The sequence below is a fragment of the Pseudoalteromonas umbrosa genome (genome assembly GCF_030125375.1).
GTDB lineage: Bacteria > Pseudomonadota > Gammaproteobacteria > Enterobacterales > Alteromonadaceae > Pseudoalteromonas > Pseudoalteromonas umbrosa.
The window spans coordinates 562,794-620,464 of the sequence record NZ_JASJUU010000002.1; the positions used below are offsets into that span (position 1 = coordinate 562,794).

Here is a 57,671-nt window from a genome sequence, read left to right on the forward strand (position 1 = left end):
CACTGGCTCTGCTTCTAGCTCTGGCTCTGCTTCTAGCTCTGGCTCTGCTTCTAGCTCTGGCTCTGCTTCTAGCTCTGGCTCTGCTTCTAGCTCTGGCTCTGCTTCTAGCTCTGGCTCTGCTTCTAACTCAGGTTCTGCCTCTAGCTCAGGCTCTGCTTCTAGTTCAGGTTCAGCTTCTAGCTCTGGTCCAGCTTCTAGCTCTGGTTCGTCGTCTGGGCCCAGTTCATCTTCTAGCTCTGGCTCAGCTTCTAACTCAGGTTCAGTTTCTAACTCAGGTTCAGTTTCTAACTCAGGTTCAGCTTCTAGCTCTGGTCCAGCTTCTAGCTCTGGTCCAGCTTCTAGCTCTGGCTCGTCGTCTGGGCCCAGTTCATCTTCTACACCCAGTTCGCCTTCTAGTTCAGGTTCAGCTTCTAACTCAGGTTCAGCTTCTAACTCAGGCTCAGCTTCTAACTCAGGCTCAGCTTCTAACTCAGGCTCTGCTTCTAGCTCAGGCTCTGCTTCTAGCTCAGGCTCTGCTTCTAGCTCAGGCTCTGCTTCTAGCTCAGGCTCTGCTTCTAGCTCAGGCTCTGCTTCTAGCTCAGGCTCAGCTTCTAGCTCTGGTTCAGCTTCTAGCTCAGGCTCAGCTTCTAGCTCTGGTTCAGCTTCTAACTCAGGTTCAGCTCCTAACTCAGGCTCAGCTCCTAACTCAGGCTCAGTTTCTAGCTCTGGCTCAGTTTCTAGCTCAAGTTCAGTTTCTAACTCAAGCTCTGCTTCTAACTCAGATTCAGCTTCTAACTCAGGTTCAGCTTCTAGCTCAGGTTCTGCTTCTAACTCAGGTTCAGCTTCTAACTCAAGTTCAGCTTCTAACTCAGGTTCAGCTTCTAACTCAGGCTCTGCTTCTAGCTCAGGCTCAGTTTCTAGCTCTGGCTCTGCTTCTAGCTCTGGCTCTGCTTCTAGCTCTGGCTCTGCTTCTAGCTCTGGCTCTGCTTCTAGCTCTGGTCCAGCTTCTAGCTCTGGCTCGTCGTCTGGGCCCAGTTCAACTTCTACACCCAGTTCATCTTCTAGTTCTGGTTCAGCTTCTAGCTCTGGTTCTGCTTCTAATTCAGGTTCAGCTTCTAGCTCTGGCTCAGTTTCTAGCTCAAGTTCAGTTTCTAACTCAGGTTCAGCTTCTAGCTCAGGTTCAGCTTCTAACTCAGGCTCTGCTTCTAGCTCTGGCTCTGCTTCTAGCTCTGGCTCTGCTTCTAGCTCTGGTTCAGCTTCTAGCTCTGGTTCTGCTTCTAATTCAGGTTCTGCTTCTAATTCAGGTTCTGCTTCTAATTCAGGTTCTGCTTCTAATTCAGGTTCTGCTTCTAATTCAGGTTCTGCTTCTAATTCAGGTTCAGCTTCTAATTCAGGTTCAGCTTCTAGCTCTGGCTCTGCTTCTAACTCAGGTTCTGCCTCTAGCTCTGGCTCTGCTTCTAGCTCAGGCTCAGCCTCTAGCTCAGGCTCAGCCTCTAGCTCAGGCTCTGCCTCTAGCTCAGGCTCTGCTTCTAGTTCAGGCTCTGCTTCGAAATTTGGCTCTGCTTCTAATTCAGGTTCAGCTTCTAGCTCTGGCTCTGTTTCTAGCGCAGTGTGCTGTTGTGATATTTCAGGTAGTTCAACGTCTTCATCAATCATTCCATCCAAATGACCAGCTTCTACGTTTGAAGTACCTAATGAAGAAACTGACTGCTCATTAGCATTATCTGAACCTTCAGCAACAAGCTCATTAATTCCAGCTTCAAGCTCAGCCTCGATGTCTTCATCACCAACATCGGCAAGTAAATCATCGATATCACCCAAATCATCTTCAACATCGAGCACTGCTTCATGAGCGTTTAGCTCAGGCACGACCTCTTCTTCAGCAACAAGCTCATCAATGCCTGCTTCAAGCTCAGCCTCGATGCCTTCATCACCAACATCGGCAAGTAAATCATCGATATCACCTAAATCATCTTCAACATCGAGCTCTGTTTCATGAGCATCTAGCTCAGGCGCGACCTCTTCTTCAGCAACAAGGTCATCAATGCCTGCTTCAAGCTCATCCTCGATGCCTTCATCACCAACATCGGCAAGTAAATCATCAATATCGCCTAAGTCATCTTCAACATCGAGCTCTGTTCCCTCAACGTCTAGCTCAGGCGCAGCCTCTTCTTCAGCAACAAAGTCATCAATGCCTGCTTCAAGCTCATCCTCGATGCCTTCATCACCAACATCGGCAAGTAAATCATCAATATCGCCTAAGTCATCTTCAACATCGAGCTCTGCTTCATCAACGTCTAGTTCAGGCGCAGCCTCTTCTTCAGCAACAAGCTCATCGATGTCAGCTTCAAGCTCAGCCTCAGTGCCTTCATCACCAACATCAGCAAGTAAATCATCGATATCGCCTAAATCATCTTCAACATCAAGTTCTGTTCCCTCAACGTCTAGCTCAGACGCAACCACTTCTTCAACGACAGCCTCATCAATACCATCTTCAAGCTCAGTCTCAATACCTTGTTCACCAACATCTGCAAGTAAATCATCGATATCGCCTAAATCATCTTCAACAGCAAGGTCTGTTTCCTCAAGATCAAGCTCAGGGGTCGTTTCTTCTTCAGATACGCTTGCTAATATATCGTCAACATCATCTAGGCTCTCTTCGCCCAGCTCTTGTGTCGCCTCAGGCTCTGGATTTGCCTGCTCTAGCAAGGCATCAATGTCATCTTCACCCGCCACTTCACTTTCTTGCTCCGCCTGAGAAAGCAAATCATCAATATCTTGTTGTTCTTCAGAGGCATGTTGAGCGTCATCGATTAAGCTATCGACATCATCAAGTTCTAAGCCGTCCTCATCATTAATAAGGTCATCTTCGTCTAATGCACCATCAAGCAAATCATCAATATCATCTGCACTTAAAATGCTATCAGTATCAGCTACTCCTTCAGCCTCATCAGGCTTTGGGGGTTCTGCTGCCGCCTCATCAATCAAACTATCAATATCATCCAGATCTAACGTATCATCGCCAGCAACGTCTGGCTCTTCAGCCAGCTCTTCGCTTAAAGCTGCAAGTGCATCGTCACTTACATCAAGTGTGTCATCTTGCTCATCACCAACCTCATTGAATAAATCATCAATGTCGTCAGCACTTAAAATATCATCCCCACCAGAAGCGTTTTCTTCAACATCTAACGTTACTTCATCACCTAAAGCATCGTCAGTCGAATCAAAGCTTTGCTGTAAGAAATCATCGATATCGTCCGATGACTCCTCCGCAGGCGATTCATCATCAAAAACAATATCGTCGTTGAGTAAGCTATCTAACTCATCTTGATCAAGCGTACTACTACCGGTCTCAAATCCATCATCTTCATCATCCAAAGCATCAAATACGATGTCATCATCTTCAGGCAAAATGTCGTCATCAAGCTGGACACTCTCATCCAGTGGAGAGATGTCATCAGTCATTGGCATATCGAGATCAAGCGGATCGGCTGCGGCTGCTGCAGTTGCAGCGCCTGCTGTTGCAACAGCCGCGGCTGCTGCTGGCGCTTGAGGTAAGAACTCATCATCTTCTGTACTGCTTTCAGCTGCTTGCTTGCGTTTACGCATAAAGAGCACAAGACCTATGATAAGTAGAGCAGGTATTGTCGCCAATAAAGCAATGACAATTGGGTTAGACAAAGTTTTGCCTAAACTGAATTCTTCAGCCGCTCTTTTATCAGCTTCTTGCTGCGCAATCATCTCGCTCTGCATATCAATCACAACTTTCAACTGCTGTTGGATCTCACTGTCTTTACCAAGCTGATCACGGACATTTTGTAACTCGTCAGAAATACTGGTTAACTGCTTTCTGAGCTGGTTATTCTCTTCTAAGATATCTTCCACATTTTGTACTGAAGACTTGAACTGATTTTGCAAATCAAGCAACTTGGAGTCTTGTTCCATACGCAAATTTCTAAGCTGATTAGTCAAGGCTTTTTGCGCTTGTTCAACATCGACTTTACGCGCCTGTGTAACGCGTTTTTTGGCATCATCTATATCTGACTGGTTTAAAGTGCCATTTTTCTTACGCTCCCACAGTACATCATCTTGATCTGATTTTTGTTTTGCGATGCCTGGATTGACTCGTCTGATTTCTGCCAATGTGGGGATACGTAGATACGCGCCATCACGCATGTGGTTAAGGTTTTGATCTAAAAATGCGCCGGGGTTTTTGTCATACAGAGCTTTCATAACCTGATAAATAGTGACTGAATCATCAGGTCTTATTTTTTGTGCTATGCGCCACAACGTGTCTGAAGAACGAATAGGACCAACTGAACGGCCTTCAAGGCCGTAATCAACGCCTTTAGGGCCCTTCAACACGGTACCAACTTGAGTGTGTGCCGGGGATGTTATGAAAGCCAATGCTAGGATACAAAATAAGGCTAAACCGCGCATGCTGTTCCTTTGTTTAAGGTGACCACTTACCCAACCAGTAAGTGAATAAAAAATTTGCTCATCTTTGCTTTTTGCAAGCTCTGTTCCAATTGCAAACTATAAACCAGTTATTAGGGAATATCCATTGTCAGTGTAGTGAATATTAACACTGGCGTAGTACTTTATGATTAGAATGAAAATGTTTTATAAATCAGGGAGGTGGTAAAAAGAAGGATTTGTGCAATCTATGGGGCAAAATGCTGCCATTGCATTTTGCCCCACAGTAAAATTAAAGGTAATTTGCGACTAGCTCTTCAGCAATTTGCACGCTATTTGTCGCGGCACCTTTACGCGTATTATCAGAAACAACCCATAAGTTTAGTCCCATTGGGTGTGAAATATCAGCTCTAAGTCGGCCTACATACACAGTATCATTACCACTGGCATCGCTTACGGGTGTTGGATAATCTTCTTCATTTTCAACGAGCTCCACACCAGGTGCATCAGCAAGCAACTGTTTCACATGCTCTAAATCAAAAGGCATACGTGTTTCTAAATGAATTGCTTCTGCGTGGCCAAAAAATACAGGTACGCGCACAGCTGTTGGGTTCACCATTACGCTGCTATCTCCAAGAATCTTTTGTGTTTCCCACACCATCTTCATTTCTTCTTTGGTGTAGCCATTTTCTTGGAATGTGTCTATTTGCGGAATAACATTAAATGCAATTTGCTTTGGAAATACGTCATTTTCCATTGGTCTTGCATTCATTAGATTAGCCGTTTGCTTAGCTAGCTCATCAACCGCTTCTTTACCCGCGCCAGATACAGCTTGGTAAGTGGATACATTAATACGATCAATACCATAGGCATCATAAATTGGCTTCAACGCCACCAGCATTTGAATCGTCGAACAATTCGGGTTAGCAATAATATTGCGATTTCTAAAATCAGCTAAGCTGCTAGCATTTACTTCTGGAACAACTAAAGGCACATCATAGTCATATCTAAAGTGTGATGTGTTATCTATTACGATACAACCCGCTTCTGCCGCAATCGGTGCATACTTTTCTGATACACTGCCACCTGCAGAAAATAAGCCTATATGCGCGTCTGCAAAGTCAAACTCTTCAACATTAAGCACGGTGACTTTTTCACCCATGAAATCAATCTCTTCTCCTGCACTGCGGCTGCTCGCCAGCGGGTACAGTTTATCAACTGGAAATTTTCTTTCGGCTAATGTTTCGATGATCTGCTTACCGACTAGGCCTGTTGCGCCCAGTACCGCCACGTTAAATTTCTGCGACATGTTTATTCCTCATTCATTTCTACTTGAAAGCCAAGTTGCTGTAACTTTTGTGTGTGGCTTGGCTGCGATAAGATGTTCAACGTTGAAAACTCTCTTCTCGGCGGGTATTGCTTACGCAATACATCAAAACCCTGACTTTCTAAATTGGCTCGCATTAAACCATTATCACGGCGAATATCATAGATCATATGTACAATACGGCCATAATCTCTTTCCGTGAACGTATTATTAAGCTGACATTGACTTATCGCTGGTGTGGGTAAAAAAGTTTCTAAGCGCTTAGTTGGCTCAACTTCAAGCGTTTTACACAGAGCCTGATAAAGCATTTGCGTTCCCCGCGCTTTGCCTTCCAATGTGTGACCAGCAATATGTACCGATGTGTACAAACAATGCGCCATCAACTCAGTCAAAATATTTGGTTCATTTTCCCAAACATCTAAGATTAATTCTAGCTTCTGTCCAGCTTGCTTAGCAGCTAAGAGCGCTTGATTATCAATAACATCACCGCGGCTGGCATTGATAACTAACATATTAGGCTTTAGCTGCTTAATTCTATCTTTGTTTAATAGATGTTTGGTTTGGTGAGCGCCACTTTTCACTAGAGGCACATGAAAGGTGACAAAGTCAGCTTGCGCTAACGCGGTATCAATATCTACATGCTCATTTAATTTGCCTTGCTCAGCCAGCACTGGATCACACAAAATAAGTTCAATACCACTGTACGCTAGCTTGTGTTGCAAGCACGCACCAATGTTGCCCACACCGATAATGGCTAACTTTTTACCGCGCAGTTCAACATCGCGATCCTGACTGTAGGCATACAAAGCACTGATCACGTATTCAGCCACAGCAACCGCATTGCACCCAGGCGCACTAGAAAAAGCGATATCACGCGTTGCTAAAAACGTTTGATCAATATGATCGACACCAATTGTGGCCGTACCAACAAACTTAAGCTTGTCTGCATTGTCTAACAGTGCTTTGTTAACTTTCGTTATAGAGCGCGTCAACAACACATCTGCATCTTGCACTTGCTCAGCAGTCACTGCACGCCCGTCAAAACGGGTTACCTCTCCAAAACTTGAGAAAAACTCTTCCACCAAAGGCATGTTCTGATCAGCCAAGATCTTCATGTAATTTTATTCCTAAACGTCGCACGGAACTCTATTGTAACTCAGCTATTGCACAGACCCTAGTTTCGCCTTGCACCAATACCAAATGCACCAAACATGAGGCTCAATAAAAATAGCACTAAGAGCTTAACGCTTGGCTGTTCAGTCACATTGACCAATGGACTAAATATAAAGGCATGTACATTGCACCAGGCCAGGAATAGCGCAGTAGTATGTGCACCGCTATAGGCATAACATGCACACACTACACTACTGATAAAGTTGATAAGAATCGCATACTCAAATGCTTCAACACTGAGCAGCATGGCTGTAAACGTAATCAAAATGACACTTATATTCCCCAATTGCATAAATACCCTCTCCTTAGGTCTTTTTTGTAATATAGATAAGTTTACAAAATTGGCAATTGAACAATTTTTAAGTGTGACATTACACTGGTACGGTCAAAAATTGACTTCTAAAATGATATTTGGGAGGCTTTTTTGCTTGAAATAACTGGTCAGACAAGCTAGCCTTAATCATGTGGTCAGACCTCTAATAAGGAAGAACAACATGACACTTTTATTTACTATCGCTTTGATAGCACTGGTCAGTGCAGCCTGCTATCATCGCGCCAGCTGGAATACCTGTTTGGGTGTTGCAGCCGCGACGTTGGTTGTCGGTACCTTTGCCGACGCCTTTGGTGCATTGTCTTGGTTAATTTTCATAGCCGTTGCAATCCCCTTTTCTGTTACTAATATCCGCCAACAATATATTGTTGCCCCCCTTTTCAAAGCGTTTAAAAAAGTCACTCCTACCATGTCTGAAACTGAAAAGTCCGCGATCGACGCTGGGACGACTTGGTGGGAAGCTGATCTATTCTGCGGTAATCCAAACTGGAACAAACTACACCAGTTTGCAAAACCTAGATTAACAGCTGAAGAACAGGCTTTTTTAAACGGCCCAGTTGAAGAAGTCTGTGCCATGTTGGACGACTGGGAAGCAACTCATGAATTAACCGATTTACCACAAGAAGTATGGCAATACCTTAAAGACAAAAAGTTTTTTGCCATGATCATCAAAAAACAATACGGTGGTCTGGAGTTTTCGGCGTATGCACAATCGTGCGTGCTGCAAAAATTAACAAGTAAATCAACACTATTATCTTCAATCGTCGGTGTTCCAAACTCATTAGGCCCAGGTGAACTACTTCAGCATTATGGTACGCAAGCGCAAAAAGATCATTATTTACCCCGCCTTGCGGTAGGTGATGAAATCCCATGTTTTGCCCTGACTTCTCCTGAAGCAGGTTCAGATGCCTCCTCTATCCCAGATTTTGGCGTGGTATGTAAAGGCGAGTGGGAAGGAAAAGAGACCCTTGGGATCCGTTTAACATGGAATAAACGCTATATTACGCTCGCACCTGTTTCAACCGTGCTGGGCTTAGCATTTAAAATGCAAGATCCTGATGGCTTGCTAGGTGATAAAGAAGACATTGGTATCACGTGTGCGCTGATTCCAACCTCAATGCCGGGTGTTGAAATTGGTCGTCGTCACTTCCCGTTAAATGTACCATTTCAAAATGGCCCAACACGCGGTAAGGACGTCTTTGTACCATTAGACTTTATCATTGGTGGCCCAAAAATGGCTGGTCAAGGCTGGCGCATGCTGGTTGAATGCCTATCAGTTGGCCGTGTAATTACTTTGCCTTCAAACTCAACAGGTGGCATAAAAACTTTAGCACTAGCAAGTGGTGCGTATAGCCGTATTCGCCGTCAGTTCAAACTACCAATTGGCAAAATGGAAGGCATTGAAGAGGCACTATCAAAACTGGGAGGCTATGCATACAGTAGCGATGCCGCATTAAGCATGTCTACAGGTGCTGTAGACTCTGGTGAAAAGCCATCTGTGATCTCAGCCATCCTTAAATATCATTTAACTGAGCAAATGCGTGATGCGACCATTCACGCTATGGATATTCACGGTGGTAAAGGTATTTGCTTGGGTCCAAACAATTATTTGGGACGTGGCTACCAAGGTGCGCCGATTGCCATTACTGTTGAAGGTGCAAACATCCTAACCCGTAATATGATTATTTACGGACAAGGTGCTATTCGCTGTCACCCATTTGTTTTGGCTGAATTAAACGCATGTAATATCAAAGACAAGCAAGAAGCGCTTGATAGCTTTGATACGGCATTAATGGGCCATATCGGCTTTACTATTTCTAACCTAGTACGTACTAAGTGGCTAGCCATCACCGGCGGTCGTTTTACTAAAGTGCCATTTAATGATGAAACAGCAGACTACTACCGCAATGCTGCGCGTTACAGCGCTTCGTTGGCCCTGATGTCTGACATTTGCATGGCAGTATTTGGTGGCTCCTTGAAACGAAAAGAGCGTATCTCAGCACGGTTAGGTGATCTGTTAAGTTATTTGTATTTAGTGTCAGCTACGCTGAAGCGATACAACGATGAAGGCCGCAGAAAAGAAGATCTGCCTCTGGTTAAATGGGCGTGTCAGGAGCATTTATACTTGTGTCAACGTGCACTAGCGGACTTGATTAATAACATGCCATCAATGGCACTTCGCGGGGCATTAAAGCTGATATTGTTCCCATTTGGTCGTCCTGTGCGCAAGCCAACAGACCAAATGGAACACGATATTGCCAAGTTACTGCAAACGCCTAATGAAACACGTGACCGTCTGGCAAACTACATCTACACCACTGATGAGCCACGCAACTTGATCGGTAAGCAAGAGCAAACACTCAAAGACATCTTGGCTATTGAGCCAATCTTTGACAAGGTGTGCCGCGCTAAAGGTCAAAAGCTGCCGTTTATGCAACTAGACAAAGTCGCTAGTATGGGTCTTGAAAGTGGCATTTTAACTCAGCAAGAAGCAGATAGTCTTGCCGCTGTTGAGGCCAAGAGACTGGCAGTGATTAATGTTGATGATTTTGACCCTGCCGATTTACTTGCAGGTAAAGCTCGAGTGGTAGACAGTAATGTAGATGCTGCTTAAGCCACAAGGTTAATCACTAAAAGGCCGGATTCCCCGGCCTTTTTCATTGACTATTCCACCAAAACCTTGGTTAGCATAATTGCCACTACGACAATAGCCCAAGTGAGTGCCATAAACCGCACTGAGTGTAAAATAACCCACATCATCAAAGGTGTCGCAAACAAGGTTAAAAGTTCAAAAGTACCACTTCCTAACAGATAAATGCCACCCAGCCACATCAAAGTCGTTAAGCTAAATACAAAAACACACTGGCTGAGTTGGATCTGCTTGAACTGAGATAACGAATACCAAAAACTGCGATGTTTAATAACCTGCTTGTTAGTATCAATTAATAAACTGCTCCACCAAAGCACTACAAACAATTGCGCCATCACCACGTAGTAACTTTTTAGATCTGGACGCTCTGTAACAATTATCCAAATGCACCAATAGGTTAAAATCGTCATTCCGATACGCCAGATCACAACCCATGGCTGTTCAAGAGTCCATTGCACCCAAAAACTATGCGCTGTGGCCTTGCTCAGCTTTATCGCTTTGTAATCACGTGGCAGCCACAATGATACGCCTAACAAGACTATCAAAGCCGCATAATAAGTCATAAAGTACTGACATATAAAAGTCAGTAAACATGCGGCTATCAATACCACCAAGACCGAAATTGGCCGATACAGTAAGGTAGCTGCGAGCATAAGCTGAAGCAACATAAACATGATCAACTGTGGCGCTTGACGCAAATTCTCCCATCCCATTGATACCGCTAACAGTAAAGCCGATAAAAAAAGCACATGACAAAGCAGCAATAAACCTTGATCGGCGAGCCATTGGTGTACTCTAGATTTTAATAAGGTCCCGTGATAACTGCGATGTGCTGTATCTAACACCGCACTTTTTAAGGTGTGTAGTAACAGGCTTTGCAAAAGCAAAAAGCCAAATGTCATGTAGATCACTTGAGACTCTGACTCATATTGCACAATTTTGCCAAGCGCAAAAAAGACCCCTAAAGCCAAACCTGGTAAGTAAACAAAAAATAAGGTCGCTAAAAGCAAAGAAAATTCAGCCAACTGACGACGTAGTTCTTTTAGCTCTACCTTAAACGCACTCAACCTGTATCGATAATAATGGACCAAGTGTCCTCCTAGCTTGCAAATAGCGGTTGAGGCACAAAGCCCACCTCAAAAAAAGGCGCTGGCTCATGGCAGCTGATCAGGATCTGTCCTTGGTAGTCATGTATATAATCAATAAGGTGTTGAGTACTTTGGTGATCTAATGCCGCACTTGGCTCATCTAAAATGACATAAGGTGTTTGGCGCATCAAAGCATTGATCAGCTGCAACTTCTTTTGGTTACCTGATGACAGCGCACTAAATGTGGTATCTAAAAAAGGAGAAAAGCCAAGTAATTCGATCAACTGTTCAGGAAAAGGACATTGCCAGCTTTGCAGAGTCATACTCAGCAGTTGCTTCGCTGTCAAAAAGACGGGAAACGCAATATTGTCTGATGCCAACGCAACTTTTTCTTGCGGTGTTTTAAGTTGTTCCCCCTCATAATAGATTGTGCCGCTATAGGCGCGATCAATGCCCGAAATAATAGAAAACAAGGTACTTTTTCCCAATCCATTCGGGGCTTCTAAGCACACTTTAGGCGCATTAAATTCGATATGAAATTTTTCAAAAATGGGTTTATGGACAAACACTTTTGTTAGATTTTCAACTTTGATCATAAACAGCCTACTTATTATTTTTAGTGCATATTAACAAGTAGCCTGTTTACTTTTGAATCGTTAAAGTGTTGCAAAATTTATCTAAACAAGTCATCACAGCGATTTCATTGCTCTACCCGCATGCTCGCTATAAAAGCTTTCAATGGCACCGCGCTTTTGCATAGTCACAAAAACTTGTCGGCCTGACTCACCGCCAAACGCCACATTTGTGGGGTATTTACCTTTCAATTTAACCGTTCTCAGTAACTCGCCCTTCGGTGATAATATGGCAACTTCACCGGCGCCGTAGCGAGCAACATATAAATTACCACGTTCGTCAGTACGCATTCCGTCCAGACCATGGTCATCAAATTGATAAAACAGTCTTGCTTCGCCCAGCTGTCCATTTTTGTTTATGCCAAACGCCCAGATCCTTTGCTGAACACTCTCATTTACATATAGAACAGTATTATCTGGGCTTATCTCTATACCATTGGTGGTGCCCATGTCTTTTTTTAAGCGCTCAACTTGCCCTGTTGTGCTAATGCGCCATACCTGACCATTCCCAACTTGCCAGTTGGGGTCACTCGCATACAAAGTGCCATCGTCTGCGATGGCAATATCGTTAGGTTGATTCATAGCAGGCTCATGAGCAAACACACGGATCTGCTTTTGTGGGGTAATTTGCAATATATTGTGCTGCGTATAATCTGCGATATACATATTGCCTTTTTTATCAAAACGGATCCCGTTACCAATGCTGCCCTTAGGAAGCTTAACGTATAGCGAAGCATTATTTTGCGCGGTGATCTGACCAATCGTTCCCTGCTCTTGATAATTTACCGCATATAACACACCACGAGCATCGACTGCGGGCCCCTCTACTCCGGTTGTAAACTCCCCATCAGCGACCCAATCCTGAGTTTTATATAAAGGTATATTAGGCGTGTTCAGACTTTGACAACCACCCAACCCAATTATTAACAAAGTAGTGCCCAGAATTGCTTTCATAGTTCGCTCCGTGGAAAAAAATTTAGTATGCAATCTGGGCCGTAGGTTGTGAATTGAGATTTATTCACTCTGCATAGTTAGAATAGATAACGCATCTTAAAAATCGCACTGTCCTCGTCGGGTCTAGTCCAGTTTTGCTCCACGCCATCAAGCCATCCCTGTTCGCCTGCGTTGTCCCGCTGCAATGAGACAATATCTCGGCCGCCACGGCGATACACCAAATATATATCAGAGTATGCCCCCAGACGATATCGTAATTTAAATTGGGACATGAGGCCTTTATCAACAAAGCTGGTATCAAGATTATTTCGCTGCACCAAGCCTTGCTCAGTTACTTGAAAGATCTCTTTACTTGCTGCCTCCAATACAGACCATTGCACATTCGTTGAGAGCTCTAGGTTATCAGCTAGCAGCGAAGAGACTTCTATGGTGTTTACAAAGTAACGCCTATCATATTCTGTGATTTGGTTGCGCTTATTGGCGACCAGCCAACCATCGCCATTGCGATAAAAGTTATTAAACTTAATATTCCAGTTTTCATGCGGCATCCATGTCATATCTAGCGCATATTGCTGGGCATGCCCAGATAAACCTTCTTGATCAAGCTCTATACTCGCCGCCCAGCTAAAGCTGCCTATATAAGGACTGACATATAATACTCTCGTTTCAACAGCTTCTGGAAGTTCAAACGCAATACTGTCAGCGCCGATATTATCTTGCCAGCCCTTATCGGTATGATCCAATTGCATCGTCCACTGTGCACCATTACTCATCATGAGTTCCGCTCGATACACCTGCTTTGAGGGTAGCTTTAAACCATCCGTATTCGCTTCATAAGAGACATCATATACATGCTTGACACGCGTCAACCAATTATTGTTAATGTTCACTGCATGACTAAAGTTTAAATTCATATACTGCCAATCGTTGCGCTTCATGTAACCCATATCTCGGTTATTAAAGTGTCGATTGAGCCGCAAGTACTTGCCCGACGCACTGGTATTTGGAGAGAACTGATAGCCAAGATCAAGCGACGCGCCATTTCCCGTATTTTTCTCTTCACCATCAATTTGACTCAGTAGAAAAGCGCTTTGCACTGACCATGTTTCACTTTGATATTGGCTATCCCAAGCGGCGCTATGGGCGTCACGGTTAAGCCAAGGCCGCTCTACATGTGTTGCTAAAACCCCCGTCCGCCAATTCGCCGCTCGGTAGCTATATCGGCCCGCATAGAAATGTTTACCCACTGCGTTATCTAGACTATTTTCGCGTACCGCAAATCCACCCCACTGATTATGCATGCCTTGATGAACAAAACGTACAGCCCCGTCAATTGGCGTGATCATCTCGCTACCATCATCACTGCTCGCCCCTATTCGGCGGGTATGGATCAACTTAGTGTCTTGTAACGCATCGACATTAAACACACTAATATCTTGAGTAAAAAAGGGCCGCTTATCAGTCCTTAAGGTCTCTACCGCTGAGTAATTTACATCGACGTCGTCACTATCAACTTGGGCAAAGTCAGGGTTCATTGCCACAGACAAAGTTTGGTTGTGAGCTGGTTTGTAAAGTAAATCAAAACCTACATCTAATTCTCTATTTTTCCCCTGACGCTCAGTAAAGTGATGCTGGTGTGTTATGTAGGGAACAAAGCTCAGTTGAGATTGCACAGGCACTTGGACCTCGAGCTTTGGCATATTTATAAAGAAGTCACTGTTAGATAATGTTTGCTGCTGGTTGGCAAAAATATGATTAGACTCAAGTTCATACAGCTGGACCCCAAGCCCGATAGTCGCTAACCCCTGCTCGTTGAGCTTTGGAGAGAATGACACACTGTGCCAAGGAATAAATATCTCACTGCTCCAATGCGTCACATACTCATGATAAGCACTTTGCCAGTCTCCATCCCAATCATGATCTGTGGTTCGCTGTGAGGTCACCACCGCATCTTGAATGCCACCACCGAGTGTGATTGCAAATAAGTAAGCACTGCTGCCATCACCTGAGAAATCTATATACACGCGGTTAAAATCTGCCTGCATAAAGCCATCTTGCAGGTTAAACTGCTTTTGACGACTGTGCTCAGGCTGAAAGTTAGTGATGCCAATATAAATACCCGATTGATCCGCAAATACTTGTGCATTGAGCTTGTCGTTGAACACTTTATGTGTAGCTGGCACAACCTGAAAAAACGTCTCTATTTTTTGTGCTGACTGCCAAGCTTGATCATCAAGTTTCCCATCAATAATGAGTGAGTTAGCATAACTTACAGGTATAATTGAGCCAATAACCATTGCTAAAACACTGCACTTGCATGCCCTCATTCGCTTTCCCCCTTTTATCTAGAGGGCTGTTATATAAGCAAATATTTAGCGTATAAAAGCTTATGGTTTTCTGAAGAATAGTTTTAAATGGCTGAACAAGATTGACTTTAACCTGAACAAGGTTACCTTTGAATTGAGCCTAATATGACAACAAGGTTGGAAGATGGATCGTGAAAATATTGCTGTTGAACACAGCCCAAAAAAAATCGACAATGAAGATAACAAACGCTTTCAATTTGCCCATTGGCAATTCTTTAATGACAAGGATGAATTGTGGAATACACAAACTCACACAGTGAGTAAACTGGAACCACAAGTTGCTCGATTACTCACTTTACTGATCATACAACAAGGCCAAGTCCTCACCAAAGAAATGCTCAATAAGCAGCTTTGGCCAAATACCATTGTTGAGGCAAACAGTCTCTATCAGCTACTTACTAAGCTACGTAAAGAACTTCAAGATAGCGCTAAAAATCCGTTATATATTAAAACAGTGCCAAAAAAAGGGTATTTATTTTTACCTGAAGTGTCTGTCATCAGCATGTCAGAAAGTGAGCCTGTGAAGCGTGATAGTAATATAACGACCCAAAGTCAACTCGCTAATACTAAGTCATCCTTATCTAGTCAAATTCAATCACTACTGACTAAAAAGCGCTGCTGGGCACTCACACTTTCTGCCGGCGCTTGTTTTAGTGCTATCGCTTTTTTTTCATCAACACCAGATGATATTGTAACCCCAGTATATGAGCGTGAAGATATTACCTATGAGCTCGGTGTGGAGTTTAATGTTGCTGCACACGTTCAACATAACTTATTGGCCTACATTGAACAATTCAACACCCTAAAAATCACTGATAAAAAGGGACAATACCAACAAACACGCACATTTGACACACGCATTGCGCACCCTACTTGGCACCCTGAGAAAAAACAGCTTGCCTATTGGCAGTATCAAGGTGACAAATGCATACTACACATCAGTGATGAGCATGGTGAAATGATTCACAGCAGTGAGCCTATGCCATGCCACGTAATACGCCCGCCAGTTTGGCAATCTGACAATGAGTTGGTGTTGACCATCATTGAAAAAGAAGAACACAATGCTTACTTATATCGAGTTGAACAAAAACAGCTAGTCAAAATTCCATTACCAAAAAAGGCAAATGAGAAGTATGTTGGTGCTATTCGAGCTTGGGAAGAGCAAATCTATTACCTCATTGTTGATGCCGAGCACAACTCGCGTTTAGTCAGCTTAGACGGAAAGGTCCATTTGACTTGGAGCTTTCCAATCTGGCTGTTTAACTTTGATCCAGAAAAGAAAACGATAGTGAGTAATGATGATAGCGCCCACTACAACTTAATCGGCAAACATAGAAATGGTCAAATTTACCCTGTGTTTGCAACCTCTCAAGGGATGTTTAGTAACCTCTCTATTGATCAAAGTGGTGATATTTATACGGCTGCGGAAACCTGGCAGGTGAACATTCGAGACCAAGATGACCTGCCGATATTTTCTAGCTCAAGTAACGACTTTCTACCAGTCACCAATGATTTAGGTGAAACCGTATTTATGTCACGCAGAACTGGACAATGTGAAATCTACCTGCACTCTAACAACCAGTTAAAACAGCTGTCGTTTAATAAAGGCCATGAGCTAGTCAGCTTTTTAGCTTGGGATCCACAGCTTAGCAAAATTCTCTCAAATCGAGATAAAGAACTCGTACTGTATGATAGAGAAGATATCATTATCAGTTTTGATAGTCAGCACAACAGTATGCCAAGACAATTTGGATGGCTTGATCAGCAAAGTATTTGGTCCAGTGACACGCAATTTGTCCATACCTTTAATTTAGATGGCAGCTTGCTTACCAAAACAAAGTTTGCATCTGACTTTTTAATTTATGATACCGAGCAACAAAGCTGGATTGTTTTACAAGACGATACATTATATTTGACCCCATCTCTGGCAAATTTTGACGCACAAAAACAGCCGTTAACAGCGCTCCCAAAAAACGCTATTCACATGATTAAAAATCCACGCCTCGTGAACGGCGAGCTTTACTGGCAGTCTACTTGGTCAAAAACAGACATTATTTGGAAGCTGCCTCTTTCGTCTCCCCACATGGTGACAAAAATAAGGCAAGAACCGCTCATTTGGCACTATGATATTACGCCAGATGGTGCGCTTAGAGTGGCGAAAATGGAATCTGTTGAAGCTGATATAAGACGCATCGCCCCCCAACCTGAAGATAGTTAACCCTTCAAATGCGACAGCCAGTGAAATAAACACTGGCTTTTAAAAATGTACGAACATATTTTCTATAATTGACATATTTCCCCGATTCCTCTCCACAATCATTCCACTTTTTCATGATAAAAATATCATGATATAACTAAAAATAGTGAAATAAACATGATGCGCTCTAAGTCTTTGGCATTAGCGATGCCTTTTTTGCTCACAGCTTGCTTCAGTGAAAATGATAATAAACCCAATATCATCACGCATGAAATTAGCACGCAAACCGATCCGGTACCAAATGTTGCCTTAACTGAAATTAAAACACCGCAGCAAACAATTTATCAACCAGGCCAACCAATCACGCTCGATTACTCAATTAGCTCTGAATTGCTAGATACCCAAAACATTGGGGTCACTTTCATGGCAATTGCCAGAGATAAAGTCACGCAGCTTGAAACCGAAGACAAACCAGAAGGCTTTAACTTAGGTGTACACCACATTGCACAGCTAGAGCCAGGCTCACAAAGCTTCACCGCAACATTGATGTTTCCAAATGAGCAAATCCCCAGTGGTGAATACGTCATTGGTGCCTATGTTGACAGTGCTAAGCTCATTACTGATGAAGCAAATTTAGATGACAACCGTTCGCGAGGTCATGAAAGCAATGATTTTGTGACCTATGCACAAATCACCATAGATTCATCACATTACCATGACTTTGTGCTTGATAAAGCAACCGTCGGAGATGGTTTTGCCATGTTCCCTGAGCTTGGCCCACGCGATGCAGAGTCAGAAGGCAGCCCAACTCAAATGCGCTCGGATATCATTGGCCACATTGATGCTAGTAAGTTTGGTAACACGGTCAATTCTGCTGATGTCACTGCAGAAATCATTATAGAAGATCAAGCGTATACCGCTCATTTTTGGCAAGAAGGCCAAGACCACTATGCAGAGAAAATGCGAATCACTTTCGCACAGTTTGAGCAAAGTCACTATTTCCCATATGACATTGCCGTCAATGGCGCGCTGCTACATAAAATTAGACAAGCCTATGATGCAAACTCAAGCGACAATACTTTTGATATTCGCTTTACCTTGCATGACACCTCAGAGTTTGACGAAGCTGATACTACCAACAACAGTTTCACTCTAAATGTCCCTTACAGTTTGTATAAAGATACCACTCCAAACGATGACATACTGGCAAAACATAACTTACCAGCACAGTCCAATTCAGCAAATCGTGCAGCTCGCAGTTTACCAACCGATGACTTAGCTTTTACGATTAGCCAGCAAACATCCGACCAATTTATTTTACTCGACCTATTTAGCAATACCTATGGTGATAAGTCAAAAGTCGCGGTTGTACCTAGCTTTCTATCTCTGATCATTCTAAAAGCAACGGAAGGTGGTTATGCATGGGCATCTAGCGGTGGCGGGTTTGATCTGTATATGTTCGATGACAGTGTTGACCTATTCTCAGCCGGTGCCAGTGGGGTTGCAGATGGTGCAAATGGCACATTAAGTTACTCTATGGGTGTATCTCTTTTAGGAAAGTCACTAATTTCTGAATCAGACTCTGTCACTGCTCTAGATGAAAGCTACACGCATGATTGGAGTGAGGAACAAAAGTTATTTTCTACCACCTTCACTATTGCCATTGTGCCTGTGAGCGTATCTGCGGGTATTAAAGGTGAAGTTGGCGTAGGCGCAGAATTAAAATATGAAGATCAACGCTTTAGCATCGGTGGCGACATCTTAACAGCAAGCCTTGATGCATATGCCACTGCAGGTATCGACTTGTTAATCGCAAGCGGCGGTATCGGCATCGACTTTTTGATCATCTCTGAAACCTTATCAGCAACAGCTTATACTGATATTAGTAAAGCAATAAGCGACTCTGAAATCACCTATGGTATCGATGTGAGTAATCATATGAAAGCCATTGAAGGCGAGTTATACCTTTGGGTGAAGTACCCGGGTTATGAGTTCTGTTGCTCATTCCCAACTAAAACAGCAACAAAAACCCTGTATGACACAGGCGCTTTGTATAATAAAACATGGCAAATGCTGGATTACAGCGATAGCTTTAAGTTCTAAACGAGTAAAGTATGAAACGGGTTACCCCATTATTACTTTGCACATTAACACTGCCTTTTGGCAGTGTTAATGCCAGCCAAGAGTGTGCGCGCTGGGGCAAATTTACAACGCATGCAAGTACAAAAATGACCACTCTCAACACCCCAAGTCAAAATAAACTCACCGTCTCTGGCGACTTGGTGTATCGACCTTTACTAAAAAAAGATAAGCATTACTGGCTGGGGTTGCAGCTATCATCTGCTGAATTAAAACTCGACAATACGCCGATTCAAGCATTGTATTACAGCGTCCCATTCGCAGTAAAAATCGCATCATCGGGCGATATTTTAGACTATCATTTTGCAGCCAAACTTAAGCCTGAAGATGAGCAAAAATTGATGGCCATTTATCAGCAGTTTCATATTGAACATTTAAAAAATCTCGATTTGAGTGCACCGACCATTCTTGAGGAAAACGATAACCTTGGTCGCTATCGAATTCAGTATCAGGCACGAGCTGATACATCAATTCAAAAGCAGAAGTTAGACTACACGTTAACAACCCAAGGTACTCAGCTATTTTCCTTTAAAAAACCACACATAAAACAAGATTTATTCACTTTCAACCTAACGGATTGCTGGATAAGCGAATTACAGGGATACAACAATACCCTTGTTGAAAGCGCTAGAGGCGATATCAATATCAATGTCTCTCAAACTATTCGATATACACAAAAACAGCAACCAATCGCTACGAATGTAGCATTAATGTCATTACCGATGTCGCCATTAAAATGGCCACAACTTCCCCAAAGTAGCGTATACCCCAAGCCAAAGCCTGTGCCGCTTTCAAGCGCCAAAAGCTTTACTGACTTATTGCTAAGTAAGGATTTACGAGGCCTATCAACAGAGGCACTGCTACAACTGCTTTATGATAACCAAACACATCTAAATGCTTTGCACAGCTTGATCAAGCAAGGTTCCTTCGAAGATAAGCAGCTCAGCCGTTTACTGCTCATGATTGGTAAAAGTGATTTTACCTATGCCCATCAATTATTAACTGACCTTTACTTAGATACAGAGCTCGATGCCAATCAACGATTTCGCAGTTTAATGGCTTTAAAATATAGCGAGCAACCTCTGTCTCCAGAACTAATTGACTCTATTTACAGTCATATAGACAGTGAAGAGCTGACCTCAAGCGATGAAAAACTAGCACGTACAGCGCTTATGGTATTGGGCGTCATAGCAAGTAACCAAGCTGGTAGTGAGTTTGCTCAATCATTGACTGAATCACTGGCAGATAGACTCGCGACCACGCTTGATGCCAAAAAGCAGGCAACTTTACTGACAGCATTAGGTAACAGTGCTGATGCGGCACACCAAGAGAGCGTTTCTAAGTTTTTACAAAATGATGATGCGAAGCTTCGTGCAAAGGCCGCACAGGCTTTGGGGAATATGCCAAATGAGATAAGTTTAGGCTACCTAGAAAAGTCCCTCAAAAACGAGTCGAATACAGACGCACAGCAAGCGTTGCTATCAGCAATGGGGAATAACCAACTCTCCGAGCGCCAAATAGACAATGTTATTGGTTTTGCGCAAAAGCAGCAAAGTAATGCAGTGCGAGTTGCTGCCATCAATGCAGCCGCAAAGCAAATGACCCATAATCAAGAAATAAAAAACAAGCTAAAGCCGCTACTCAAGCAAGAACGCGATCAGCAAGTGCTCAGAGCTCTGATGAACGCTATCCACGGTAATAACTAACCAGTAGAGGGCATGGATGCCCTTTTCAGCTATCTCCCATTAGAAGCTCATAGACTGCCTCGTATACAACTCCAACAGAAATAGGCAAATAAGACATTAATATTTAGTTTTAATAAATGCTTAAGATAGAAGAAACGGAAAAAATTAAGATATAAATACAGTGCGATTAAAACGAAATTTAGATAAGAGAGGATATGATTCATGAAATGTAGACATGAATGGCGGAGTGGACGGGACTCGAACCCGCGACCCCCGGCGTGACAGGCCGGTATTCTAACCAACTGAACTACCACTCCGCAGTGGCATGTATATGTTCTTTAAGATATCAAATGGCGGAGTGGACGGGACTCGAACCCGCGACCCCCGGCGTGACAGGCCGGTATTCTAACCAACTGAACTACCACTCCGCAGAGATATCTTTTTACGCTAAATGGCGGAGTGGACGGGACTCGAACCCGCGACCCCCGGCGTGACAGGCCGGTATTCTAACCAACTGAACTACCACTCCGCAGTAAGCGTATTGTCATATTTTTTTGCTAAAACACTAAAAAGCCAAATGGCGGAGTGGACGGGACTCGAACCCGCGACCCCCGGCGTGACAGGCCGGTATTCTAACCAACTGAACTACCACTCCAAGTGATTTAGCTTGCTTCTTTATTTAAATGGCGGAGTGGACGGGACTCGAACCCGCGACCCCCGGCGTGACAGGCCGGTATTCTAACCAACTGAACTACCACTCCAAAGAAGCAATGCACATATGTAAGCGGTTGGCGGAGTGGACGGGACTCGAACCCGCGACCCCCGGCGTGACAGGCCGGTATTCTAACCAACTGAACTACCACTCCAGCTTACATCGCGATACAAAATCAAGTGGCGGAGTGGACGGGACTCGAACCCGCGACCCCCGGCGTGACAGGCCGGTATTCTAACCAACTGAACTACCACTCCGCGATAACTTTGTATCTCACTGACAAGGTGTGCTCCCTGACAGCGGCGTGAATAATACGAATGACCCCTTTCAGAGTCAACTATTTTTTTGAAAAAAACTGCATTTTTAGCGATTAATGCAGTTACACGATGAAAATTACAGCACCTTGTATAGAACTCAATCAAAAAATATGTGTTTAACTAAAATGCCAGACTTCAACAAGGCTACATTCGATTTAAAAGTTTACCGCTTATCATCTGACATGGATAAATTTAAAACATCCCCTGCATCAGTATCGCCTTCATCAGTTACATCCTCATCGCCTACCACCAGTTCGTCATCATCTGTTTGTGACTTTTTCTTCAAAAATGGCAATGAGGCAGGCAGAGGAATGGAAAATTTAATAGGCTTGTTTTGGACAAATACCCGATAGACCAACCAACCTAATAGTAAAACCACCAGATTGCCCACAACAACAATGGAAATTAATAAAACAGGGCTTGTTTCTGGTTCAACAGGTTCAGATTCCTTTAGCAGCTCCGCAGGTGAGATTGGTTTGATTAGTTCGGGCACTTTTTCTATGGGACGCTCTATTTCAAAGTTATAATCTGGAATAGACGCCATAAACTCTCGGCCATTGATATTTTCACCAAATGCAGATAACTGAATACTATAACGTCCCCAGTCATAATTCTTAATTTGTAGTTGGCGATAAAAACGTTCTGCTTCATTGAGCGTAAATAACTGCTCTTCACCATTAGGGTATAAAATCTTGCCCTGCAAAATCACAGTTTCTGGCTTGACGATTTCACGATTGAGCTTAATGACTAACTCATGCTCAAATTCTTCATCATCTGCCAGTTGCAGTTCAAAGTTGAATGGCGGTTCAGCTATCACAATAGGGTCTTTGACAACTCGCCTTTTTAAAATCGGCGTTTCTATGTAAAACTCTGGCTGCCACTCGCCCGCTGGAAAAACAAGTTTAAATTCACCGGTAAAAATTCCGTCTAGTGGCCGCTCGTCAAAATCTCGACCATCATCTTTAAACTCGGTCACACTTTGTGTGCCCGCACCAAAGTTCGCATATTGCTCATTATTGGTGCTGACAAACTCCACATACAAAGTAACCACGTCTCTGAAATAGCCCACATCAATAGGCTTGCCATCATTGGTTACGCGACCATTTACCTTGAGCATTTCACCGCGAAACAGCAAAGGTGGCAATGGGTCCACTGCAAGCTCAATTTCCCCCAGCACCATTATCCGACTATCTCTTAAGATCTGTCCCAAAACTTGCCAAGGGCCCGGCATTGGTTTATCGATGATAATCAGGTCATAACTGATTTCATCAAACCATTCTAAGCTTTCATCTTTCACAGAGTGGATAGAGTAAATCTTACTGCCATCGGGCCTAACGAGCACCACAGCAGGTGCACCGGGCGCTCGAAAAAAAAGTAAAGTGATTTTATCAACGTTGTGATCAATGCGGAATCGATTGTCTAGCAGCGGAATTTCATTGGAAACCCCATCACGCTCTAATATCGTGATGTCTGGCGTTTCACTATAAGCCAACAAGCTTGCAAACATAAACAACACAGCTAAGTAGATGCGCATTGATTTTACCTCGTTATTGTTGCCATAGGCTTTGGCCACATGCCTTGTTAACTAGTTCCATTCTTTCTTTATGTGCTATTTCTTCATCTTCACTGGCATGAATCACTCGAAGCTTTGGCCTGTCTGCGGCTAAACGCCTTATGCCTCCTGAGTCGCCTTGTTGCTGGCCTTCTAATTGCTGAGCTAAATTCAGCTTTTTTTGACCGCCGGTCATGGCCAAGTAAACGTCAGATAAGATCTCAGAATCCAGTAATGCGCCGTGCAGCGTACGTTTAGAATTGTCGATATCATAACGTCGACACAAGGCATCAAGACTGTTCTTCTGTCCTGGATGCAAATCACGGGCCATGACTAATGTATCCAGTACTTCACAAACATCATTGGTAGTTGGGAAACCCTGATTAAGCATGGCGAATTCGTGATCCATGAAGCCGACATCGAACGGCGCATTGTGGATAACCAGCTCAGCTCCTTCAATATAGTCTAAAAACTCTTGAGCGACTTGGTGAAAATATGGTTTACCGCGCAAAAACTCATTGGTAATACCGTGTACATCAATGGCTTCTTCTTCAATATCCCGCTGTGGATTAATATACACATGGAAATTGTTTCCGGTGAGGCGTCTATTAACGAGCTCCACACACCCTATTTCAATGATCCTATGACCGGCTTTTGGATCTATGCCGGTGGTTTCTGTATCGAGTACTACTTGTCTTTTATGCATACCGTTGGCTGCCTAACTTTGCTATGGTTAGCGTCTATCTGCCCATTCTACATAAAACAGGCGAATTCGTGCAAAAAACAGTAGAAATTTATACCGATGGTTCATGTCTTGGTAATCCAGGGCCTGGTGGTTATGGCGTTTACTTAAGCTATCAAGGCCATGAGAAGCAACTGAGCCAAGGCTACCAACTGACCACTAATAACCGAATGGAAATGTTGGCAGCCATTGTCGCACTCGAAACGCTAAAGCGTCCTTGCCAAGTTGTGCTCTATACAGATAGCCAATATGTTAAACAAGGCATTGAATCTTGGCTGGCCAACTGGAAAAAGCGTAACTGGCAGACGGCAGCTAAACAACCTGTAAAAAATGTTGATTTGTGGCAACGACTAGATGAAGCATGTCAGCGCCATGATATCCAGTGGCGCTGGGTTAAAGGTCACGCAGGCAATAAGTACAATGAGCTTGTTGATGACCTAGCAAGAGATGCAGCTTCGCAAGATGATTTACTTGATGATACTGGATACAACCCTTAATCGTTTCCACTTACTTCATGCCGGCTACGACTGTGCTTTAACCTCGCCCCTTTGACAGCTGGCGTCCATTTCGGGCGAGCATGCCACTTTGGTTTGATCGGCGTCAAAGGCGCAACCCGTTTACGCGCTACCAACATGTATACACTGCCCATGGGCTTGAGGTAATGTCGACAAAAGCGACGCCATGGTGCAAATCGAGACAATCGAGAGCCCCTAGCAAGTGATGCGTGAATAAAACGTTCATCTGCGATGATCTCGAACCCGAGCAAGTTTAGCCAATCTTTTACTCTGGAAGGCGTAAAGAAACGCCCAGACCAAGGTAATTTTTCACCGCTGAACGGTAACATATGTGCTAGTCCACACAAACTAAATGGATTAAATCCTGTAATGACAATATAGCCACCGGGAATTAAGGTACGATGTGCTTCACGCAAAATATGGTGAGGATCTGAGTGGTACTCCAGACATTGCGATAATATGCACGCATCAACACTGTGCTCGTAAAAAGGCAGTTCATCTATTTCAGCTATTACCCCAGCATGAGGGCCACTAGAAGAAATACACACTTGATGATCAATTGGGCTCTCAGACGTATCAAGTTGACCACTGAGACAGCCTAACTTAAGCATATGGTAGCCAAACATACGTGGCAGCCAACGTGCCATGCGCCGCTCAATACCTGCTTTTAGATATTCCCCATGAGGAAAATCTTGCCATGACTGCGGTTTAGGCCCTTGTTGAAAACTTAATGCTGGTTTCATCCCATTCGCTCGTTATACTTGTTGACACCTTCACTTTATAGAGCAATGAGTTATGGCGCAAGTTGAACCGATAAAGGCATTTAACGACAACTATATCTGGGCAATATGCAACTCGAATGACAAAACAACTTGGGTTGTCGATCCAGGCCAGAGCCAGCCCGTATTAAACTTTTTAAGTAAAAACCAGCGTACTTTATCAGGTATTCTTATAACCCATCACCACTGGGATCATACTGATGGCGTCGCCGAGTTATTAAAATACTTCCCTGCTATCCCTATCTATGGCCCAAAAGATTCAAAATATGGCGGCATAACACACCCCCTAACGCATGATGACACAATAAATATAGCAGGTATTATATTTAAAGTGCTGCATACGCCAGGACACACCTTGGATCACATCTGTTATATCAATGACGACTTAGCATTTACCGGAGATACTTTGTTTAGCGGTGGGTGTGGTCGCCTCTTTGAAGGGACCGCTGAGCAAATGTGGCACTCGTTAGAGTCACTCAAGAAGTTGCCTGATACTTGCCATGTATATTGCACGCATGAGTACACATTGGCAAACCTTGCCTTTGCTCACGCTGTAGAACCAGAGAATAAAGCGCTTTCGGACTATACCGTATGGTGTCAACAACAGCGCGAAAGAGACTTGCCTACATTACCGACCAATATGGGCAATGAGCGAGCAATTAATCCCTTTTTACGCTCAGACCAAACAAATATATTGGCACACCTACCAGCATATTTAAAAAGCGCACCTGACAGCCTTTGGCAAAAGTTTGCCTTGTTAAGGCAATGGAAAGATACCTTTTAGTACTATCGCACCATCGCAGGTATACAACGAGAATGCATTCAGGGGGCGGTCTTAAAAATAATTCACGTTCCGGCCCCGTTTAGTCTATACCATTGATAAATTCTAAACGCTGTACAGTACTGCGCGACCGTACCTTTCCAATTCCTCGAGATAAGGGTAAAATCGTCGGGTTTTTGCCCGACAAAAAGAGATTTATGAAAAAGCCACTGCTGATAATTGCGATTTTAAGTTTAATCACAGGCTGTGAATTAACACAAACTCAAACAACGCAATCCGAACCAATCGAAACACGTGACCATGCCAGTCCAGCACAAATAAGTGATGTGCTTGCTCACGCGATCCAAGAGCCCATTGAGGCTGACGAGCCGCCCCCTGTATTTGATGATGTGTGGGAAAGGATTCGCTATCAGCTATCAATTCCTGTGCCGCAAAATCGCCCTGTCGTAGCAGAAAGAAACTATTATCAGCGTCACCAATCATATTTAGACCGGATTTCTAAACGCGCAGAACCGTATTTGTACTTTATTGTTGAAGAGGTAGAAAAACGCCAAATGCCCATCGAAATCGCTCTACTGCCGATTGTTGAAAGCGCATTTGACCCATTTGGCTACTCTCACCGCAGTGCATCAGGCATTTGGCAATTTATGCCGCAAACGGGTGAGCGCTTCGATCTCAAACAAAACTGGTGGTATGACGGCAGACGTGACATTGTTCAATCAACTCGCGCAGCACTAGATTATTTAACCTATTTACACAAAACACTCGACGGAGACTGGTTAAATGCCATTGCGGCGTATAACTCAGGTGAAGGACGAGTCATGCGTGCGATCAGGAAAAACCGCAAAAAGCACCTTCCAACGGATTTTTGGTCTTTGGATTTACCCAGAGAAACCACTGCCTATGTACCTAAGCTACTGGCTTTATCTGATCTACTAATGCGCCAAGATGAATTCAAAGTAACATGGAATAAGATTATCAACGCACAAGTTGTTGATACCGTCCAAGTCGGTACGCAAATAGATTTGGCATTGGCTGCTGATATGGCGGGGATCTCATTAACCGAGTTATATCGATTAAACCCGGGATTCAATCGTTGGGCAACCGATCCCAAAGGCCCGCATAGTCTATTATTACCCACTGATAAAATTGAGCAGTTTAAAACTAAGCTGGCAAGTACTCCGATGCAAGAGCGACTGCGTTGGCAATACTACACGGTTAACCGTGGAGACAGTCTGTCAGTGATCGCGAGTAAGTTTGATACCAGCCCATCGGCGATTCAAACGCTCAATAAGCTGGATAGCCACATTATTCGTGTGGGCCAAAAGCTACTGGTTCCTTTGAGTGAAGGCGAGCTTAAAAGCGAGCATTTACCTGCATCAGTAAGAAAAGTTGCGAATAAAACACAACAAAGTAAACACACACATACGGTGAAAAGTGGTGATACATTATGGGATATTAGCCGAGAGCACGATGTTACCATCAAGCAATTAGCGGCCTGGAATAAGCTCAAGACCAGTGCAGTGCTGAAGCTTGGTCAAAAGCTGACAATTTATAAGTCGCAGCCAAAGACGACAACCGCGGGACTCAAAACAACCGAGCGCTCCATCACTTACAAAGTGCGCAAAGGTGATTCATTGGCACGGATCGCATCCAAATTTAATGTCACCATCAAAGACATCATAAGATGGAATAACATCGCGGGACAAAAGTATTTACAGCCAGGGCAAAAACTAAAACTTAAAGTCGATGTTAAACGCACCTAACAAAAAAAGGCCTCAATTGAGGCCTTCTTCTTGATATTTATAACGCAGCTACCCACTTCACTAGCCAAGGTTCTACCGCTTCCCAAGGCTCGAAGTACTCCCCTGCATCCACATCTAATCGCGGCAGGATAATGTTGGCATTCAATTGTTGAATCAGCGCATCAATCTGACGCCCAGCACCACAATACGTATCACCATAGCTGCTATCTCCCAGCGCGACAACGCCTACACTTTTATTGGTCAGCATGGGCATTTGCGCCTGCATTTGGATGAATAGCGGGTATAAATTATCAGGAATATCACCTTGTCCTGTTGTCGATGAAACGAACAGCGCATGCTCTGCCGATTTAACATGCTCTAAGGTTGCAGGCGCTGCAATACGCGCTTCATGCCCTTGCCCATTCAAATGAGTCTGTATCTGCTCAGCCAAACTCTCTGCATTACCGTAAACACTGCCTACAAACAAGGTGATTGATGCCATTACTGATAGTCCTTCTCGGTCGACGGCCAACCTAGCTGACGGCAAATGTCCAACATTTCCTCACCTAACTTGGCGCGAATTAATATGGGTTGTTTAGTATAAGGATGGAGAAACTTTAGCTCAGTTGCAAATAACATCAGCCTTTGCAGGCCAAAATGATCACGGAAAAAGTGATTATGTTTATTATCCCCATGATTTACATCACCTATTATTGGTGTTGATAAGTGATTTAAATGTCTACGGATCTGATGCTTCCTACCTGTTTTTGGAAAGCACTCAACCAAGGAATAACGAATGCTTGGGTATTTGCCAAACGGAATGTCTAGACTTGCTTTATGCAGACATCTCACCAACGTTTGCGCCTCCTGAGGAGCTTTGTCTTGATCAGCGAACTTATCCGCTATTTTATCCAATTGCTCTTTAAGCGGCTTATCTACAAAAATTTCGTCTTTACTGTGACCTCGAACCAAAGCAAGATAGCGCTTTTGAATCTCTCCTTCAATGAACACCTGATTCATATCTCTGGCCGCTTCTGAGCTCAAAGCAAACAATAAGACCCCACTGGTTGGTCTGTCTAGGCGATGCACTGGGAATACATGTTGACCCAATTGATCTCTGAGCATTTGCATCGCAAATTGCGTCTCTCGCTTGTCTAAAAAGGAGCGATGGACCAATAGCCCTGATGGCTTGTTAATGGCCACATAGTGTTCATCTTGATAAATTATTTCTAACATAAATTACTGTGCCCCATTTGAAAAAAGTGCATCAATGTCGCTCAAACATTTAAATAAAAGCGCATGATCTGGATGTTGGGCAAAAGCCACATCACACATGGGGGCAATAGCAATGTTGGTCGGTAATGGTACACCGCTTTCAATCATCACCGTTATTTTAGGGATAAATACAAATTGTAACCATTGCTCAAATCGTAACGTATCACAGCAAAATGGCTGCACGGATGCCAAAGCTTGCTCGTCAACTGGCTCAGCTTGCCAAAGTTGAGATTGTTTTAATTGTACTTCTAATACAGCAAGGTGCTGTAAAACTACTTGGCTCACTGTTAAGCCTCTAATTTACTATCAAAGTGGCAGTATACCACTTGTGTCAGTTAAGCACATTTTCAAAACAGATATTAGAGATCTATGTAGCTTGCAACTCTTACCCCCCACTTCAAATACCGTTATACTTGCACCCACTGTAATTTTTTCGTGAGCAAACAATGACGACACATATTTCTACTTTAGGTGAACTTTTAACATCAGCTGGCACGCAGTGGCGAGTGTATGACATTGGTCGTCGTATTACGAAAATAGACAAAAAACAATTTGATCAAATCGAAAACACGCAAGTGCCTTATCCATATCCTTTAGGCGGGCATGCACTGATGGCGATTCAGTTTTGGGATAATCAAGCGACATTAGATCCTTATGTCTGGTTCTTAAAGTTTCCGCTTGATGAGCAAAGTAAATTAAACATTGCCAGTCGAGATCATTTTGCATCCATGGTCATTGAAGCGCTTGGCACGCAGCTGACCGGCGAAGCCGCACAAGGGAAGCTAGACAATAATCCTTATGTTTATACGCCTAACGCCAACAAGTTAGCAGCATTCAACGCATTGATGAAATGCGAGCTAAAACGCCCAGCATCAAAGTACTATGAAACAGTAGAGCAATATTTTACCTCTCATGGACAAACTGATTGGCAAAGCCTTGCGCTACAAGGCCTCGCTGATTACGCCTTGCGTTTAGCGCATGGTCAAAACCAAGCAAACCTGATGGCATTATGGTCTACTTTACCAGCACAAGTACAAAGCCCGCTTGCTGCCATGCTTGAACACGTTAGTATCTCAACAGAACTTACTGAATTTTTACAAACGCAATTACACGCACATCTGACAACAGATAACTTAGCTGGGGCTATAAATAGCTTTAGAGCCATGTCTGGCAGTCATGGGTTAGGACTGATCGCACAATCCGTTGATCAGTTACTGGCATCAGAGCAAAGTTTAGAAGCCGATATTTTATTGACCATTGCCGGGCGAGGCTGGGAAACATTGACCGAGCCAGATAGGCTTTACACATTCATGGATAAAGCAGCTCAAAACAGCCAAATAGAAGGACTATTTGAAAGTATTTTTGCTGACTTGGTTGCAATTCCAATTCTTCGTCCTCATGTATTAGGTTTACTGAGAGCACAAAATCGCAGCGAAACCCTATCACGGGCAATTGGAAGGCTTTTTTCATAAATGATCACACTTTGGATATTTATACTGATTTTTTCATCATGTAGCTTTTTTTGGTTCAGCAGGAAAATCGCTGAAGCAGCACGTGAGCACGCAACGCAGCAGAGTGAGAAACTCAATGTGCAACTGCTCAGTGTTGCCTGTCAAAAGCGACGCTTAGGTGTATTGAAAAATGGCCAGTTAGGTATCAAGAGCGAATTCCTGTTTGAGTTTAGCTCAGACAGGGATAACGCATACAAAGCGACACTTTATTTAGAAAATCAAACTTTGGTTAAAATTGATGTGCCACCACATAGAATCATAGATTAAGTGATTAAAGAAAGAACTATTAAAGAAAGAATAATTTTAGAAAGAAATTTAATTAAGAATAGAAAACAGAAAGGAAACTAAGGCGCAACCCTGTTTGTCACGCCCCAATCCGACGATATCCCTTTGAGGTATCCGCTACCTCTGCCTACAACATACAAGCAAGCCGCCAACTTTCATCATCCCCTGAACGGGTATACATCCAATCACACCCGATCCTCATCCATGCCTTCATCCAACGTGTATCCTACACTCATTCCTCTTACGCAGTATCCTTGTGCGCTCCAACCTAGTCCCTTGGCACTTCCTATGCCCGTACATCCCATGTATTAGTACTGAAATGTCCTCAAATACCTTTTCCTTAGGCTGTCCTATCCGTTTATGACATATCCTATGTCTGCACATCCTATGCGCTATCCTATGCCACCTTGGCTCCTCTTCGCCAAATCCTCAGCGCTCCTATCCTTTATGACATTTCCTATGTCTGCACGTCCTGTGCGCTATCCTCTGCCATCTTGGCTCCTCTTCGCCTAATCCTCGGCGCTCCTATCCTTTTTTTGACATTTCCTATGTCTGCACGTCCTGTGCGCTATCCTATGCCATCTTGGCTCCTCTTCGCCTAATCCTCGCGCTCCTATCCTTTTTTGACATTTCCTATGTCTGCACGTCCTGTGCTACATCCTATGCCACCTTGGCTCCTCTTCGCCTAATCCTCGGCGCTCCTATCCTTTTTTTGACATTTCCTATGTCTGCACGTCCTATGCGCTATCCTATGCTACCTTGGCTCCTCTTCGCCTAATCCTCGGCGCTCCTATCCTTTTTTTGACATTTCCTATGTCTGCACGTCCTATGCGCTATCCTATGCCACCTTGGCTCCTCTTCGCCTAATCCTCGGCGCTCCTATCCTTTTTTGACATTTCCTATGTCTGCACGTCCTGTGCTACATCCTAGCCTCTTGGCTCCTCTTCACTTAGTTCCTTAAGCGCTCCGAACTTCCCGTGTAAAAATCCAATACCTTCCTAGTAGCAATGTTTGCTGCCGTATCCTTTTATCCTTCAACACGAATAAGTTTAAGCGAATCAGCGCTAATAAATAGGAGATATTCTCAATTAAATATCTTAAAAATCTTTGCAACAAACACAAAAAATAAATTAAAACATAGGCTTAAATTAAAATCAGGGCTATAAACCAGTGATAGTAACTATGAATGCGCACAACCATGTAGGAAAAGTCTCACAGTGCTTTTTCCGAATCGTCAGTTCGCTGTTTAAAGAGCAAATCACCAGACACTGATTTAAACGTAATCTCTTTGACCAATTGATAGCCATGTGCTTCAAAAAAGTTGACTTGATTCCCTTGCGTGACAAATACCGCCATCCCTGACATAAAGTCGTTTTCACCGACAAGCGAGTCCAGTGCACTTAATAAATAATGTCCATATCCCAGCCCCTGATAATGCGGATCCACGGCGATAAACGATAGAAAGTAGTACTCACCTAAATCCCGCAACTGAGCTTTGATAGCCCGCTCCTTTTCTATGATTTGCTGAGTCTGTAATACACCTGCCCCCATCATTAACGTAAACCGCCAGTGCCAGCCAAAGCTTTTATCAAGTTCACAGTGAGAAGCAAAAGCACATGCCACTGCAACCAAGTTTTCATCAATATATATCCCGAGAATAGGCTGTCCTGATTTTCCAAAGCGTGTCAGCTCCTGCCTAACCAATGCCCTCAATTTTGCATCGTATTTGCTTTGATTTGGTTCATTAAGAATTTGTACAAGTAATGGGTCATCTCGATAAGCCTGAAATAATAAACTTGCAGCGACATGGATATCTTCAGGTTCAATAAATTTGACTGCAATTGGAGGGGTCTGTGTTTGCTCTTCTGTATTAGACATAATCTTCCCTTGTATATTCACACATGCTGTTAAGTAAAAACAGAATTCGTCGGGCATTGTTTTTATTTGCTGAAAAAAACACCGGCATCTTTACTATAGTTGTAGAGATTTTCTTGTTCAATGGGGGTTACATGGATAATAGCTATCATTCGTTAAATGCATTATTCGCGCAGCTTGGTCTGGATAATAGTGACGAGCACATTTCACTATTTATAGATAATAATAAACTACCAAGTAATGTCTTAATTGTTGATGCGCCATTTTGGAATCAAGGGCAAAAACATTTCATCGAAGAATCTTTAAATGCAGATGCAGACTGGAGTGAAGTGATAGATACACTCGATGCTCTGCTGCGTTAAATCGACAGGTCGTTGGGCTCATTGTATAAAAGTGATAAACTAGACTTTATTTTTCGGTCGTTTAATATGCACCCAGCAGCTCAACAAGCCATCAGCACCTTACTTGCTGAAGGCAAAACTCCAAGCGTGGCAACAGTTAAAGCCAAACTAACTGAGCCACTCCCTATGCCTGTTATTATCGCCGCGTTGGCTAGTTACAAAAATAACCCTGAAGCAATTACACATACCGCACAACAAAGCCAACCAGCTCCTGCTAAACCACAAAGTCAATTAGACAGGATTGAAGCTAAATTAGATAAGCTTTTAGCACTGTTAGAAGAGAAGCAATAACATGTTCGTCGTCGATTTAACTTTCGATTGCTATCAAGACACCACACTAGAAAAAGCAGAGCAAGCTATCAATCGCCTCGTCAATGCGCTGCGCTTCAATGGTCAAATCATCGGTGATGAATTTCCGACAGTACTCAAAGACGGCTTTTTTATTACACGTGTCATGTGTCCACTTGAAGACTCGCTTCACCCACTACACCACAGCCCTTTTGTAAAACACGCTGTTGAACAACTACAACAAGCGGGTTTGTTGGCGCCAAAAGTGAAAGTGATTGGGCAGGATATTCATGCAAATGGTGCAGATCAATGCCAGGCGCCTTCTTGCTATATCCTTTACACTACCTATGTACATACCTGTAGCCCGCTTTATTGTGGTGATGATTTTCAGCCTGTGCCTCTATACAACATTCCGGCCATCGCCAATGGCGATTACAAAGCGCTAATAAAATGGCAAGAAGATTGGCAGGCTTGCGATCAGATCCAGATCAATGGTGCAACCCGTTGCGAGTTTGCAGCATTAGAGGAAATTACCAGCTTATCCAGCGATTTATCCCGCAGAGGGCTCGACTTATCAAAGCGTATTCGTTACCTCACGCAAAAACCTGTGTACTACTACCTATATCGTGTCGGAGGGGAGAGTCTTGCAGCAGAAAAGCAAAGAAAATGCCCAAATTGTGATGGCGATTGGGCATTAGATGAGCCTTGGTTTGGATTATTTGATTTTAAATGTGACAGCTGTCAATTGGTCTCAAATATTTCTTGGGATTTTCAGTGATCAAAGCTCAAATTAGCTAAAAACGACTCAATATCTTTAGCCAATACATGATGTGTTGGCTTACCTACATACTCTAAACACACCTCACCGCTATTCAGCTTCACAGAGATCAGCAAGTCATCTCTATCTGTCAAACCGATAAAGACTGTGTCATCTTGCTTTAAGCGTCGCTTCATCAATACATGACCTGTGATATTCTGTTGTAAATTCACAAAATCATCTTCATTCCAAACCTGAAGCAACTCAATATCGTTACCATCAAATTGTGCCTGGATATTGCCCGCAAAGACCGCACCGTAAAAAGCATGTAATGCTGGTGGAAATGTCACCTCAAGCGCCTTTGCAAGATCTTCAAGCCCCTGCTGTGGCTCTCTTGACACCGCTTGCCACTGAATGTTACCGGCGTGGTCTGCCCCACCGACCTCACATTTACTTGGGTAATCTGGATCATGTGGGATCGTAGGTAAATGTCCATGTCGCTGCTCAATTGCCGCTGCATATCGCTGATGTAGTGTTTCCATCAAAGTTGTCAATGAAGCCATACTGCCATTCTCGTTTTAATTCGCTATAATTCCGGCCATTGTAACCACTATTGGTGAAACATGACAGATTACAACAACGCACCTGAACTGAAAGCCTCAGTGCTTGGTAAAACCACAGAGTACGCATCTGCATACGATGCATCTTTATTACACCCTATCGCACGCAAGCTCAACCGTGACCAAATTGCGGTAGATGAGCAAGCATTGCCATTTAAAGGCGAGGACACCTGGACTGGGTACGAGCTTTCTTGGCTCAACAATAAAGGCAAACCACAAGTTGCGGTAGCAACTTTTGTTTTTCCATGTCAAAGCTCTCATATCATCGAATCTAAGTCTTTTAAACTATATTTAAATAGCTTTAATCAAACACGATTCGAGTCCATTGATGACGTGCACAAACATCTTACAGATGATCTATCTCATGCAGCAAGTTGCGATGTCAAAGTAACCCTATTTGGCCCAGATGAATATAACTGCATCCCGTTTACTCAACTGCCAGGCGAATGCATTGATGATTTAGATGTGGATATTGATACTTACAGTCCAGAAGAGGGAATATTAACACACACGGATAATGCTCAGGTATCAGAAACACTCTATAGCCACTTACTGAAGTCAAACTGCTTAATCACTTCTCAACCGGATTGGGCAAGTATTGTGATTCGCTATGAAGGGCAGCAGATCTGCAGAGCATCTTTGCTTAAATACCTTATTTCTTTTCGCGATCACAATGAGTTTCATGAGCAATGTGTTGAGCGTATTTACTGCGACATACAGCGTGCATTAAAACCTAGCAAACTTGAAGTGTATGCGCGTTACACGCGCCGCGGTGGCTTGGATATCAACCCATATCGCTCCAGTGAGCAAAACACCACGGGGTTTAACGTACGCGTCAATAGACAATAATAAAAGTGCCGCTTTGCGGCACTTTCTACATCATTAACTTTTTCTTCTCGTTGGTACCGTAATCGCGCATACATCAACGTAATTTGGCGTAAACTTAAACCATGGCTCGGGTCTGTTCGTTCTCGCCGCCACCAGCTCCTCAAAAGACGAAGAGTCGGTATTTAAATATTCAAAATGACTGGGATCTTGCTGGGCAATATCACTGAGGACATGAACTCCGATGATTGGGTTATAAGGCTTGCCTTCTTCAGGTGTACGCTGAAGCTTCTGAACATGTTCCATTCCCTCTAAAACACGACCAAACACGGTAATATTTCTATCTAAATAACGCTGCGGTGAAAGCGTGATATAAAACTCTGTACCACCACTATTAATGTCATTTCCTCTTGCCATGGCAAATGTGCCCGTACAGTGTGTCATCCATGTTTTTGTACCACCGTGATTTTGACCTACAGCAAAGCCGTTCAAAAAGCCGGTGCGGATCGCATATCCATCAGATCCATCCAACGCCATAATCTCCAACTTCAGATCTGTTTTATACGACAACTCAGCATTTAGGCGCTTCTTGCCATTAGTCGGTATTTTGCTATCAGTAGAGTCCCCGCCTTGTGCAACAAACCCCTCAACAAAGCGATATACACTGAGGCCATCATAAAACCCTTCTCGTGCCAACGCTTTGATATTTTTTGAGTGGTTCGGTGCTAATTGCGTATTAAGCTCTACGTATACATGACCGGTTTCAAGTTCGATACGAATCACATTGTCATTATTAACCTTTTGCCATGCAGTGCTTGGCGCTGTATTAATAATTTCGGACGGCGCACGGACAACAATAGTCGGCTCATCCGCTTGCTGCATACACCCTGAGAGCATACTTGCAGCGATAAAAAAGAGAGAAGTCGCTTTTATCATTTTATTTTTTATACCATAACTGAGAATTATCAAGGGGCGCACTGGGTGGTAAACTACGGTTTTTTAATTCAATAATCGTGCGTTTTTCAAGAGAAAGATCAGTGATTAATTGAGCAAAGTGCTGGTTAAATAATTTTTCAAACTGACCATCGAGTAAAGCTTGATTTAAACCATTTTGTAGTATGCTGTGAAGCTGGGTGTTTTCTTTATCCACAAATAAATACACCGCTGATGGGTAGTAGAATAACAGCGCTTGCTCAGCATAGGTCTTATAACTCTTTAAAACATCGGGTAATTCCAAAACACTGATCGGAATAGCATCAAAACGATTTGACCTCAACATATTTAGCGCACCTGACAAAGTGTGAAATGCATTTACCGACAACTTGTTATCTACAAAAATATCATGATCTGGCCAATCATGCCTGAGCCCATAATGAAATGACTGCAATTGAGAAATGTGATTCAATTTTGAAAAACGTACTTGATGCGACTCATTGATAAGTAAAATACGATAGCCAAGCAACCCTCTTACAATTGGGAGGCGAATTGCTCGTGCCATATTTTCTCGCTCGAAACTGGTAACCGACCAGAAAATATCAATGCCATTTTCCTTCCCCAATAGCCTGATCGCTCGGCTTTGAGTCGGAATATTTTTCACATATTCAAGTTTGTAATGCTCTTTTTGATAGGATAAAGCAAGTTCAATTAATTCTAAAACGTAAGGGTGCGCGCCTGCTGTTACCCTCACATACTTCGTGTCTGTTGCATAAGTTGTGCAACAAAACAATGCAACGAGCAAATAGCTCAAATATCGCATTAATCACCCCAATTAAACTTGTACAACAGGTCAATGCTATCGTAAAGGCCACTCGTCGCCTCTAGGTAAAGCTTTGAAAATACTCGATAACGTACTGCAATTTCACTTAAGGAGGCAAATACACCTACTCGATAACTTACTTGTACACTCGGTGTAATGTAACCCGAAAGCTCCACCTGTGTATCGTCACCACTTCCTTTTGCAGCTAAATTTATATCTCTTAATCCTAACTTTTTTCCAGCTTTTGTAAACAGTCCTTTACTTTTATCAATCCCTTTTGCAAGTAAAAGCTGCGCTAACAGCGTATTATTACCGCTATCACCCTCACTAAATGGCGCGCCATTTAACAAGTACTCTAGCGCTCTAGCCTGATCCATTGCAGGCTCTGCAAAAATCGTTAACTGTGGAGATGCAATACTTCCTGTCGCAGCAACACCAGCAATAACATTATCAGCGGTTGTGTCAGGGTTACGAATGGCGCGGATATTTAAATAAGGCATATCAGGAGGGCCATTAAAACCAAGTTGACCAGTTTCAATCACTAGGTCTTGTCCAAATGCAGTATATTTGCCCTCTAATAAGGATACTTCTCCGCCCATTAACAGCGTATTCCCTATCTGACGTTCAATATCTAAAGCCCCGGTAAGATAAGCATCTAAACCAAGTGCAATAACCCTCACATCATCAAGTAGCTTTATATCTATATCTGCTTGATAATCTATATATGGCGTTTGATCTTGCACTGCAATATCCTCAAGAAAGACTTGATCATCACTCACTACTATTGCGTCTTCAGGTAATGTATCCAGCTGTACTCGGGCAAATGGAACTTCTACCACACCTTGCAAGTCTAGCAACTTTTCATCGTATCTCATTACCAAATCAGGAGAAATTGCAAGCTGCACGCCTGATATAGGGCTTAAAAATAACTGCTCACCTTTTATTCCCCCCTCAACCAGCAAGTCATCCTGCCAATCTATATGCCCGTTCAAACGCGCATTACCCGATTGCGGTGTCTGCATATTGCCAGCTAGATTCACTTGATCTTCATCAAAATCGGCCACAAGATCTAAACTGGTCAATTGTATCGGTAAATAGCTAGACTGAATGCGCACGTTCTGAGCCTGTATTTCCCCTAATAAGTTGGGCTGTTTTAAGTCACCAGAAAAGCTCACCATGCCATTAACATCTCCATTTAACGTCATATCAGGCCATGTATAAGCGCGAGCATACGCCGTTAGCTCATCAAGCTGTATGCCATCAATTTGAACCTGCCCAGAGACCTGTTTGCTGTTATAGATGTCCGCAAACGACAGCACGCCCTTAAATAGCCCTAGCTTATTAAATTCAATATGCCACTGTGCTTCTAACGCTTGCTTATTTCCTTGAACAACAACCTCTAACTCCTCAATTGCTAGGGTATGACTATGCAGAGACTCATCTTGGGTTGTTTGACCTTCAGGATTTAAAGTCACGTGTCCTTCATTTATCCATAGTTTGCTATCAACTTTATCAACCACACCTTGTAGCACTGCAACTTTGCCATAGCCATTGAGCTCTCCTCCAAGCGTTATCTGGTCACTCACCTTTGGCCCCAATGTGGCTAACGGGATATTCTCAAGCTCAAAATTAGCAACACTCTGCACTTGTGATACATCCGCTTTAGCACATGCTTTTCCTTCGTTTAACTGCCAACAGTGATGCGCGACATTAACCTGTGACGGACTCGCAGCCAAAATAATGGGCGTGGCTAACTTGCCATACAAGTTATCCACCTCAAATGTACTTTGGTCAACTGTTCCTCGCCAAGTCTGGTCATCAACTCCTCCTGATAGATTTGCCGACAGAGAAAGTTGTGAGCTATTAACGGTAATGGCACCTTCATGCGCTGCGCGATCTCCAGCAACTAAAAACTGCACTTGAGCATGCTTGAACTGAGAGAAACTAAAATCAGTTACCTCTAACTCAGCTCTGCCTTGATAATTGTTTGCAGCATCTAGCTGCGCCTTAACTTTTGCGTCTTTCAACGAGAACTCATCAGAAACGACTTCTGTAATCATTGTATTAAGCGTCAAGGCCGGCGACTGAAGTTTCCCTGTTAATGTTATCTCACTTTTAAAAACAGCATCGAGTGGTAATAATCGGTTTGCGTTATGTTTAATATCTGCGAAAACAGCTAAATCTAATTGCTCCCCTATGCTCCCTGAAGCTCTCAGTATACTGTCACCATATTGCACTTTAGCCCGCTTAAATTGCCCCAAGTATTGCTCATTAAGCTGCCCGCTAAATGTGATTGCTAACGGCAGGTCTGCGACTATACCCTGTAAATCAAGTGAGTCCACATGAACCTGCCAGCTATCTTCAGCAGATGTAAATTGAAGCTCATAGTGGCCACTTAACTTGGCAACTTCCTCAATATCAAGTCCAGGCAGAGGCAGCTCAAATAACTCTCCTTTTGCGCTGGCCTCAATGCCGTTTTTCCATGATATTTGGCTTGATAATTCAGAGAATGTATCTGCAACAGAGATACGGCTTTTATCGATTGTTAGCTGTGACAAACTACCTAAGATAGATATATCAAACCGCACATCATCAGATAGTTGCTCTAATCTATATCCATTAAGCGAGCCAGCTATTTCAGCACGGTAATTATTCAGGTCTCCACGACTGAATACTTTTAGGTTGGAGATCTCACCAATTTCTGGCAGTGCTACACCTGAAACCTCTGCATTTAATTGAAAAGGCCAATTTGTGATTGTCGGGGACGCCTGTATATTTAATTCAGCATTGAACAGTCCAGACATTTCTCCATGTAGCACCAAATTATTCACACTGCCTTTGAGTACAATAGCTGCGGCCCCTTCTTTAGTACTGACCCCAATAGCACCACCGATAACGTGCGAGATTAAATCAAAGCTTAAATCCGCATAGGAAAACATTTGGTCATGAGTAAAACGAAACTGCTCAATACGAGCCTGCTGATGCAAAAGTGTCATTGTGAAGTTGATATCCTCTACTTCAACAGGTGCTTGCTCCGGTGATTGGATGGTAAGTCTTGACAGCTGTGCCTTATTAACCTCGATGTGTAATGGTACAAATATCGAGGGTATGACGATCGGTGCTATTTGCGTAGGCACGGTAAAAGGCTCAGCTTTCACCGCCTCTGTATTGATTATGCTAACTTTCTCAACAGTCAAATAAGGGACGTTTAACCTCTCGTCCTGAGCATACGCCTCTAATTCAAGGCCATTCACCCTCATAGTCGTACCCGCAAGCTCTAGCTCTGCATGCTCCAAATTAAACGACTGTATGCCGATTGAGACAGGCAAGGCGATGTACTCTGTAATGGCTTTAGGCTCGGGTATTGGGTCTTTTGAGTTTTGTACTTTATCTGCAGAGGTTGAGTCAGCCGCTATCACCTTAATATCAGAACCGGCTATTTTGAGACACAAAGTGGCGCAATCAAACCAATCAAGCGATAAACGAAAATCTCTTGCTGACACTGAGACATCTAAGGTTTTATAGGTGAAATCAACAATGCCACCAGAGAGCAAGCGGCCTGATTTGAGCGACACATTTAATTCAGACACCCAACTGCTAGCAAATGCCACCAAGACTCGGTTACCGACATGGGTTTTTGCTAACAAAAAAATCATGACAAAAAAACTGAGTAAAATGACGACCCATCGACGTTTCAACAGAGGAAAGATTTTAGCGTACGACATTATATTTCTGGCCCTATAACAACGCTGAGTCGAGTACTACGACTTGGCTTGCTCAGTCCCCATGCATGGTCAACACGGATCGGACCGAATGGTGTGATATAGCGAAAACCAAACCCAGCTCCCACAGACCACTTCTCCTCAAAATCATTGGTTGCCGTTCCGCCATCAATGAAAATGGCAGCTCGCCAGTTTGGCAAAAATTCATAATTATATTCTGTGCTTGCAGTCACCAGATACTTAGCTCCCAAAAGCTCACCTTGCTCACCCTTGGGCGATATAGATTGAAACGCAAAGCCGCGTATACTCTGATCTCCCCCCGCGAAAAAGCGCAGATTCAGTGGAGTTTTATCAAAGTCTTTTGCAACCACAGCACCTAATTCGCCTTTAAGAAGAAACAAATGACGAGCTTTGTATGTTCTCAGCCAGGCCTGCTTCCAGTGGATTTTAGTCAATGACGTAGATGAGATCACATCTTCATGCGCAGCCTCAATGGTGATTAACTGCTCATTGCCCCAGTAAGGTGTCATGCCACCCTTACTCATTTTTCTCGCATAACTCACCCCAGGAAGGAGCATTTCAGTATCCAAAGTCAGGCCTGTTTGCTCACTTTTCTCATGCTCTCGTTTCAAAAATGCAGTTCTCACCCAGCCGCTATCTAACACCCATTGACGTTGGAGCTGCACATTCCACGCAGTCACCTTTACGCCTTCTGTTAAGTCATCTTGTAATTGATAGCCACCGAGCACGCGCCACAAATCATCATTTGGGTCTCCTGCAGGAATTGTATAAGCGCTGGTCACATCTTGCTTTCGCTCTGATACATTCAGGTCCGTTTCAAACGAATGGCCCATTTGATTAACCCAGGGCCTTTTCCACTTAAAGCGAAACTTCGCCCCAAGCTCTGTACTATACCCACCACCTACTTCAAAGCTATTCGCTGGCTTGTCTGTCACATCGACTCTAATTGGAACTTGCCCTGCGTAACGCTCTTTTAATAAAGGGTAAACAGTCACATTCGCAAAGTAAGGTGTCTCATTTAGAGAAATACTCAACTCACTCAATTGTTTTGCATCATAGTGGTCACCTTGCTCAAACGGTGCCAGTTCAGAAATAAAATACGCCGCCTTTGAAAACCCTGAGAGCTGTAACTCACCAAATTTATATCTCGGGCCTGAATCAATGATTAACTTTACCGCCCCATGTTTTTGTGCTCGGTTGATTTCCAAAGCACTCTGCTGCCATGTAAAATCAAAGTACCCCCGCTCCAATAAGGCGCTCTCAATTTTACTTTTTGTCGCACTGTAAGCGTCATGACGAATATTTTCACCCCGTTTAATCGGCAAGGCGTTTAGTAATTTCGACAAGACCAGATCTTTACTGCCTGCACCGAGTATCTGAACATTTATATCTTGCCAGTGAAACGCTGTGGAGAGCACAATATCAACGCTTAACGTTTGGACCTGCTCAGAAAAAGAAATATCACTGTTAAATTCATAATACCCGACGGCTTGAAGTGCCGAATGGATATCTGCTCGAATGGCCTTTTCTTGTCGGTGTGAAAACTTGGTGTCGTGATATTTTTCTAAATAAAGTGCAACATTCTCATCCACTAAGTCACTCTTAGAGTGTACCTCAATCGTCTTGATAAGCATTTGTGCAGTCGCAACAGAAGGTAGGATAAAAACAAATAAGGTGATAAAAAAAACAATAAGACGTGGCACACAAACCCTTTTAAGTCATCAATCAATATTTTGCGGTTACATTCAGCACCACATGTTGATTAAAACTATCACAAGCCACCCTAGATTCTCGACAAAAATTTGCCATTGACGCTTTTTATTTCACCTAGGATAACGGACAATATACATAATTTTACTAATTGAGTGATGATATGCAATTTCCTAACGATGACAATGGTCAGCTGTTATCTGAAATAGCCGCAGCAGGCGTCGACCTGTCGCAAATGCAAAATATTGATTTTTACATCTTATTTGAGCAAAAGCTGAATGCAGAACGCTTTATTGAGACAATTGGCAAAGATGAACTCGCACCAAAAACACAATTGGGGAAATGTCCTGACACTGGAGTTTGGGAAGTCTTAACCACAGTCACAATGGTGCCAGCACACGAGTTATTAAGTCAAACGGAACAATATCTAGAGTCTATTGCAAACAGTCACGAAGGATATGGTGATGGCTGGGGTTTAATGGCCGACGAAGAGTAAACGCTCTAGTAAGTCGCAGTAACACTGAGCTGCGACTTCTCTATGTCCTCTTAGCTTTTATCTGCGACCCTAAACCCGCCTTTGTAATCAAAGATTTTTTCAACTATTTGCCATCCGTATTTCTTATGCTGTTTAGCAATTACAAAATCAGGTGCAGTCAGTAAAGTAATATCCACATCATTAGCGCTTTTCCAGTTATTAACTTGCTCACCGGATTTAAGCCTTTTTGCAAAATTTTTGTGGAAGTAAAATTTACTGCCTTTGTTTGAAAAATCGTAAACCTCGCTGGCTTCAGCACCATCTTCATCAAAGTAAGATACTTTTAGCACATTCGATTTAATGACTTCAGCCGTCATACCACTGCAACGTAAGACTAAGGCATTCTTTAGGTTCAATGCGTCACGTAATTTATCATCTGGATCAGCCATAATCTCACCACAGCTATGACACTGCCTAGCTGCAATATCATTCTCAGCACCACAGTGATCGCATTCTTTAAATCTAAATCGATAGTCGCATTGCAGTGACTCACCTTCAGCTTCATTTTCCAAGATCCCTTGGCACCTTCTACCGAAATGTTCGACCACCTTGCCTTGCTCATCCAGTTTACCCCAGAACGTATTTGCAAAACCGCAACCAGGACACAATACTTGAACAGGTTCACTATCAGGGTTAGGTTTCACCGAGCCAACTTCAGGATAAAAAAGATCAAAGTCATTACCTGCATAATCGATCACTAAGCAGTCTTTTTTCCCCGTATCCAAACGCAAGCCTCTGCCAACAATTTGCTGATATAAACTCACTGACTCTGTAGGCCTTAATATGGCGATAAAATCGACATGGGGAGCATCAAATCCAGTAGTCAGTACTGACACATTTACCAAAAACTTGATTTCTTTATTTTTAAATTTAGTAATGATGTCATCACGCTGTTTATTATCTGTATCACCTATGACCAACTCAGTTTCATCACATGGTAAATAACGAACAATTTCCTTTGCATGTAAAACCGTAGCAGCAAATATCATAACGCCTTTACGGGAATGAGATTCACTTAATACATGGTCAATAATACTTTTTGTCGCGCGAGTATGAGAGCTTAGTAAACTATTCATATCGCTTTCACTAAACCGCCCTAAGCTATCTGGTTTCAAAGCTGAAAAGTCATAGTTTTCTACGGCTGGGTCCACTTTTTTAGGTGGAGTCAGATATTCATTGCTAATCATATAACGCAATGGTAATTCATATATACATTTATTAAATGGGCTCTCTTTATCTCCACGAACGAAGCCATGATAGTGTTCATGGTAGATCCATCCTAATCCGAGACGATAAGGGGTCGCTGTTAAGCCAAGTATTTTAAGGTTTTCATTAAACGTTTTTAAACGTTTCATTACCTGCATGTACTGGCTATCTTCTTCACCACTGACACGATGGCATTCATCAATTATTACCAGTGAATAAAATGTATTTAGTTGCTCTAAATTTCGAGCCAAAGACTGAACTGATGCAAAGGTGACCTGTTGATCAAGGTCTTTTTTATTGAGTCCTGCAGAAAAAACACTCGCTTTTAACCCATAACTCTCATATTTTTGCGCGTTTTGTTCGACCAACTCTTTTACATGGGTGAGTACTAAAATCTTGCGTTTAGCCACTCTGGCAAGCTCAGCAATAACAAGACTTTTTCCAGCTCCAGTGGGCAGTACTATCACTGCAGGTTTGCTGCTTTTCCTAAAATGGATAATGGTGTTTTCTACGGCTTCTTTCTGGTAGGGTCTAAGCGTGTAAATAACGCACCTCTAGTCACCTCTTCTCATAGTTTAAAGTATACCACCAATTACATAACATGAACTATTACAAAACAATGCAGTATATAAACTCAGTATGCTATCACTTAACAAAACCCATAACAGGTACAAAATAGTATACTTGTAATTAATATAGGTAATTACTTCGAGGTAAAATATAAAAATAAAAAATTAAAATAAAGATAGAAAAAACTGAAAAAGCGTAAATATTTGGAAAAGAAGTATCAATCAATGTATTTGAAGTGTGAAGCTGGTAAGGCGCATTAACAGCCTTACCAACTTAAAGGAATAGTCCTTTTCAATTTAGAAAATGATTAAAAATATTTTATAATTATATCTTATAATCATCTAAATTTACGTTTGCGAACGCTTTAGGTGTTTTACCGCGTCCGGTCCACTCATGTACTTTCCCATCGATTTCGATTCGATATTTCGGACTGACTTTGCTGCGCTTGTCCATAGCACCAGAACCAACTAAGTCATCTAGCGTTAATCCCTTTTCTTTTAGTAAAGCTAATACTTCTTCTTTTGCTTGCGCTTGCTCTTGTTGTTGAGCAATTGCTTCTTGAAGAAGTTCATGTGCTTTAGTTAGATCACTGAAGCTAGCATTTTTAATAAAAGATTTTATTTCACGCATTAGATTTCTCTCATAAAGTGTTGATTACAATTTTCATTGAAGTATTAAAAAGCTCTAATACTGAGAGTATATTATATTTATATAATTTCAAATTAATAGCCATTATTTAATAAGATTATGTTTTATTTAAAAAAGGTACATTTTAACTTCATACAATATCAGCATTAATTTTTTTCATTTAGGCGAACAAAGCAAACAATTAAGTGCATGTTTAAAAAGAAATAATTTAAATTAAGCTAGGTAAAAACCAGTATTATCCTAATAAAAATTTCAACTTTCTTAACTCACCTAATCTTAAACTTCGTAAGTTATCAGACCACTTTTTAATACTTTTTCTAGTCTAAAATACCCAACTCACTGCACAGCTGAATTAAAAAACTGGCAAATACGTCAGTGAATAGCTTCAATTTAGCTCGGGCTGAGCTTCCCTTTAGTAACCGTGCATAAAAAAGAACAACAAATGGCAAAATGCAAAAAATGCACACTATCTATTACCCCAACCTTTGTAACTTAAAAAAATGATGAGTACAGGAAATATACGTAAGTAAGAGTTACAGCCATGAGCTTTATTTACACATATAAACTACTCAGCCCTCCTCCTCAGCCAAATGAAATACAAAATAGTTTAATTTTCAGGCTTTTTTAACGTAAAAAAGGCTGCAATTGCAGCCTCTATTATCTATAAAATTGATAATTAATCGTTATTCTACGACTTGCCAATCTATCGTTCCACCAGCCTTAATTGGCACTACAGTGGTATCTCCAAGCGGGTATGATTCTGGTACTTGCCAAGGGCTTTTCTCTAAAGTAATAGTATCTTTATTGCGCTCCAGCCCATAGAAGTCAGGTCCAAATAAACTAGCAAACCCTTCTAACTTATCCAAAGCCCCCGCTTCTTCAAATGCTTCAGCATACAATTCAATTGCTGCATGAGCAGTATATGCACCCGCACACCCACACGCAGCTTCTTTTTTATCTTTTGCATGAGGTGCTGAGTCTGTACCTAGGAAAAACTTTTTACTACCACTTGTTGCAGCATCTATTAATGCTTGCTGGTGAATATTTCTCTTCAAAATAGGCAAACAGTAATAATGTGGTCTTATTCCACCTGCAAGCATATGGTTGCGGTTATATAAAAGATGGTGGGCGGTAATTGTCGCCGCAACATTATCAGGTGCAGACTGAACGAACTCCACTGCATCTTTTGTAGTTATATGTTCTAATACAATTTTTAAACTTGGAAATGCATCAACAATTTTTGCCAATTTTGTTTCAATAAATACTTTTTCTCTATCAAAAATATCAATAGATGAATCCGTCACTTCACCGTGGATTAATAACAGCATTCCTACTTCTTGCATCGCCTCAAGTGCTGGAAAAACATTTTCAATATCCGTTACACCTGAATCAGAGTTTGTTGTAGCACCTGCTGGATAAAGTTTTGCAGCAAAAATATGGCCACTCGCTTTTGCCTTTCTAATCTCATCAGGGGTTGTCTTATCAGTCAAATACAAAACCATTAAAGGTTCAAAGCCATCTTTTGGCCCTGCAGCCATAATACGATCTCTATATGCGAGCGCAGCGTCAGTACAAGTCGCAGGAGGTACAAGATTAGGCATAATGATAGCGCGTCTCATGTATCGGCTGATATCGCGAACGGTGTCTTTAAGTACTGCACCATCTCTTAAATGTACGTGCCAATCGTCTGGGCGAGTAATGGTAAGGGTCTGATTACTTGTCATTGCTAATTTCCACTGCTGAATTTGCCCGATCATAGGCCCTGTCAGGCCTTTAGTAAAGCTATTCACGTATTTTGTAAGCCTGAAAATAGAGTACCTTCACCACTAACATTTCTAAACCATAACTATAGAATTAATAATAAACCTCTACAATATATAGGATTTTTCAAAATACCTTCATGCAAGTACCTCAATAGTGGACGAGTTGTGCTTTTTTTTTTACAGTGCCACATCTACTTTTTTACAACATAATTTGAGATTACATTGTTATGTAAGATAACGTACGATCTATGTCCAACCGAGTATTGCCTATGCTGTCAGAAAAAAAACTAGAATCAAAAACAGAACAGTTGAGCATTATCAATCAATTTTCATTATCTTTATTACAGATAACGCACCTAGAAGAGCTCTTTGAATACGTCACTTCACAGGTAGTAAAGCGCTTAGGTTTTGTCGACTGTGTAATTTACCTTGCAGACCAAGACAACACATATTTAGAAGCAGTTGCCAGTATGGGGGTTGCTCAGCACAGCGAACGCTATGAAGTGGCTCAAAAAACCATGCCTATTGAAGCTGGGATCACTGGGCATGTCGCTCGAACTAAAAAACCTTTTATATCGGGTGATCTCTCTATTGAACCTCTATATATTGCAGATTCTCGCCCTGCATTATCGGAATTATGTGTCCCATTAGTTTATAAGGAGCATTTGATAGGTGTAATCGATTGTGAACATCCAGAGCAAGACTATTTTACTTCCAGCCATTTGCAAATTTTGTCCACCGTAGCTCATTTATTGAGTGCAAAAATACACCAAGTTCGTACGGTTGATCACCTCACTGCAACAGTTTCTCAACTTAATGAAGCGCAACTAATCGAAAAATGTATCTTAAACATTGCCAATATTACCTACCACTCTCAAGAGCTTGATACATTCTATGATGAACTATATAAAATCATAAACACAGTGCTCCCTGCCAGCAATTGCTTTATCGGCATCTATGACACAAAGCAGGATATGCTTGAGATTGAATACTTGATTGAAGACGATAATAAATGCCTAGCTCAGCAAAAAGTGTCGAAGTCTCAGCTAAAACACACAGCTTCTTATTATGTAATAAGAACACAATCAGCCTTGCTGTGCGATCGTCAGCAGTTTCAAGAGCATGTTAGGCAAGGACATTTTGAAATGATAGGCCGCTCTCCAGAAGCTTGGCTTGGAGTACCATTCGTAGTTAATGACCAATATCAAGGTGTGATCGTCTTACAAAGCTATAAGCAACTAGAGACATTTAATCGCCAGCACTACACTATTTTGACCTATATCAGTAGGCAGATCAGCATGGCAATTGATCGACGCTTAGCGAAACAAGCCCTTGAGCACCGAGCACTGCATGACGACCTTACTGGACTTGCCAATAGGTATTTGTTAATCGAGAGGATGAAACATGCCATTTTATCACTTGGGCGACAATCTCAATCCAATATTCACTGCCTTATATATCTAGATTTAGACAGGTTTAAAAGTATCAATGACTCTCTTGGTCATGATGTTGGTGATCGCTTTTTAATTGCAATTGTAAATGCTTTACAGAAATGTATCCGAAAAACAGATACATTTGCCAGGTTGGGAGGTGATGAATTTGCTATTTTTATGGAAAATATCCAAGATGAAGAGCAGGTAACTAAAGCTTTACAGCGTTTGACACTCGCGATTGCAAACCCATTTGTCATTGATACCCATGTATTGCAAGCATCGAGCAGTATTGGCGTAGCGTTTACTGAAAATGACTCAGACAGTGCTATTACTCTACTGCAGCAAGCGGATGCAGCCATGTATGAAGCAAAATCAGCCGGCCGTAGCCAAATTCGCTACTTCAATAATGCCATGCGCAGTAAATTAAAACATCAAGCCGACATAGAAAATGATTTGCAACATGGGATCTCTAATCAAGAATTTGAGCTTTTTTTCCAGCCAATTTTCACGCTCAATCAACCCCGTGTAGTAAGTTTTGAATCACTCGTCCGTTGGCATCACCCTAAAAATGGATTAGTAGCACCGGATAAGTTTATTCCTATCGCAGAGAGTACAGGTCAAATTATCGAGCTAGACCGACATATTTTGACCCTTGCAGCCAAGCAATTATCATTGTGGAGAGAACAAGGGATGCCCGAGGTAAAAGTTACCGTCAATGTATCCTCTCGACACTTCGCAAGCTTAGAATTTATCACGCTAATCGAGCAGTTGTATGCACAATATGATTTAAGAAAAGGCAGCTTATGTTTAGAGATCACTGAATCCGGATTAATTGAAAACCTCACCCTAGCAACAAAGATAATTAACGGGATCACCCCATTAGGTGTTCAACTTTATTTAGATGACTTTGGCACTGGATATTCTGCATTGGGCTACCTACATCAATTACCGATCCATGTACTAAAAATAGATAAAAGTTTTGTAGAGCAGCTTTGCACAAGAGATAGTCCACTGATTGATGCCATTTTATCACTGGCTAAATCACTCAAATTACAAGTCGTTGCAGAGGGCATCGAAACGCCAAAGCAATGGGCAAGGCTAAAGCGAAAAGGCTGCCAATTCGGGCAAGGCTACTTGGTGTCAAAACCTATGCCTAGTAATAAAGCAATGGCTTTTCTTCAGGCTCAACAGCAAAGCACCATTGACTCATAAGTGAAAAATGAAACAAGCAGCTTTGGCTGCTTGTTATCAAAAAATGTTCTTATGCTAGCCCCTCTCGTAGCTCTCTTTGTCACTATAATCAAAGCGCTGCACGTGCTTCTTCCAAACCACGTGTCTCTAATCCACAATCAGCGTTCATCCAAAACTGTTCACTTGGAGTTTTAGCCACCAAATTTTTCTATCAGCCATTACAATTTCACTTAAAGATAATAATTTATTTTTACGCAATAAAATATCTGACACAATGAGAGCCGTCTTCTCTGAAACCCAATCGAATGCACACCGCCCTCGGCATAATCAGCAATGTAGACAGAATAATGTGCAGTACAGCTAAAAAATTAATAACAGTACTTTCACTACCTGATTAGAAAACTTATTGAAACTTTTATGTAATACAGTTCAATACCCTTGCTATAGCTCAAGTGATAAAATAGCTCCATCAATCTGCACCAACGCAATATTGTATTTAACCTGTTGAGCCAAGGATTGTTGATAAACTAGTAATAATTGAACGAGTGTGCTTACTTTATTAAACTCACCCCCTATACACTTGGCTCAATGTAGATATGCCACTGGACACAGTAAAACCGACCTTCCCCACTTTGGATATAAGACTACGAGTTACTATGAATAAAGTGTCTAATTGAACGCTTCTTTCTGTACATTTCTGATGACGTGCGAGCACAGACCCAGCTATCAAAGGTGGCATTTAAACAAGGTCATGCCAAGCAAAGTTACCAATAGATTAAACCTCAACGTATTATTCCGATTTCAAGTCACCGTTCTGTATGCGAGTTTCGAACCACTAGGCTAAAAACCTACTGGGTTATTTCACCAACCCGATAACTTTCAAGTATACACTTTAATTCGCAGCTATTCTCAATGTGAAGAAAATCTAAATTCTGAATAATAACCACTACATAACACCCCAACTTAGACACCTAGACATCCAAAGAACCAGCTCTAAAGTCGAATTTTCTCAACTAATCGAACCGAAAATTCAACATGAGCAAAATTAATTTGTATTTTTTTTAAAAAAAGTTAAATAAATAATGACAACGCTGTCAAAAATAGTGTTATAGTGATTTAGTGAAATTTTGAACAATCGCTGATGGAATTATAGACGTCTAGACGTTGAATAGCCGGATAGTACAGCGTAATATGGATGTAATCTGAGTTTTACTCACGTTTAGAATGAGATTTATTAATGATGATAGACATTAAGCACTTAAAAACCATTGCTACCCTGAAAGATACTGGATCACTGGTGAACACTGCACGTGAGTTATTTTTAACTCAGTCTGCTTTGTCTCATCAAATTAAAGACCTAGAAAATAAGTTAGATTGCCAGTTATTTGAAAGAAAAACCCAACCAGTCAGGTTTACACCACAAGGCATGTTATTACTTGAACTTGCCAGTGAAGTGTTACCAAAAGTAGAAGCGACTAAATGCAGGTTGAAAGAAAGTTTAAATCAACCGATCTCCCAATTAAAACTCAGTGTTGAATGCCACGCTTGCTTTCACTGGTTATTACCAACAATTAAAGAGTTCAATAACTTCTGGCCAGATATTCGAGTCGATTATGAGCAAGGTTTTAGCTATGATGCGATACCAGAGCTGCTAAATGACGATCTTGATATTGTCCTGACTTCGGATATTAGAGAACCTGATCAACTTGAGTATGCCCACGTTTTTGACTTTAAGCTCAAACTCATTGTTGCGCCTGATCATGAACTAGCGAAGAAGGCTTATGTAACGGCTCTAGACTTAAAAGATGAAACTATCATTTCTTATCCGATCCCGAGAGAGCGTCAGGATATCTTCAAGCACTTCATACAAAATGCACGATTTGATGGCACGCTTAAATCAGTCGATCAAGGCCTACTAATTTTTCAACTTGTTAGTGCTGGTATGGGTGTGGCAGCGCTACCTGATTGGCTCGTCACCCCTTATGAAAGCCAGGGGCTAATTAAATCTATCCCATTGGGTGCACTGGGTTTGAGTCGTCCCATGTATCTTGCAATGAAAAAGAGTATGAAAGATAACCCTGTTTATCGACACTTTTTAAATACGTGCAAGCAATCTATTAGCCGATAACTGGTAGACAGGTTAAACTAGCTCTAACTGGGATAGTTAGAGCTAATTATGTTTGAACTTAAAAAAATCATCGGCAGCTTGCTCATGCCGCTACCTGCTTCGCTGATCTTTATCTTCTTATTACTGTTAATCATATCCAAAACGAATAAAAAGAGCTTTGTACTGTGTTTAAGCTCGGTCGTTGCACTTTGGTTGATAAGTACACCATATGTTGCGGATCTCATAATAACGCCAAAAGAACAGTCAATCTCTCTATTTTCTGAACAGCAACATAACAAAGTGGATGCCATTGTCGTACTGGGTAGCGGACTTCACCCAAATACTAAGCTCGCTGCCAATCAACAACTATCTAGTACTGCATTAGCGCGATTAGTCGAAGGAGTGAGGCTTGCACATCAATATCCGCAGGCAAAATTAGTTGTTTCAGGTGCCGGATTTAACAATACTACCAGCAGTGAATTAATGGCAAAAACAGCGCAAGCATTAGGTATCAGTTTGCACCGTATTCGCCAAAACCCAAATGCCTATGACACGGCAGATGAAGCTAAACTATTGGCCCCAATGCTTGTGGACAGTAATGTTGTTCTGGTCACATCAGCCAGTCACATGTCAAGAGCACAAGATCTATTCTCAGCGCAAGGCATAGACACACATTCCTCACCTGTCGAAATATATGGGTTCAGCACAGTCCCCTTTTACCGCCAGTTTATTGCATCAAGTTATGTATTGCAGGCAATAACAACCTATACTCATGAGTGGATAGGACAACAGTGGATCACTTTAAGGCGTATGCTGGATAGTGAATCTCTATAGCTTAATATGTAATAAAAAAGCAAAAATTGCATAAAGTTAGACCTAATGAAACTTGAATCAGCGCTTAAAAACGCAAAAAATTGAAAAATTGCTCAAAAATAGGTATAAATGGCGTTTATTCTTAACCTGCGTATCCACGTACAACACGACTGGAATCTACGATGAGTAAACTTGATAAGACTGAAGTTCTAAGCGCGTTTGAAGCTGCTTATGAAGCTGTGAATGGCAAAAAGCCTGAAATCACGATCAAACCAGGCTGGTACAGCATTGATGGTGGCAAAAATATGCGCCTAGCTGATGTCGCTGCACTAACCGAAGAGCTAACTTCAGGCACAGCTGGTGCAAGCGAAGAAAAGCCAGTTAAAAAACCTGCTGCTAAAAAAGCAGCCCCTGCGCCAACAGCAAAGACGAAAACTGCGGCCTTTACAGTTGTTACTGCAAATGAAGAAGGCTACAAAGCAGAAGAAGCTTGGATTGTAGAGCTTGCTGAGAAAGACCACGATTGTCGTCTTCCTCGTGGTGTTGTTTAAACACTGACAAACTATGGTGCCACATAACCATGCTGGCACCATATTTTCTATTCCAATAATTTACGCTAACTAGCATTTAAAGCGTTGTCTAGTAACCTCTCCCCAGTATTCATCTTCATACTTGTCTTCAGTTAAATCCAAACCTGGAAACATGGTGATTGCACTGCGCCAAAACTTAGTGGCATAGTCGGCACCTGCAATTTGTTTAATTGTCCAACTTCCTGGTAAGCGCTGCCACAATGCATGGGCAAATTGAGTGCCTAACTTCGCCTTTCTAAATACAGGAACAATATAAAACTCAGCAACTTCATAACTTTCGGCAACATCACTATAAATTGCTGCAAATCCAGCAGGTACGCCTGATTCATAGCATATAAAAGCAGATACATTACTATCCGCAATATCGGTATCTAATTCAAACATCCCATCAGCTAAGGGCTTTTTTTCAGTTAACCTAGAAAACTCAGCTTCATAAGCCTGTGCTAAATTTAAATAAATTGCTCGATTACACTCTTCAATAGCAACGATTTCCATTTCTCATTCCCCTTCGCTAAAATTTTCATTAGTCTAGCGTAAAATTGGGTTAAAATTATGGACCCTTAGAGTCGGTATTTACTCCAGTCTCATTGCATTGAACAATGTCCTCCTCTAACAAAGCTTGGTCCCGCCAGCGTGAGAGCACAGGGCAAGCCAGTACCTGTTTCACATACTTTTGTGCACAGGCGTTTAATTCAATGCCATAAGTATCGAATCGTAAACAAACAGGCGCAAACATCGCATCAACCATCGACCAATCACCAAATAGCCAGTCACCCTTTTGTTTATAGCGCTGCATTTGTTCGGTAAAAATTATCTCTACTCGCTGAATGTCTTTAAGTATTTGCGAGTTAACTTCAACATGACGTTTGGCTCTAATATTCATCGGCATGGCATTTTTCAATGATCCAAAGCTGCTGTGTATTTCAGCACATAAAGCACGTGCCCGCGCTCTCTCAGACGCATTTTTAGGTAGCGCTCTGCCAAATAGATAAGATTCATTGATATATTCTAAAATAGCAAGAGACTCCCAAACAGTCACATCGCCATCAACTAATACAGGGACTTTTTGTGTCGGGCTTACTCCTTCTAACGCCTGATAAAATGACTCAGTAGCTAAGTTCAGTTTTATTTCCTCATAATCTAAGCCATATTTTTCCAGTAATAACCATGCTCTCAAAGACCATGTAGAATAGTTTTTATTGCCAATATATAACTGCATCATATCTCCCTAATCTCAATTTATGTGTGCAATTACATTCATCCTAAGTTGTAATTCATGCTAAAACTAACGGATAATTTAAATACAACACATCAGAATAATTGATAGATGGATATAGACGCATTAAAAAGTTTTCTCGCCTTTGTAGAAACAGGCAGTTTTAGTAGAACAGCCATACAAATGCATAGAACCCAATCTGCGATCAGCATGCAAATGAAAAGGCTCCAGCAAGATGTAGGGCAAACGTTATTTATCAAAAAAGGACGTAATTTACATTTAACAGCTGAAGGCGTCGCACTCGCTGGATACGCAAAAAAAATAATCCAGTTACAGCAAAGTGCCCTGACTAATTTGCGTTCCGCGACACCAAAAAAGCTTCTGCATCTGGGATGTCCTGATGATTATGCTGAATCAGTCTTGCCTGTTTTGATTAAGTTGTTACATCAGCATATCGCGCATTTAGAATTACACGTAACCTGTGCATCAAGCCCAAATCTGCAGTCACAACTAGATAAAGGGCTTATTGATATTGCCATCATTACCCGTAGTGCAGATTCTGAACAAGGCTTTTTGCTTTGTCAGGACAAAGGGGTTTGGATCGGTGCAGAGCAAACTCAATTATTAGAACAGTCCAGCTTGCCCCTTGCTGTATTCCAAAAAGAATGCCGATTTCACCAAGCTGCCACAGAGGGCTTAATGAAACAAAATAGGGCTTTTCATATCATCGCGTGTTCGGGCAGTGCCAGTACATTGCGTGGGTTAGTCAAACACGACCTCGCAATCAGTGCTATGGCTAGTCTGAGTCGTAACGATCTAGCTGTATTACATGACCCAAGACTCCCTTTATTGCCAAATATAGAAATTGCATTAGTCAAACATACTGGTACGAATGCGGTGATCTCTGAAGTTCAACTTGAACAAGTATGCCAACAATTTCAACACCAGTTTCAGTACTAGATGTTATCTCACGCACATTCTCACTAAGCCTTACACTTTTTGACAACGGCGGCACAGACTCTCACAAGGCTTGCCCCTAAACTGAGTCACAAGTTAACCAAATGGAATATGCGTAATGAAAACTTTATCTCTACTCTCACTAGTCCTTGCTGCAACTGCGTCATTTTCGTCACTAGCAAACACCACCAATGAACAACATAGGGTTGGTGCACAACTCTCTGGTGGTTCAGCATCTTATAAAAGCTCAAGCCAAGATGGTGACGGCGTTGGCCAGCTATATGTTTACTACAACTACCAATTTGACCCAACATGGGCATTAGAAGTCGGTTTAAATGGCGGCAGTGATTCTGATGATTGGGAATGTACTGATACTCAAAATAGAAAGTTCACCTGTACCCAACTGAATAAAACTTTATTTGGACTCGGTGCCAATGACATTGACTATGGCAATCTAATTGTTGCCGCAAAAGGCCAATATCAGCTGACTGAGCAAAACTCTTTATATGGTAAGTTAGGTGCGAATTTCTACGATTATGAAATAAATCGTGGCAAAGCAACACTGGTAGAAGAAGATGGCGTAGGCTTTGTTGCTGAGCTAGGCTGGCAATATGATTGGCAAAATGGCATGGCAATGAATGTGAGCTATCAATACCTAGATATGGGAGATCTCGATGTCTCAAGTTTAGGCTTAGGTATCAGCTACCGCTTTTAATCTTGTGGTTGGTGAGGTATTTGAAGTGTGATTGCGACGCCACCTAAAGCACTATGCGCAGCACTAATTGAACCTCCATGTGCTTGGGCGATCTGCTGACAGATCGCCAAACCCAAACCTGACCCACCATGATCTCGGCTGCGAGACCCCTCGCAGCGATATAAACGTTCAAAGATTTTTTCTAAATCTTCACTCGCCACACCTGGAAATGAATCTTCAGTAGAAATGGTGAGTCCTTTTTTATTCATTTTTAACGTCACACGAGTTTGACCATCAGCGCTGGTGTAAAAGTGACTATTTCGCAGTAAGTTAAATATCACTTGTCGAATTCTAGCTGCGTCCAGTTCAAAAAGCGTACTGTCCACTTCTTCTGAAAAAACCAGAGATTGCTGCTTGGTGGCATACATGGGCTGAAATTCTTCGACGATTTCTTGTAATAAAATACTGACATCAACAGGCTGCTTATCTAACACCATGGCATCATTGTCAAATTGCGCAGATTGATAAATATCTTTTATTAAATTATCTAAGTGACTAATCTTCTTCTGTATTTTGACAAAGCCTTTGACCGGATCTGGTTCAATATTATGCTGCATCGCCTCTACTGTCAGCTTAAGCGCCGCTAAAGGCGTACGCAATTCATGAGATACATCAGCTAATAAGCGATTCTTCTGGGTCAAAGATTGCGCCATCATATCTGCTTCTAGCTCAACAAACTGTTGCTTTTGCTTTTGTCGCTTGTATATATAAATACCTATCGCCATAAAACACAATAATAGAGAAGCCCCCATACCACGTTGC

General features: G+C 42.3%; 47 protein-coding genes and 7 tRNA genes (1 of these 54 only partly in view). 20 read left to right on the forward strand and 34 right to left on the reverse strand.

Features of this window, described 5'->3' with window-relative positions; genetic code table 11:
• The 4 genes from QNM16_RS09830 to QNM16_RS09845 form a co-directional block, all read right to left on the reverse strand.
• Positions 1–4,419, reverse strand: a 4,419-nt coding sequence (locus QNM16_RS09830) for a FimV/HubP family polar landmark protein (protein ID WP_284020311.1), incomplete at its 3' end; no start/stop codon positions are given.
• A 268-nt stretch (positions 4,420–4,687) separates the two neighbouring features.
• Positions 4,688–5,704 carry an aspartate-semialdehyde dehydrogenase gene (locus tag QNM16_RS09835; RefSeq protein ID WP_284020312.1) on the reverse strand — a complete coding sequence of 339 codons (1,017 nt, stop codon included), beginning with the start codon at positions 5,702–5,704 and terminating at the stop codon, positions 4,688–4,690.
• A 2-nt stretch (positions 5,705–5,706) separates the two neighbouring features.
• Entirely contained in the window at positions 5,707–6,837 is a 1,131-nt protein-coding gene (locus tag QNM16_RS09840; RefSeq protein ID WP_284020313.1) for a 4-phosphoerythronate dehydrogenase, read from the reverse strand.
• A 59-nt stretch (positions 6,838–6,896) separates the two neighbouring features.
• On the reverse strand, positions 6,897–7,187 hold the full coding sequence (locus tag QNM16_RS09845; protein WP_284020314.1) for a DUF6419 family natural product biosynthesis protein: 291 nt from the start codon (positions 7,185–7,187) through the stop codon (positions 6,897–6,899).
• Between the two features lie 202 nt (positions 7,188–7,389).
• On the opposite strand from QNM16_RS09845, the gene fadE reads away from it, so the two are divergent.
• Complete coding sequence (gene fadE, locus QNM16_RS09850; RefSeq protein ID WP_284020315.1) at positions 7,390–9,840, forward strand: acyl-CoA dehydrogenase FadE; 2,451 nt, start codon at positions 7,390–7,392, stop codon at positions 9,838–9,840.
• A 50-nt stretch (positions 9,841–9,890) separates the two neighbouring features.
• Here fadE and QNM16_RS09855 read toward each other — a convergent pair whose 3' ends face one another.
• The 4 genes from QNM16_RS09855 to QNM16_RS09870 all read right to left on the reverse strand — a co-directional run bounded on the left by QNM16_RS09855 (position 9,891) and on the right by QNM16_RS09870 (position 14,877).
• Positions 9,891–10,967, reverse strand: a complete 1,077-nt coding sequence (locus QNM16_RS09855; protein WP_284020316.1) for a DUF6136 family protein — start codon at positions 10,965–10,967, stop codon at positions 9,891–9,893.
• Between the two features lie 8 nt (positions 10,968–10,975).
• Positions 10,976–11,560 carry an ATP-binding cassette domain-containing protein gene (locus tag QNM16_RS09860; protein ID WP_284020317.1) on the reverse strand — a complete coding sequence of 195 codons (585 nt, stop codon included), beginning with the start codon at positions 11,558–11,560 and terminating at the stop codon, positions 10,976–10,978.
• A gap of 93 nt (positions 11,561–11,653) precedes the next feature.
• Complete coding sequence (locus QNM16_RS09865; RefSeq protein WP_284020318.1) at positions 11,654–12,550, reverse strand: SMP-30/gluconolactonase/LRE family protein; 897 nt, start codon at positions 12,548–12,550, stop codon at positions 11,654–11,656.
• Between the two features lie 77 nt (positions 12,551–12,627).
• On the reverse strand, positions 12,628–14,877 hold the full coding sequence (locus QNM16_RS09870) for a DUF5916 domain-containing protein (protein ID WP_284020319.1): 2,250 nt from the start codon (positions 14,875–14,877) through the stop codon (positions 12,628–12,630).
• A gap of 163 nt (positions 14,878–15,040) precedes the next feature.
• Between QNM16_RS09870 and QNM16_RS09875 the strand changes: the two genes are divergently transcribed.
• The 3 genes from QNM16_RS09875 (at position 15,041) to QNM16_RS09885 (ending at position 20,958) form a co-directional block, all read left to right on the forward strand.
• On the forward strand, positions 15,041–17,134 hold the full coding sequence (locus tag QNM16_RS09875) for a winged helix-turn-helix domain-containing protein (protein WP_284020320.1): 2,094 nt from the start codon (positions 15,041–15,043) through the stop codon (positions 17,132–17,134).
• Positions 17,135–17,290: 156 nt separating this feature from the next.
• Positions 17,291–19,216, forward strand: coding sequence for a hypothetical protein (locus QNM16_RS09880; RefSeq protein WP_284020321.1), 1,926 nt, complete (start codon positions 17,291–17,293; stop codon positions 19,214–19,216).
• Positions 19,217–19,227: 11 nt separating this feature from the next.
• Positions 19,228–20,958, forward strand: coding sequence for a HEAT repeat domain-containing protein (locus tag QNM16_RS09885; RefSeq protein WP_284020322.1), 1,731 nt, complete (start codon positions 19,228–19,230; stop codon positions 20,956–20,958).
• Between the two features lie 219 nt (positions 20,959–21,177).
• Here the strand turns inward: QNM16_RS09885 and QNM16_RS09890 are convergent.
• The 9 genes from QNM16_RS09890 to dnaQ all read right to left on the reverse strand — a co-directional run bounded on the left by QNM16_RS09890 (position 21,178) and on the right by dnaQ (position 24,224).
• Positions 21,178–21,254 (reverse strand) — tRNA-Asp (locus QNM16_RS09890).
• A 34-nt stretch (positions 21,255–21,288) separates the two neighbouring features.
• Positions 21,289–21,365 (reverse strand) — tRNA-Asp (locus QNM16_RS09895).
• Positions 21,366–21,389: 24 nt separating this feature from the next.
• Positions 21,390–21,466: transfer RNA gene (locus tag QNM16_RS09900), tRNA-Asp, on the reverse strand.
• 49 nt (positions 21,467–21,515) lie between these two features.
• Positions 21,516–21,592 (reverse strand) — tRNA-Asp (locus QNM16_RS09905).
• A 29-nt stretch (positions 21,593–21,621) separates the two neighbouring features.
• Positions 21,622–21,698 (reverse strand) — tRNA-Asp (locus QNM16_RS09910).
• Positions 21,699–21,726: 28 nt separating this feature from the next.
• A tRNA-Asp gene (locus QNM16_RS09915) sits at positions 21,727–21,803 on the reverse strand.
• Positions 21,804–21,829: 26 nt separating this feature from the next.
• Positions 21,830–21,906 (reverse strand) — tRNA-Asp (locus tag QNM16_RS09920).
• A gap of 223 nt (positions 21,907–22,129) precedes the next feature.
• Positions 22,130–23,500 (reverse strand): TIGR03503 family protein, encoded by a 1,371-nt coding sequence (locus QNM16_RS09925; RefSeq protein WP_417709661.1) that lies wholly within the window; start codon positions 23,498–23,500, stop codon positions 22,130–22,132.
• Between the two features lie 13 nt (positions 23,501–23,513).
• Positions 23,514–24,224, reverse strand: a complete 711-nt coding sequence (gene dnaQ, locus QNM16_RS09930; RefSeq protein ID WP_284020323.1) for a DNA polymerase III subunit epsilon — start codon at positions 24,222–24,224, stop codon at positions 23,514–23,516.
• Between the two features lie 68 nt (positions 24,225–24,292).
• Here dnaQ and rnhA point away from each other — a divergent pair, with 68 nt between their 5' ends.
• The gene (gene rnhA / locus QNM16_RS09935) at positions 24,293–24,757 is read left to right on the forward strand and encodes a ribonuclease HI (RefSeq protein ID WP_063363542.1); all 465 of its coding nucleotides are present in this window, start codon (positions 24,293–24,295) and stop codon (positions 24,755–24,757) included.
• On the opposite strand, the gene QNM16_RS09940 is transcribed toward rnhA, so the two are convergent.
• Positions 24,754–25,518 (reverse strand): class I SAM-dependent methyltransferase, encoded by a 765-nt coding sequence (locus QNM16_RS09940; protein WP_284020324.1) that lies wholly within the window; start codon positions 25,516–25,518, stop codon positions 24,754–24,756. The two genes, rnhA and QNM16_RS09940, sit on opposite strands and share 4 nt — an antisense overlap.
• A 52-nt stretch (positions 25,519–25,570) precedes the next feature.
• On the opposite strand from QNM16_RS09940, the gene gloB reads away from it, so the two are divergent.
• Together gloB and QNM16_RS09950 are read left to right on the forward strand one after the other, a co-directional pair.
• The gene (gene gloB, locus QNM16_RS09945; RefSeq protein WP_284020325.1) at positions 25,571–26,338 is read left to right on the forward strand and encodes a hydroxyacylglutathione hydrolase; all 768 of its coding nucleotides are present in this window, start codon (positions 25,571–25,573) and stop codon (positions 26,336–26,338) included.
• Between the two features lie 194 nt (positions 26,339–26,532).
• Complete coding sequence (locus tag QNM16_RS09950; RefSeq protein ID WP_284020326.1) at positions 26,533–28,101, forward strand: lytic transglycosylase; 1,569 nt, start codon at positions 26,533–26,535, stop codon at positions 28,099–28,101.
• Between the two features lie 37 nt (positions 28,102–28,138).
• Here the strand turns inward: QNM16_RS09950 and QNM16_RS09955 are convergent, their stop codons facing one another.
• Genes QNM16_RS09955 through QNM16_RS09965 form a run of 3 tightly spaced genes read right to left on the reverse strand, consistent with a single transcriptional unit; the run spans position 28,139 to position 29,640 of the window.
• The gene (locus QNM16_RS09955) at positions 28,139–28,582 is read right to left on the reverse strand and encodes a flavodoxin (protein ID WP_284020327.1); all 444 of its coding nucleotides are present in this window, start codon (positions 28,580–28,582) and stop codon (positions 28,139–28,141) included.
• Positions 28,582–29,316, reverse strand: coding sequence for a tRNA pseudouridine(65) synthase TruC (gene truC, locus QNM16_RS09960; protein WP_284020328.1), 735 nt, complete (start codon positions 29,314–29,316; stop codon positions 28,582–28,584). Before truC ends, QNM16_RS09955 begins: the two co-directional genes overlap by 1 nt.
• Positions 29,317–29,319: 3 nt before the next feature.
• Complete coding sequence (locus QNM16_RS09965) at positions 29,320–29,640, reverse strand: YqcC family protein (protein WP_284020329.1); 321 nt, start codon at positions 29,638–29,640, stop codon at positions 29,320–29,322.
• A 161-nt stretch (positions 29,641–29,801) separates the two neighbouring features.
• Here QNM16_RS09965 and QNM16_RS09970 point away from each other — a divergent pair, with 161 nt between their 5' ends.
• On the forward strand, positions 29,802–30,827 hold the full coding sequence (locus QNM16_RS09970) for a DUF3549 family protein (protein WP_284020330.1): 1,026 nt from the start codon (positions 29,802–29,804) through the stop codon (positions 30,825–30,827).
• Entirely contained in the window at positions 30,828–31,133 is a 306-nt protein-coding gene (locus QNM16_RS09975; RefSeq protein WP_284020331.1) for a DUF3301 domain-containing protein, read from the forward strand. It begins immediately after the preceding gene.
• A 1,230-nt stretch (positions 31,134–32,363) separates the two neighbouring features.
• On the opposite strand, the gene QNM16_RS09980 is transcribed toward QNM16_RS09975, so the two are convergent.
• The gene (locus QNM16_RS09980; RefSeq protein ID WP_284020332.1) at positions 32,364–33,029 is read right to left on the reverse strand and encodes a GNAT family N-acetyltransferase; all 666 of its coding nucleotides are present in this window, start codon (positions 33,027–33,029) and stop codon (positions 32,364–32,366) included.
• A gap of 131 nt (positions 33,030–33,160) precedes the next feature.
• Here QNM16_RS09980 and QNM16_RS09985 point away from each other — a divergent pair, with 131 nt between their 5' ends.
• The 3 genes from QNM16_RS09985 to QNM16_RS09995 all read left to right on the forward strand — a co-directional run bounded on the left by QNM16_RS09985 (position 33,161) and on the right by QNM16_RS09995 (position 34,493).
• On the forward strand, positions 33,161–33,388 hold the full coding sequence (locus QNM16_RS09985; RefSeq protein WP_284020333.1) for a DUF2789 domain-containing protein: 228 nt from the start codon (positions 33,161–33,163) through the stop codon (positions 33,386–33,388).
• A gap of 66 nt (positions 33,389–33,454) precedes the next feature.
• Entirely contained in the window at positions 33,455–33,718 is a 264-nt protein-coding gene (locus QNM16_RS09990; RefSeq protein ID WP_284020334.1) for a hypothetical protein, read from the forward strand.
• A 1-nt stretch (position 33,719) separates the two neighbouring features.
• Positions 33,720–34,493: a Zn-ribbon-containing protein gene (locus tag QNM16_RS09995; RefSeq protein ID WP_237138855.1), complete on the forward strand. Its 774-nt coding sequence runs from the start codon at positions 33,720–33,722 to the stop codon at positions 34,491–34,493.
• On the opposite strand, the gene syd is transcribed toward QNM16_RS09995, so the two are convergent.
• Entirely contained in the window at positions 34,487–35,035 is a 549-nt protein-coding gene (gene syd, locus QNM16_RS10000; protein ID WP_284020335.1) for a SecY-interacting protein, read from the reverse strand. The two genes, QNM16_RS09995 and syd, sit on opposite strands and share 7 nt — an antisense overlap.
• A 60-nt stretch (positions 35,036–35,095) precedes the next feature.
• Here syd and queF point away from each other — a divergent pair, with 60 nt between their 5' ends.
• The gene (gene queF, locus QNM16_RS10005) at positions 35,096–35,941 is read left to right on the forward strand and encodes an NADPH-dependent 7-cyano-7-deazaguanine reductase QueF (protein ID WP_284020336.1); all 846 of its coding nucleotides are present in this window, start codon (positions 35,096–35,098) and stop codon (positions 35,939–35,941) included.
• A 33-nt stretch (positions 35,942–35,974) separates the two neighbouring features.
• Here the strand turns inward: queF and QNM16_RS10010 are convergent, their stop codons facing one another.
• Genes QNM16_RS10010 through QNM16_RS10025 form a run of 4 tightly spaced genes read right to left on the reverse strand, consistent with a single transcriptional unit; the run spans position 35,975 to position 43,119 of the window.
• Positions 35,975–36,850 (reverse strand): peptidylprolyl isomerase, encoded by an 876-nt coding sequence (locus QNM16_RS10010; protein ID WP_417709685.1) that lies wholly within the window; start codon positions 36,848–36,850, stop codon positions 35,975–35,977.
• A 4-nt stretch (positions 36,851–36,854) separates the two neighbouring features.
• Complete coding sequence (locus tag QNM16_RS10015; protein ID WP_284020337.1) at positions 36,855–37,673, reverse strand: type 2 periplasmic-binding domain-containing protein; 819 nt, start codon at positions 37,671–37,673, stop codon at positions 36,855–36,857.
• Positions 37,673–41,398, reverse strand: coding sequence for a translocation/assembly module TamB domain-containing protein (locus tag QNM16_RS10020; RefSeq protein WP_284020338.1), 3,726 nt, complete (start codon positions 41,396–41,398; stop codon positions 37,673–37,675). The genes QNM16_RS10015 and QNM16_RS10020 overlap by 1 nt, the downstream gene beginning before the upstream one ends.
• Positions 41,398–43,119 carry an autotransporter assembly complex protein TamA gene (locus tag QNM16_RS10025; protein ID WP_284020339.1) on the reverse strand — a complete coding sequence of 574 codons (1,722 nt, stop codon included), beginning with the start codon at positions 43,117–43,119 and terminating at the stop codon, positions 41,398–41,400. Before QNM16_RS10025 ends, QNM16_RS10020 begins: the two co-directional genes overlap by 1 nt.
• Positions 43,120–43,289: 170 nt before the next feature.
• On the opposite strand from QNM16_RS10025, the gene QNM16_RS10030 reads away from it, so the two are divergent.
• Positions 43,290–43,622, forward strand: coding sequence for a ribonuclease E inhibitor RraB (locus tag QNM16_RS10030; RefSeq protein ID WP_284020340.1), 333 nt, complete (start codon positions 43,290–43,292; stop codon positions 43,620–43,622).
• 50 nt (positions 43,623–43,672) lie between these two features.
• Here QNM16_RS10030 and QNM16_RS10035 read toward each other — a convergent pair whose 3' ends face one another.
• The 3 genes from QNM16_RS10035 to pyrC all read right to left on the reverse strand — a co-directional run bounded on the left by QNM16_RS10035 (position 43,673) and on the right by pyrC (position 47,809).
• Entirely contained in the window at positions 43,673–45,412 is a 1,740-nt protein-coding gene (locus tag QNM16_RS10035) for a DNA repair helicase RadD (RefSeq protein ID WP_284020378.1), read from the reverse strand.
• A 349-nt stretch (positions 45,413–45,761) separates the two neighbouring features.
• Complete coding sequence (locus QNM16_RS10040; protein WP_237138848.1) at positions 45,762–46,067, reverse strand: H-NS histone family protein; 306 nt, start codon at positions 46,065–46,067, stop codon at positions 45,762–45,764.
• Positions 46,068–46,768: 701 nt separating this feature from the next.
• Positions 46,769–47,809, reverse strand: a complete 1,041-nt coding sequence (gene pyrC / locus QNM16_RS10045) for a dihydroorotase (protein WP_284020341.1) — start codon at positions 47,807–47,809, stop codon at positions 46,769–46,771.
• A 308-nt stretch (positions 47,810–48,117) separates the two neighbouring features.
• On the opposite strand from pyrC, the gene QNM16_RS10050 reads away from it, so the two are divergent.
• Positions 48,118–50,493 carry an EAL domain-containing protein gene (locus QNM16_RS10050; RefSeq protein WP_417709687.1) on the forward strand — a complete coding sequence of 792 codons (2,376 nt, stop codon included), beginning with the start codon at positions 48,118–48,120 and terminating at the stop codon, positions 50,491–50,493.
• A gap of 88 nt (positions 50,494–50,581) precedes the next feature.
• Here the strand turns inward: QNM16_RS10050 and QNM16_RS10055 are convergent, their stop codons facing one another.
• Positions 50,582–50,671, reverse strand: coding sequence for a hypothetical protein (locus QNM16_RS10055; RefSeq protein ID WP_284020343.1), 90 nt, complete (start codon positions 50,669–50,671; stop codon positions 50,582–50,584).
• Between the two features lie 1,041 nt (positions 50,672–51,712).
• Between QNM16_RS10055 and QNM16_RS10060 the strand changes: the two genes are divergently transcribed.
• The 3 genes from QNM16_RS10060 (at position 51,713) to QNM16_RS10070 (ending at position 53,943) form a co-directional block, all read left to right on the forward strand.
• Positions 51,713–52,600: a LysR substrate-binding domain-containing protein gene (locus QNM16_RS10060; RefSeq protein ID WP_284020379.1), complete on the forward strand. Its 888-nt coding sequence runs from the start codon at positions 51,713–51,715 to the stop codon at positions 52,598–52,600.
• 48 nt (positions 52,601–52,648) lie between these two features.
• A complete protein-coding gene (locus QNM16_RS10065; RefSeq protein WP_284020344.1) occupies positions 52,649–53,413 on the forward strand; it encodes a YdcF family protein in 765 nt (254 codons plus the stop codon).
• A 161-nt stretch (positions 53,414–53,574) separates the two neighbouring features.
• The gene (locus tag QNM16_RS10070) at positions 53,575–53,943 is read left to right on the forward strand and encodes a hypothetical protein (protein WP_284020345.1); all 369 of its coding nucleotides are present in this window, start codon (positions 53,575–53,577) and stop codon (positions 53,941–53,943) included.
• A gap of 69 nt (positions 53,944–54,012) precedes the next feature.
• Here the strand turns inward: QNM16_RS10070 and QNM16_RS10075 are convergent, their stop codons facing one another.
• Together QNM16_RS10075 and QNM16_RS10080 are read right to left on the reverse strand one after the other, a co-directional pair.
• The gene (locus QNM16_RS10075) at positions 54,013–54,477 is read right to left on the reverse strand and encodes a GNAT family N-acetyltransferase (protein WP_284020346.1); all 465 of its coding nucleotides are present in this window, start codon (positions 54,475–54,477) and stop codon (positions 54,013–54,015) included.
• 55 nt (positions 54,478–54,532) lie between these two features.
• Positions 54,533–55,204: a glutathione S-transferase family protein gene (locus tag QNM16_RS10080; protein WP_336620300.1), complete on the reverse strand. Its 672-nt coding sequence runs from the start codon at positions 55,202–55,204 to the stop codon at positions 54,533–54,535.
• Positions 55,205–55,309: 105 nt separating this feature from the next.
• Here QNM16_RS10080 and QNM16_RS10085 point away from each other — a divergent pair, with 105 nt between their 5' ends.
• On the forward strand, positions 55,310–56,158 hold the full coding sequence (locus QNM16_RS10085; RefSeq protein WP_284020347.1) for a LysR family transcriptional regulator: 849 nt from the start codon (positions 55,310–55,312) through the stop codon (positions 56,156–56,158).
• Between the two features lie 115 nt (positions 56,159–56,273).
• Positions 56,274–56,870, forward strand: coding sequence for a porin family protein (locus QNM16_RS10090; protein WP_284020348.1), 597 nt, complete (start codon positions 56,274–56,276; stop codon positions 56,868–56,870).
• Here QNM16_RS10090 and QNM16_RS10095 read toward each other — a convergent pair.
• Positions 56,867–57,671: the 3' portion of a tetratricopeptide repeat protein gene (locus tag QNM16_RS10095; RefSeq protein WP_284020349.1), read on the reverse strand. The gene runs 1,406 nt beyond the window's last position; 805 of the gene's 2,211 nt are visible here — the last part of the coding sequence; its start codon lies beyond the right edge, outside the window; the stop codon is at positions 56,867–56,869. The genes QNM16_RS10090 and QNM16_RS10095 overlap by 4 nt on opposite strands.

Coding starts and splice junctions, on each gene's coding strand:
- syd (WP_284020335.1), bottom strand. CDS start 35,035: ATGGCTTCATTGACAACTTTGATGGAAACACTACATCAGCGATATGCA.
- QNM16_RS09950 (WP_284020326.1), top strand. CDS start 26,533: ATGAAAAAGCCACTGCTGATAATTGCGATTTTAAGTTTAATCACAGGC.
- QNM16_RS09880 (WP_284020321.1), top strand. CDS start 17,291: ATGATGCGCTCTAAGTCTTTGGCATTAGCGATGCCTTTTTTGCTCACA.
- QNM16_RS09860 (WP_284020317.1), bottom strand. CDS start 11,560: ATGATCAAAGTTGAAAATCTAACAAAAGTGTTTGTCCATAAACCCATT.
- QNM16_RS09990 (WP_284020334.1), top strand. CDS start 33,455: ATGCACCCAGCAGCTCAACAAGCCATCAGCACCTTACTTGCTGAAGGC.
- QNM16_RS09940 (WP_284020324.1), bottom strand. CDS start 25,518: ATGAAACCAGCATTAAGTTTTCAACAAGGGCCTAAACCGCAGTCATGG.
- QNM16_RS10080 (WP_336620300.1), bottom strand. CDS start 55,204: ATGATGCAGTTATATATTGGCAATAAAAACTATTCTACATGGTCTTTG.
- QNM16_RS10050 (WP_417709687.1), top strand. CDS start 48,118: ATGCTGTCAGAAAAAAAACTAGAATCAAAAACAGAACAGTTGAGCATT.
- truC (WP_284020328.1), bottom strand. CDS start 29,316: ATGTTAGAAATAATTTATCAAGATGAACACTATGTGGCCATTAACAAG.
- QNM16_RS10065 (WP_284020344.1), top strand. CDS start 52,649: ATGTTTGAACTTAAAAAAATCATCGGCAGCTTGCTCATGCCGCTACCT.
- QNM16_RS10030 (WP_284020340.1), top strand. CDS start 43,290: ATGCAATTTCCTAACGATGACAATGGTCAGCTGTTATCTGAAATAGCC.
- queF (WP_284020336.1), top strand. CDS start 35,096: ATGACAGATTACAACAACGCACCTGAACTGAAAGCCTCAGTGCTTGGT.
- QNM16_RS09925 (WP_417709661.1), bottom strand. CDS start 23,500: ATGCGCATCTACTTAGCTGTGTTGTTTATGTTTGCAAGCTTGTTGGCT.
- QNM16_RS10015 (WP_284020337.1), bottom strand. CDS start 37,673: ATGCGATATTTGAGCTATTTGCTCGTTGCATTGTTTTGTTGCACAACT.
- QNM16_RS09870 (WP_284020319.1), bottom strand. CDS start 14,877: ATGAGGGCATGCAAGTGCAGTGTTTTAGCAATGGTTATTGGCTCAATT.
- pyrC (WP_284020341.1), bottom strand. CDS start 47,809: ATGACAAGTAATCAGACCCTTACCATTACTCGCCCAGACGATTGGCAC.
- QNM16_RS09835 (WP_284020312.1), bottom strand. CDS start 5,704: ATGTCGCAGAAATTTAACGTGGCGGTACTGGGCGCAACAGGCCTAGTC.
- QNM16_RS09995 (WP_237138855.1), top strand. CDS start 33,720: ATGTTCGTCGTCGATTTAACTTTCGATTGCTATCAAGACACCACACTA.
- QNM16_RS09865 (WP_284020318.1), bottom strand. CDS start 12,550: ATGAAAGCAATTCTGGGCACTACTTTGTTAATAATTGGGTTGGGTGGT.
- QNM16_RS10085 (WP_284020347.1), top strand. CDS start 55,310: ATGGATATAGACGCATTAAAAAGTTTTCTCGCCTTTGTAGAAACAGGC.
- QNM16_RS10090 (WP_284020348.1), top strand. CDS start 56,274: ATGAAAACTTTATCTCTACTCTCACTAGTCCTTGCTGCAACTGCGTCA.
- gloB (WP_284020325.1), top strand. CDS start 25,571: ATGGCGCAAGTTGAACCGATAAAGGCATTTAACGACAACTATATCTGG.
- QNM16_RS09875 (WP_284020320.1), top strand. CDS start 15,041: ATGGATCGTGAAAATATTGCTGTTGAACACAGCCCAAAAAAAATCGAC.
- QNM16_RS09980 (WP_284020332.1), bottom strand. CDS start 33,029: ATGTCTAATACAGAAGAGCAAACACAGACCCCTCCAATTGCAGTCAAA.
- QNM16_RS09970 (WP_284020330.1), top strand. CDS start 29,802: ATGACGACACATATTTCTACTTTAGGTGAACTTTTAACATCAGCTGGC.
- QNM16_RS09840 (WP_284020313.1), bottom strand. CDS start 6,837: ATGAAGATCTTGGCTGATCAGAACATGCCTTTGGTGGAAGAGTTTTTC.
- QNM16_RS10070 (WP_284020345.1), top strand. CDS start 53,575: ATGAGTAAACTTGATAAGACTGAAGTTCTAAGCGCGTTTGAAGCTGCT.
- QNM16_RS10040 (WP_237138848.1), bottom strand. CDS start 46,067: ATGCGTGAAATAAAATCTTTTATTAAAAATGCTAGCTTCAGTGATCTA.
- QNM16_RS09885 (WP_284020322.1), top strand. CDS start 19,228: ATGAAACGGGTTACCCCATTATTACTTTGCACATTAACACTGCCTTTT.
- QNM16_RS09955 (WP_284020327.1), bottom strand. CDS start 28,582: ATGGCATCAATCACCTTGTTTGTAGGCAGTGTTTACGGTAATGCAGAG.
- QNM16_RS10075 (WP_284020346.1), bottom strand. CDS start 54,477: ATGGAAATCGTTGCTATTGAAGAGTGTAATCGAGCAATTTATTTAAAT.
- QNM16_RS09985 (WP_284020333.1), top strand. CDS start 33,161: ATGGATAATAGCTATCATTCGTTAAATGCATTATTCGCGCAGCTTGGT.
- QNM16_RS09975 (WP_284020331.1), top strand. CDS start 30,828: ATGATCACACTTTGGATATTTATACTGATTTTTTCATCATGTAGCTTT.
- dnaQ (WP_284020323.1), bottom strand. CDS start 24,224: ATGCATAAAAGACAAGTAGTACTCGATACAGAAACCACCGGCATAGAT.
- fadE (WP_284020315.1), top strand. CDS start 7,390: ATGACACTTTTATTTACTATCGCTTTGATAGCACTGGTCAGTGCAGCC.
- QNM16_RS10060 (WP_284020379.1), top strand. CDS start 51,713: ATGATAGACATTAAGCACTTAAAAACCATTGCTACCCTGAAAGATACT.
- QNM16_RS09845 (WP_284020314.1), bottom strand. CDS start 7,187: ATGCAATTGGGGAATATAAGTGTCATTTTGATTACGTTTACAGCCATG.
- QNM16_RS10020 (WP_284020338.1), bottom strand. CDS start 41,398: ATGTCGTACGCTAAAATCTTTCCTCTGTTGAAACGTCGATGGGTCGTC.